Source organism: Pandoraea captiosa (assembly GCF_902459775.1).
Taxonomy (GTDB): domain Bacteria; phylum Pseudomonadota; class Gammaproteobacteria; order Burkholderiales; family Burkholderiaceae; genus Pandoraea; species Pandoraea captiosa.
Genome location: NZ_CABPSQ010000001.1, coordinates 1,266,636 through 1,307,560, shown reverse-complemented (window position 1 = coordinate 1,307,560; position 40,925 = coordinate 1,266,636). Strand labels below are relative to the sequence as shown.

Here is a 40,925-nt window from a genome sequence, read left to right as displayed (position 1 = left end):
TTCGACGAGCCGGTGCAGAAGCTGGGCGCGATCACGCACATCCGCTTCAACATCATTCCGGACGGCGGGGTGTCGCGGCTGCGGCTGTGGGGTCGCCTGAGCGAGAAGAAGGCATAAGCCGTATTGGCGGAAGCAGCAGAACGTAGCAGCACTACGCCCTCTCGCGGACGACGACAGACGATCGACGCGCGGCGCGAGGGGGCGCAACGAACAAGGCACAAAAAAGGAGCAGGATATGCGCGATACGGCAGCACCGGCATTGAAGATCGAGCGACTCACGCGCGAGGCATTTGCTCCGTTCGGCGACGTGATCGAGTTGGCAGGCGCGAGGCATTTCGCGATCAATGGCGGAACGACCGAGCGCTTCCACGATCTGGCGACGGTGGATCTGGGCCCGGAGGGCGGGCGCACGCTGGTGAATGTCTTCCGAGGGCAGCCGCGGCAGTTGCCGTACGAGGTGAAGATGCTGGAGCGTCACCCGCTGGGCAGCCAGGCGTTCATCCCGCTCAAGACCACGCCATATCTGGTCGTCGTTGCGCCCGCGGGCGAGCTGGATGTGCGCCGCATCCGCGCGTTCGTCTCGGATGGCTGGCAGGGTGTGAACTACGCCCGGGGCGTGTGGCATCACCCGCTGCTGGCATTGCACGAGGTGAGCGACTTCATCGTCGTGGACCGGGGCGGCGATGGACACAACTGTGACGAACTGGATCTGCCCTCGACGTACTGGCTCACGCAAGCGGAACTGGGCGCCGCACAGGGCAGACCGAAAGCGGCGTGATTCAGAAGGCGCAGAAGGCGCAGAAGGCGCAGAAGGCGCAGAAGGCGCAGGCAGCGACGACGGAGCGGCAACAGAGAGCGCCGGGCACCAGCCCGGCGTTTTTCATAACAGCTCCTATACTTCGAATCACCGAAGTGGTGCGTCTTTGACGGTGCGATTGGGTGCATCACGGGCGTTTTGGCGGTGCATGGGAGGCTTGCCAAGCGAGTCGCACCGAAAGCGTGCGCAAAGGGTGGAAACAGCTCGGGCATGGATATTGCTCGATCTCGACACGGCAATCTGCGGAGAAGCGTATGGTCGAGAGCTACAACGAGATGGCGAGCATCACAGGCGCGACGCGCTCGCACTACCGGCGGTTTGACGATTGGCTCCGATGCCAGACGGACGATGTTCTGCACCATAAGCGCGCCGAGGCCGATCTGGCGTTCCGGCGGGTCGGCATCACGTTTGCCGTGTATGGAAATGAAGCCGGCACGGAACGTCTCATTCCCTTCGACCTGATTCCCCGAATCATTCCGGCCCATGAGTGGCAGACGTTGCAGACGGGGTTGCGTCAACGCGTCGAAGCCCTGAACAAGTTCATCCACGACGTCTATCACGATCAGAACATTCTTCGCGCGGGTGTCATTCCGGCGGAGCAGGTGCTCAAGAACGCGCAGTACCGTCCGGAGATGCAGGGCGTGGACGTTCCCGGCGACATCTATTCCCACATTGCAGGGGTGGACGTCGTCCGAGCCGGCACGGGCGACGACGGTGTGTTCTACGTTCTGGAGGACAATTTGCGCGTGCCGTCCGGCGTGTCGTACATGCTGGAAAACCGCAAGATGATGATGCGGTTGTTCCCCGAGCTATTTGCCAGAAACCGCATCGCGCCGGTCGAACACTATCCCGACCTGTTACTGGACAACCTTCGCGCAGTGGCGCCGTTGGGTGTGGACGATCCCACGGTCGTGGTCATGACGCCGGGCATCTACAACTCGGCCTATTTCGAGCACGCATTCCTCGCGCAGCAAATGGGGATCGAGCTTGTCGAGGGGCAAGACCTGTTCGTCGAAGACAATCTCGTCTACATGCGCACCACCAACGGTCCCAAACGCGTGGACGTCATTTATCGTCGGATCGACGACGATTTTCTGGACCCGCTGGCCTTTCGCGCCGACTCCACGCTCGGGGTGCCGGGGCTGCTGAGCGTCTATCGGGCGGGGCGTGTCACGTTGGCCAACGCGATTGGCACAGGCGTTGCCGACGACAAGTCCATTTACCCGTTCGTGCCCGACATGATCGAGTTTTACCTTGGCGAGAAGCCCATTCTGAACAACGTGCCGACCTACCAGTGCCGTCGTCCAGACGATCTTGCCTACACCCTGGATAACCTCGGCGAGCTTGTCGTCAAGGAAGTGCATGGCGCCGGCGGCTACGGCATGCTGGTGGGGCCGGCGTCGACCAAAGCCGAGATCGAAGCGTTCCGCCAGCGGCTCATCGCCAAACCCGATGGATATATCGCGCAGCCCACGTTGGCGCTGTCCGCATGCCCGACCTTCGTCGAAGCGGGTATTGCACCGAGGCATATCGATCTGCGCCCGTTCGTGCTGTCTTCCGGCAAAGGCGTGACGATGGTGCCGGGCGGACTCACGCGCGTTGCGCTTACCGAGGGCTCGCTCGTCGTCAACTCCTCGCAGGGCGGCGGAACGAAAGATACCTGGGTGCTGGAGAAATAACGAACGTCCCGCCAGAGACAACGAAAACCATCGGGAATACATCATGCTCAGCCGTACCGCCGACCACTTGTTCTGGATGGCCCGCTACATGGAGCGGGCGGAGAATACCGCACGTCTGCTCGACGTGAATCTGCAAAACCTGTTGCTGCCGCAGGAGGCCATCGAAGCCGTCGACGACGAAGACGATACCGACCTGGCGCATTCGCTTGCCGGTCCCATCGAAAACGAGACGGGCTGGCGTGCCACCTTGCGCATTTCCGAACTGGAGCCCGCGTTCGATCGCAAGCACGCGCGTGCCACGCGCGCCAACGTTCTCGACTTCGTCGTGCGTGATCGCGACAACCCGTCGAGCATCGCGTGCTGCCTTGCCGCCGCCCGGGAAAACGCCCGTGCCGTGCGCGGCACACTGACCACCGAACTCTGGGAAACCGTCAACAGCACCTGGCTCGAATTCCCGCGCATGCTCGACCTGCTCGAACATGATCCGGCGCACCTCTTCGAGTGGGTGAAGGTGCGCTCGCATCTTTCGCGGGGCGTGAGCTTCGGAACGCTGTTTCAGGACGATGCCTTCTACTTCACCCGTCTGGGCCTCTTTCTCGAGCGCGCCGACAACACCGCCCGGATTCTCGATGTGCGCTTTCACGAAGCCGTTCGTGCCGACAAGGCGGGCCCCGACACGTCCCATCCCACCGACTTCTACTATTGGTCTGCCGTGCTGCGCAGCGTGTCCGGGTTCGAAATCTATCGGAAGGTCTATCGCGACGTGATTACGCCCGAGCGCGTCGTCGAACTACTCATGCTCAACCCGCACATGCCGCGTTCGTTGCTTGCGTCGCTCGACGGTGTTTGCGAAAACCTGGCAACGCTGTCCAACGGCCAGTCGGGCGACGTGGAACGCTACGCAGGCAAACTGCAGGCCGACCTGAAATACACCGACATCCAGCAGATTCGGCAACAGGGTCTGCACCCCGTCCTGACCGAGTTTCTCGAGCGAGTCTCCGTGCTCGGCAACAAGATCAGCCAGACCTTCCTGATCCCGCTCGCCGCCTGACGCCATGCGCCTGACCATTCGTCACGAGACCACCTACCGGTATGACACGCCGGTGCGCTACACCATCCAGCAGCTACGGCTGACACCGGCAGCGTCGGAAGTGCAGCGTGTCGTGCACTGGCGTCTGAGCGCGCCCGGCAAGCTCACGCCCTCGCGCGATGCCTACGGCAACGACATGCATACGCTGGTACTCCACCAGCCGCACGACACGATCCATCTGCTGGCCGAAGGCGAGGTCGAAACGATGCCGCTCACCGACGGCAAGCTCGGCGAGACGAGTCACGCCGTGCCGGTGTTATGCTTCGCCAGCGCAACGCCCCTGACCGGGCGCAGCGACGGGATCGACGCACTTGCCGCGCAGGCCAGGGTTGCCACGCCGGGAGACTTGCTGGCGCTGGCGGCGTCGATTTGCGAACAGGTCGACTACGAATCGGGAATTACCGCAGTGACCAGCACTGCCGCGCAGGCGCTGGCGCTGGGGCGGGGGGTCTGTCAGGACCATGCCCACCTCATGCTCGCCGTGTGCCGGGCACGCGGCGTGCCCGCGCGGTACGTCAGCGGCTACATCGATCCGGGCGACGTGCCGCATGCGGCCAGCCATGCGTGGGTCGACGTGTGGGTCGACGGGGCCGGGTGGGTGAGCATCGACGTCACCCATGCGTGCTTTGCCAGCGGCAATTACTGCCGACTGGCCGTCGGACGCGACTATGAATCTGCCGCGCCGGTCAGAGGCATGCGCAGCGGCGGGGCGAGCGAGGCGCTGCACGTGTCGGTGAGTGTCGACACCGCGCCGCTCGACCAACAACAATAGCTTTTCGCGTGACGAGGCAGCGTGCCTCGCACGGCAAGACAGGAACGACATGACGTATTGCGTGGCCATGAAGCTCGATGCCGGGCTGGTCTTTCTCTCCGACACCCGCACGAACGCGGGCGTCGATCACGTGAGCACGTTCCGCAAGATGCTCGTCTTCGAGCGTCCGGGCGAACGCGTGATCGTGCTGCTCTCTGCGGGCAATCTGGCGCTGACGCAGGCGGTTCGCCAACAGCTCGTCGAAGCGCGTGACGCCGAAACGCTGTGGACGGCCAAGACCATGAGCGACGTCGCCCGCGTGGTCGGGCAGGCCATTCGCGACGTCTACGCGCGCGACGCCAAATCGCTCGAAGCGTTCGGGGTGGATTTCAATTGCAGTTTCCTGCTTGGCGGGCAGATCGCCGGTGCCAGAAGCCGTCTGTTCCAGTTGTATTCGGCGGGCAACTTCATCGAGGCGTCGTCCGTCAATCCGTATTTCCAGATTGGCGAGTCCAAGTACGGCAAGCCGATCATCGACCGGCTCGTCACGCCTGCCACGTCGCTCGACGACGGCGCCAAGTGTGCGCTGATTTCGATGGATTCCACGCTGCGCTCCAACGTTTCGGTCGGCCTGCCGCTCGACTTGCTCGTCTACGAGGAAGACAGTTTGCGCGTGACGCGTTTCGCGTCGCTCGACGACGACAATGCCTACTACAAGATGATCCACGACACGTGGGGCTCGCGGCTGCGTCAGGTGTTCGGCGAGTTGCCTGAGCCGCAATGGGCGACGCTCGACACGACGAGTGTGCCCGCCTCGCTGCCGCCGCGTGCCGAGCCGCCCGAGGGCATGCCCGGTGCGCACGAAGCGGGTAGCGTGCAGTCGCTCGCACAAACGGTGTCGCCGAAGATGCCGTCGTGAGCGAGGGCAGCGAGCGGGGGGTAGCCCGTCAGCCCGCGTGATGTGCGTGGTGCTGCCGCCGATACAGCCAGGCGCTGAGCGCAAGCGTCGCGGCTTCGGTGACGAGCAACGTGTACCAGATGGCGTTGCCGCCCAGTAGCGCATTCAGCGTCCAGAGCACGCCCAGCAGCAAAACCCAGCTTCGCAACATGGCGATGGCGGCGGACGGTCCGGGCGCTTCCACGGCCGTCAGATACCCGGCCACGATCAGGTTGCCCGCGGCCGGGACAAAGGCCAGTGCGTACCAGACGACGGCGTGCTCGAGAATCGACCACGCCTCACCGCCCGCGGGCAGAAACAGGAACGTCAATGGACGGGCTAGCGTTGTCATGGCGGCTGCGACCAGCAGGGAGAATCCCATGACGGCAATCACGCCGAGCCGGAATGCCCCCTGAAGCGCCTTCGTATCCCGTGCCCCCCGATAGAAACTGATCATCGGCTGCATGCTTTGCACCAGCGCGACCATCGTGACGGTCGCGCCGAGCGTCATGTATTCGAGAATCGCGTAGGCGGCGAGACCCGGTTCGCCGAAGTTGGTCAGAATGACGCGGTTGAAGACGAAGACGGTAAGCGCCGGCGCAATGGCGCCGAGGAATTCGGAGGCGCCGTTATACATCGCCCGCCACACATGCCTCTCACCACGCCAGCGTAACGCGCCATGCGCCGGTACGACTTGTTTGGCGAACAGGAAGTGGTAGCCAAGCATGACACTGCTCGACACCATCATCGACAATCCGGTGGCGAGCGAAGCCCCATACATGCCCATATCGCGCACGACGATCAGCCAATAGTCGAGCGCGACGTTCGCGAGCGCACCGAGAAACATGGCATACAAGCCGAAACGTGCTGCCGGGGCGCCTTCCACGCGCAGGAACAACTCCATGGCGTAAAGCCCGTTTGCAAACAGCACGAACCAGCCCCAGCCGGAGAGGTAGGCGACGACGTCCGCCGTAACGGCCCCCTGCGCGCCCAGCGCGGCGGCGATCTCATGCTTGAAGACGAGCACGCCCGCACTCATGACGATGCCTGCAACGAGCATCACCCAAAGGACCTGGGAGAACGCGCGACGCGCCTGCGCCTGTCGCTGCTCACCGAGCAAACGGGCAATGAGTGTCGCGCCGCCCACGCCCACCATCACACTGATGGCGTAGGGCACGTACAGCAACGGTACGACGAGGTTCAGCGCGGCGAGCGCCTGCTGGCCGACATAGCGGCCGATGAAAATGCCGTCGATCAACGTGTAGATCGTGTAGACCCAGCCGGAGAGGATCGTCGGAATGGCGAGAGAGGTGTATTCCTTGAGCAGGGACGTCGTGGTGCCCTGTACGGCAGTGTTTTGATTCGCAGATGGAGAAAGAGACATGGTCCCCCCGATGACATCTCACCGCGTCGTGTCGGGACGCGGCTCACCGTGGCTTGCACATCGAAACCTTCGGATCGAAGCGGGAGCAGAGGGTGTCGCTCACGCGCAAGCGATGGCGTGAGCGCTCCGCCGCGCGGCGTCAGCCCGGCGAGGGCAACGCCGGCGAGGCGGTCAGGCGGACGGAGGGAACATCGCCTGGTGCAGGTGCACCCAGACGACGCCTTGTCGGGAAGCGGAGAAAAGCAGGAAATTCATGAGGTTCGTCGTTCGTCCCGGAGGTTCGGGCACGTAGGACAGACAAGCACTGTCACTCGCGAGTTCCCGGGAGGATGCCCACGGCGGAGGCGGTGTCGGACATGCAGGGGGCGGCTGCCATGATGGGAATCCGGGGCGGGGGGCGGCACGATGGCGCGACAGGACGCGAACCAAGAGATCCAGGAGAACGAAAAAAGGGGCGCCGAAGCGCCCCAACATGGGTCCAGCAAGAAAGACTGTCGCAGTTCCGATACGCCGTTATTGTTGTGCGCCGCCGTTGAACCACGCGGCGATCTTCTGACGTTCTTCGTCGGTCATCTGCGTCACGTTGCCCAGCGGCATCGATTTGAGCGTCACCGATTGCTGATAAATGCGTTGCGCGTTCTGCGAGATCTCCGCCGGCGTATCGAGCATCACGCCCGCCGGTGCGCTGCCCATCATCGTCGGCTTGGCCGAGTGGCAGGTGGCGCAACGCTGCGTGAGGATCGGCTGAATCTCCGAGAGCTTCACGGCCGGGGCGGCAGCGTCGCCGTGTGCGCCCGCGGCAGGGGCCGGGGCAGTGCGCGGAGCGGCGAACACGGCAACGCCCGCGAGCAGGGCGGCGCCGGCCACCGGCAGGGCATACAGGTTCTTGCCTGCGTGACGCAGCACGAAGAACTGACGAATCATCGCGCCCGCGGCCATGATGATCGTGAGAATCACCCAGTTGTACGGATTGCTGTACGTGAACGCGTAGTGGTTGCTGATCATGATGAACACGACCGGCAACGTGAAGTACGTGTTGTGCACCGAGCGCTGCTTGCCGAGCTTGCCCCAGATCGGGTTAGGGACCTCGCCCTTCGTGAGCGCATCCACGCTCTTGCGTTGCCCCGGAATGATCCAGAAGAACACGTTGGCGGACATCGAAGTCGCCATCATGGCGCCGACGATCAGGAACGCTGCGCGGCCGGCGAAGATGTGCGTCGTGGCATATGTGGTGGCCACCACGAACAGCGCGACGGCAATGCCCAGCACGCGCTCGTTCTTGCCCAGTGCACGGCACAGGAAGTCATAGACGAACCAGCCGCCGATGAGGAACGCCACCGCCAGGCCCACCGCCTGCCCCGGTTGCAGATCCATCACGTTCTTGTCGATGAGATAGGTTTGCGGCTGGAGCAGGTACAGCACGCAGAACAGCGCAAAGCCCGAGAGCCACGTGGTGTACGACTTCCACTTGGACCAGTGCAGGTCTTCCGGCATCTGCGGCGGCGAATTCAGGTACTTCTGCGCGTGGTAAAAACCGCCGCCGTGCACCGACCACATCTCGCCGAATACGCCTTTCTGCTTGTCTTCGGCGGCCTTGGGCGGCTTCAGGCCATTGTCCAGCATCACGAAATAGAACGACTCGCCAATCCAGGCGATGGCGGCGACCACATGCAGCCACCGCAGCAACAGATTGACCCAGTCGGTAATAAACGCTTCCATCTTATGTTCTCCTCAACTGCCTAACGTTCACGTTCGCGATTTAGCTACCGCGATACGTGGAAAAGCTCCACGGCGACACCAGAAGGGGCACGTGGTAATGCTGCGAAGGCTCGGCGATGCCGAAACGCAGGACAACGCGATCGACGAAGCGCGGCGTGGGCACGTCCACGCCCTGCGCGGCAAAGTAGTCGCCCGCGTGGAACACCAGCTCATATTCGCCGGCGACGAATGCCTCGCCTTCGAGCAGCGGCGCGTCGCAGCGGCCGTCGGCGTTGGTTTGCACGTCACGCAGCGAACGGCGCTCGCCGTCCACGCGCCAAAGCTCGACACGAATGCCGGCGCCGGGCTTGCCGTGCGATGTATCTAGTACGTGGGTAGTCAGTCGTCCCATGATGTCTCCTGTGATGGATGGGTGCATTGTAGGGAGATGGCGGCCCGGCAACGCGCGCAATACCAAAGATAAAAACGCGCACATACCCTGTCACGCCAGACAAAAAACCTGGGGTCGCGATCAAGCACGACAATATGGCATGGCGACGTCTTCAGCGTAGGTCGGGTGCACCGGAATTGGGATTTTTTGGACCACTATTCGAATGGGTTATCCGGCATATAACAAGGCGCATATGAGTCGTTATCGCGACAGGAGACGAATGGCCCGGAAAGCCCAATGGCGACGTGCATGCTTGGGGAAAACCCGAAACGCATGATAAGCATTCATGCATACGTTCCATGAAAAAAACACTATAGCCGTGGGTGGTCTTGCCGCAAAAGGCGTCGACCTGCACCATTGAGTCACCCTAAAAATAGACATCAAACAGCCCCCCGAGGGACGGAGACGCAATGAGTGTGACAACCAATGCCGTGGATCCGGTCGACGAGCGACTGCCGATCGGAAAATTGTTCATGCTGGGCCTGCAGCACGTTTTGGTGATGTATGCGGGGGCGGTTGCCGTGCCGCTCATCATTGGTGGCGCACTCGGGCTGCCCAAGGATCAGATTGCGTTTCTGATTTCCGCCGACCTGATGTGCTGCGGCATCGCGACGCTGATCCAGAGCGTGGGCGTCGGGCGTTTCGGTATTCGCATGCCCGTCATCATGGCCGTAACGTTTGCCGCCGTCGGCCCGATGCTTGCCATTGGCACGAACCCCTCGCTGGGATTGCCCGGGATCTTCGGGGCGACGATTGCCTCCGGCATCATCGGCACGCTGATCGCGCCGCTCGTGGGCAAACTGTTGCGGTTCTTCCCGCCGATCGTCACGGGCATCGTCATTACCTCGATTGGGCTGACGATCATCGGTGTAGGCATCAACTGGGCGGCCGGCGGTGTTGGCAATCCGGATTATGGCGATCCGGTCTACCTCGGCGTGTCGTTCGCGGTGCTCATTTTCATCTTGCTGATCACGCGCTTCGTGAAAGGCTTCTTCTCGAACATTGCCGTGCTGCTGGGCATTTTGTTCGGCTTCGTGATCGCGCTGATGCTGCACAAGGTCAATTTCGATGGTCTCGATCAGGTGAAATGGTTCGACATCGTCCTGCCGTTCCATTTCGGCATGCCGGTGTTCGATCCGTGGGCGATCGTCACGCTCACCATCGTGATTCTGATTACGTTCATCGAATCGACGGGCATGTTCCTCGCGTTGGGGGAAATCGTCGGCAAGCCGGTCGACGAGAAGGCGCTGGTCGCCGGTCTGCGCGTGGACGGCGTGGCCACGGTGATCGGTGGTCTGTTCAATACGTTCCCGCATACCTCGTTTTCGCAGAACATCGGTCTCGTGGGCGTGACGGGCGTGAAGAGCCGCTGGGTGTGCGCTGCTGCCGGGGTCATCCTGCTCGTGTTCGGTCTGATTCCGAAGATGTCGGTGGTCGTGGCGTCGATTCCGCAGTTCGTGCTGGGCGGCGCCGGTGTGGTCATGTTCGGTATGGTGCTCGCGACCGGCATCAAGATCCTGTCGAAAGTCGACTACTCGCATAATCGCTACAACCTGTATATCGTAGCGATCAGCATCGGTATGGCCATGATTCCGGTCGCATCGAACAAGTTCTTTGCGAAGATGCCGGAGCAACTCGCACCGCTGCTGCATAGCGGGATTCTGCTGGCCACCTTGTCCGCCGTGATTCTGAACGCCTATTTCAACGGCTTCAAAGCGCCTGCGACGGACATTCACGGCAAGAAGAACGGCTCGGGCATGGGGTTGGAGGCGCACTGATGAAAACGTTGCTCGTCAAGAATGCCGACGTTCTCGTGACGATGGACACGAATCGCCGCGAGATTGCGCGCGGCGGGCTGTACATCGAGGACAACCGGATCGTGGCGGTCGGCAGCAGCGATTCGCTGCCGTCTACCGCGCACGAAGTGCTTGATTTGACCGGGCATGTCGTCATTCCCGGCCTGATCAATACGCATCACCACATGTATCAGAGCCTCACGCGCGCCATTCCGGCCGCGCAGGACGGCGAACTTTTCAATTGGCTCACGAACCTGTACCCGGTGTGGGCGAACCTCACGCCGGAGATGATTCGCGTCTCGACGAAGACGGCCATGGCCGAGCTGCTGCTCTCGGGCTGCACCACGTCGAGCGACCATCTCTATATTTACCCGAACGGCTGCCGGCTCGACGACAGCATCGAAGCCGCCGCCGAGATCGGCATGCGTTTTCACGCGAGCCGGGGCAGCATGAGCGTGGGTCAGAGTCAGGGCGGCCTGCCGCCGGACCGCGTGGTCGAGCGCGAGGACGACATCCTCAAGGACACGCAGCGCCTGATCGAGACGTATCACGACGAGGGCCGTTACGCGATGTTGCGCGTGGTGGTCGCGCCGTGCTCGCCATTCTCCGTGAGTCGCGACCTGATGCGCGAGTCGGCCGCCATGGCACGTCACTACGGCGTATCGCTGCACACGCATCTGGCCGAGAACGTCAACGACATCGCCTACAGCCGCGAGAAGTTCGGTATGACGCCGGCGGAATACGCTCAGGACCTCGGTTGGGTCGGTCACGACGTGTGGCATGCCCACTGTGTCCAGCTCGATGATGCCGGCATCGCACTGTTCGCGAAGACCGGCACCGGCGTGGCGCACTGTCCCTGTTCGAACATGCGTCTGGCATCCGGCATCGCGCCGATTCGCCGCATGCGCGACGCCGGTGTGCCCGTCGGGCTGGGGGTGGACGGCTCGGCGTCGAACGACGCGGCGAGCATGATCAACGAAGCGCGCCAGGCGCTGCTGCTGCAACGCGTGGGTTTCGGCCCGAACGCCATGACGGCGCGCGAAGCCCTGGAAATCGCGACCGTAGGTGGCGCGCGTGTGCTTGGTCGCGACGACATCGGCATGCTCGCCGAAGGCATGGCGGCGGACTTCGTGGCGTTCGATACGCGCGGCGTCGGCATGGCGGGCGGTCTGCACGACCCGGTGGCGGCGCTCGTCTTCTGTAATCCGGGACAAGCCGCGTACAGCGTCGTGAACGGTCGGGTGGTGGTGCGTGAAGGGCGTCTGGAGACGCTCGACCTGCCGTCGCTCGTCACGCGTCACAACGCGCTAGCGCGGCAACTGGCCGAGGCTTCCCGATAAAGGCGTTGCCACACCGGCGACAGGTTCATGGCGTGTGGCCGGGGCGCCTGTTCACCCCGATCTCCGGATTCCGGTGAACAGGCGCCGCGTGGCAATGGGCAAACGGGAAGTCGGGGCGGTGTTCCTGTGCATGGGGAACGCCGCCGTGCGGTTCGACGGAGCGGTGGGGGCCGCTCCGTCGGTAAAAGGGCAAACTCGTCAAGGCTGCGTGTGCGATTCGAGCAACGTCCGTGTGGCGTCCGAAATCACGCTGCGCAGCCAGCGCACCTCATCCGAATAGTGCGTGCGCTCGTGCCACAACTGGTAGTACTGCATCGGCGGGAAGTCGATCGGAGTTTCAAGCACCGTCAGCGGCAGGAACTCTGCGTAATGGTCGGCGAACAGGCGCGTCGTCGTAAAAATCAAATCGGATTTCAGCAGGACGTAAGGCGCGAGATTGAAGTACGGAATGGTCACGACGACATTGCGCTTCAGGCGCTCGCGCGCCAGATGCATATCGATTGCGCCGCGCTGCGCAACCGAGTAGGGCGTGGGCGCCAGGTGCGGACTTCCGAGATATTGCTCCAGCGTGAGGCCGCGTTTCGCATACGGGTGGGTATTGCGCACCAGACACACGATCTGGTCCACGAACAGATTCGACAGGTGAAGCTGCTCGGGCGGCTCTGGCCAGTTCCCGATCACGATGTCGACCTTGCCGTCTTCGAGCGCATGCTCGTAATCGAACGCCGGGCCGAGCGAATGCAGTTCGAGCTGGGCGTTGGGGGCCTGCTGACGAAAACGTTCGACGACTGTCGGTACGAAGAGGGTGTTCAGATAGTCGGGGGAGCCGATACGGAACGTGCGCACCGTCGTGGCCGGATCGAAGTTCGATTGCTGGACCGTGATGCGCTCGATCTCGCGCAGGGCGTTCTGCGTCGGTTCCAACAGCGATTGACCGTATTCGGTGGGCACCATGCCCGATTTGCCGCGAACCAGCAGGGGGTCGCCGGTAATGTCGCGCAAACGGCGCAACGCCGCGCTGATGGCCGGTTGCGACTGATTCAGCTTGACGGCCGCACGCGTGACGCTGCGCTCGATCAACAGGGTGTGAAGAACGCGCAGCAAATAAGTGTCGATCGGTTCGCGGTTTTGGCTCATGAGAAATATAACGATCCGAGTATGTCGGACCCTGTAGTGCATAAGGAAATCATTATGAAGGACAAGGTCGGGCGTCTCTATAGCGGAAAGTCCCTATCACTAAAATAGATGCCCGTCGTTCGTAAGGTGACCTTAGATGCCGTGTTATTGACACACGCTCGACATTTCCGCGCGAATTGGGTATTTTCGGACCGCCCAAGCCCCCCATTCAGACTCTGTCAGACTTCGCCAGTGACCCTTTCCAAGCAATCGACGCCACGTCTGGCGCTGACCGGCATCACCAAACGCTACCCGAGCGTGGTGGCCAACGACGACATCGCATTGAGCGTGTTACCGGGCGAGATCCATGCCGTACTGGGCGAGAACGGCGCGGGAAAGAGCACGTTGATGAAAATCATCTACGGCGCCGTGCGCCCGGACGCCGGGGACATTCACTGGGAAGGGCGGCCGGTGACCATCGAAAACCCGGCGGCCGCGCGAAAGCTCGGCATTGGCATGGTGTTCCAGCATTTCTCATTGTTCGAGACGCTTACCGTTACCGAGAACATCTCCCTCGCGCTCGACGCCGCCGGTCACGATCTGAAGGCACTGTCTCATCGCATTCGCGAAGTCTCCGCCCAATACGGTCTGGAGGTCGACCCCCAGCGTCATGTGCACAGCCTGTCCGTCGGGGAGCGCCAGCGTGTGGAAATCGTGCGCTGCCTGCTGCAGGACCCGCGTCTGCTGATCATGGACGAACCGACCTCGGTGCTTACGCCGCAGGCGGTTCAGAAGCTCTTCACGACGCTGCGGCGGCTGGCCGCCGAGGGTTGCAGCATTGTCTACATCAGCCACAAGCTCGATGAAATTCGCGATCTGTGCGACCGCGCCACCGTGCTGCGTGGCGGGCGGGTGTCGGGCCACGCAATCCCCCGTGAGGAAACGGCCGAGACACTGGCACAGATGATGATCGGACGCGCGTTGCCGCAAATCGAGCGTCGCGCGCATCAGCCGGGCGACGTGCTGCTGTCGCTGCGCAGTCTGTCGATGGCAAGCGATGACCCCTTCGGCACGTCGTTGCATGACGTCAACCTGGATGTGCATGCAGGCGAGATCGTCGGGATTGCGGGCGTGTCGGGCAATGGGCAGGCCGAGCTGCTGGCGGCACTCTCCGGGGAGGCACGTGCGCCGCAGGCGGAGGCCATCGCGCTGAACGACCGCGCGGTCGGGCGCATGGGTGCGGCCACGCGTCGGCGCCTCGGGCTGGCGTTCGTGCCGGAGGAGCGACTGGGGCGCGGCGCGGTACCGAGCATGTCGCTCGCCGATAACGCGTTGCTGGGCGCGTCCGGTACGGCGCACCTCGGGCTGCTTCGCGGCGGGTGGATTCGTCGCGGCGCGCTGCGCAAGTTCGCATCGGCATGCATCGAGCGCTTCAACGTGAAGGCGGGCGGTCCGGACGCAGCGGCGCAGAGCCTGTCCGGCGGCAATCTCCAGAAATTTATCGTCGGGCGCGAAATTCTTCAGGAACCGCGCGTGCTGGTGGTCGCACAGCCGACGTGGGGTGTCGACGTGGGCGCAGCGGCCTTCATTCGCCAGCAGTTGCTCGACTTGTCCGCGCGTGGCGTTGCCGTGCTGGTGCTGTCCGAGGAGCTCGACGAGTTGTTCGAGATATGTGACCGGATCACGGTGCTGGCGCAGGGACGCCTGTCGCCCGTTCGCAAGCCGGAGCAGACCGACGCGCGTGAAATTGGCCTATGGATGGCGGGGATGTTTCCCGGCGGTCCCGGAGAGCGCGCCGCCTGAACGAACGTCTCGTTACCGACCTTTTGGTATGACTCCGATTTCGCTGATTCCGCCGATTTCAGTTAGCCACGATTTCTCACGGTTTCACCGGTGTCCGTACAACGCCGATGCCGTAACGTTTTCATCGACCCCCAGACATCATGCTCGATTTCACGCTTGAGCCACGGCCAAGTCCCTCCCGCACCATGCGGCTCGCCATGCCGCTGGTGGCCACGCTCATGACACTCGTGGGCGGCGTGCTCATCTTCAGCTTCCTCGGCAAGAATCCCGCGCAGGCAATGGCGGCTTTTTTCCTCGCACCGATCAGCAGTCTGAACGGCTGGTCGGAACTGTTGCTCAAGGCGTCGCCACTGTGCCTCATTGCGTTGGGGCTGGCCATCGGCTACCGCGCGAACGTGTGGAACATCGGTGCGGAGGGACAACTGCTGCTGGGCGGGATCTTCGCTTCTGGCGTCGCCATCCATTTCGACGGCCACGGCGGTCCGTGGCTGTTGCCGCTGATGATGGCGGCCGGCGCGGTGGGCGGCATGGTGTGGGCGGCGATTCCGGCGCTGCTGCGCGTGCGCTTCAATGCCAACGAGATTCTGGTGAGCCTGATGCTCACCTACGTGGCCACGCAGTTGCTGATCTATCTTGTCAGCGGCCCGTGGCAGGATCCGCATGGCATGAACTTCCCCCAGTCGATCAACTTCAGCCGCGACGCGCTTTTCCCGCGCTTTTTCGGTGACTGGCATTGGGCGATGTGGCGCGGCACGCGGCTCAATGCGTCGATTTTCATGGCGGCTGTGGCGGTGCCTCTGGCGTGGTGCTTCATGCGCAAGAGCTTTGCCGGGTACCGTATGGAAGTGGGTGGTCTCGCACCGCTTGCCGCGCGCTATGCCGGTTATTCCGAGCCGCGCGCCGTATGGCTTGCGTTGCTGATCGGCGGCGCGGCGGCGGGTCTGGCGGGCACAGGCGAGGTCGCCGGGCCGGTGGGGCAGTTGCAGGCGACGTGGGCGCCGGGATACGGCTTCACGGCGATCATCGTGGCGTTCGTCGGACGTCTGCATCCGGTCGGCATCGTGCTGGCAAGCCTGCTCATGGCGCTGCTCTATCTTGGCGGCGAAGCGGTGCAAACCTCGCTTCAGTTGCCCAAAGCTATCAGCGGCGTGTTCCAGGGGCTGCTGCTGTTCAGCCTGCTGGGCTGCGACGTTTTCGTGAACTACCGCCTGCGTCGTCGCGCCCGTGCGATGACGCGAGACGCCTGAGGAGCGCGGCATGGACTGGATCAATCTGCTCACGCCGCTGGCCGCAAGTGCCGTGATCGCGGCCATTCCGTTGATGCTGGCCGCCCTGGGCGAGCTGGTGACGGAGAAGTCGGGCGTACTGAATCTCGGTGTCGAAGGCATGATGCTCATGGGCGCCATCGGGGCGTTCGCCGTCACCGTGCAGACCGGCAGTCTTTGGCTCGGCGTGCTCGCAGGCATTGCCGCCGGCGTCGTCATGTCGGCCATTTTCGCGTGGCTCACGCTCTCGCTGATGGCCAATCAGGTCGCCACCGGGCTGGCATTGACGATATTCGGCATCGGTTTGTCGGCCTATGTCGGGCGTCCGTACACCGATGCCACCATTCCGATGCTGCGCGACATGCCGATCCCGGGACTGTCGTCGATTCCTGTGCTGGGGCCCTCGATTTTCTCGCTCAATCCGCTGGGGTATCTCTCGGTGGCGCTGCTCGCGGCGATTGCGTGGTTCCTGTACCGCTCGCGCGCCGGACTGGTGCTGCGCTCGATTGGCGAAGCGCCGTCCGTCGCGCATGCCATCGGCTATCCGGTCGTGCGCATTCGTTATCTCGCGACGCTCTTCGGCGGTGCGATGTCGGGCCTCGCGGGCGCCTATTATTCCGTGGGCTACCTGCGTTTGTGGCAGGAGAACCTGACGGCGGGACGCGGGTGGATTGCGCTGGCGCTGGTGGTGTTCGCCACCTGGCGTCCCGGACGTACGGCCCTCGGCGCGTTACTGTTCGGCGTGGTGATGGCGCTGCAATTTCAGGCGCAGGCGATGGGCATTCGTATCCCGTCGCAGGCGCTGGCGAGCCTGCCGTATCTCGCGACCATCATCGTGCTGGTGATCATCTCGCGCAATCGCCAGACGATACGCCTGAACGCCCCGGCGTCGCTGGGCAAACCCTTCTTCGCCGGGTCCTGAGTCGGACGCGGCGGCAGGCCATACAAGTATTCAACCGAAACAATCGATGACGAGGAGAGAATCGATGCGACGTAAAGTCCTGATCACAATGGCGAGCCTGGCGGCCGCCATGCTGGTTTCCGCCTGCGGCAAGCAGGAGAACACCACGGCGAACGCCCCTGCGGCCGCGTCCGACGCGCAGGCGTCGGCAGCGCCTGCGGGTAAAGGCCCGATGGGCGTGGCGTTCGTCTACATCGGCAACCCGGGCGACGCCGGCTGGACCTATGCGCACGAGCAGGGTGCAAAGGCCGTGGAGGCCAGGTTTGGCGACAAGGTCACTGTGACCCGTGTGGAAAACGTGCCGGAAGGCGCGGATTCGGAGCGCGTGTTCCGCGATCTGGCCAGCAAGGGCAACAAGCTCGTGTTCGGTACGTCGTTCGGCTACATGGACTCGATGGTCAAGACGGCGGCGGACTTCCCCGACGTGACCTTCGAGCATGCGACGGGCTTCAAGTCGGCGCCGAACCTCGGCACGTACGATGTCCGCACGTATGAAGGCGCGCATCTGGCCGGGGTCGTGGGCGGTCATGTGACGAAATCGAACGTGATCGGTTACGTGGCATCGGTACCGATTCCCGAAGTGATCCGCAATATCGATGCGTTCACCATCGCCGCACGTGAAGCCAATCCGAAGGTCAAGGTGAAGGTGGTCTGGATCAATAGCTGGTTCGATCCGGGCAAGGAGCGTCAGGCGGCGGAATCGCTCGTCGGACAGGGCGCCGACGTGCTGATGCAGAACGTCGATTCCGCCGTGGTCATGCAAGTGGCCGAAGAGAAGAAGATCCATGCGTTCGGCTGGGATTCGGACATGAGCAAGTTCGGCCCGAATGCGCACCTGGCGTCGGCGGCCATCGACTGGAGCAAGTACTACATCCGTACCGTCGACGAAGTCATGCAGGGCACGTGGAAGAACACGCCGGTCTGGGGTGGCATCAAGGAAGACGAAATCAAGCTCGTCGCCATCAATGACAAGGCCGTGCCGGAAGCCGCGCGCAAGGCCGTGAGCGCACGCCACGACGCGATTCGCGACGGCAAGTACGATCCGTTCACCGGCCCGATCAAGGGGCAGGACGGCAAGGAAATCGTGCCGGCCGGCAAGACGCTCAGCGACGACGAGAAGCACCAGATCAACTGGTTCGTCGAAGGCGTCGAGGGGTCGCTGCCGAAGCAGTAAGGCGGGGTGTCGGAGGGTATCCGAGGGGGTATCCGAAGGTATCAGCCCGGGCGGCCGTCGGGCCGCCTTAAGATCAGCCTGGGCGTCCGTTGGGCCGCCTTATGCCGCGATGAAACCGCCGGTTCGCCGGCGGTTTTTTATTGGGCGCCGGGCGGGCGGCACGCTCGGGCGCAGCCTTCGGTGCGCGGAAGATGGGCGCGACACCCGTCGCCGCCCGTGGGAGACTTCCCGCGAGGGACGGGTGAGCAGGGGGCACGTGACACGCATCGGTGTTAAAATGTCAGGTTTCGTGGCGCAATATCGTGCCACCGCATTTCATCTCCCGGATACCGCCTGTGCTGTCTACTGCCAATATCACGATGCAATTCGGCGCCAAGCCGCTCTTCGAGAACATCTCCGTCAAGTTCGGCGGGGGCAACCGCTATGGCCTGATCGGCGCCAACGGTTGCGGCAAGTCGACGTTCATGAAGATTCTCGGCGGCGATCTGGAACCGAGCGCCGGCAACGTCATGCTCGAACCCAACGTACGTCTGGGCAAGCTCAAGCAGGACCAGTTCGCGTATGAAGACATGCGCGTGCTCGACGTCGTGATGATGGGCCACACCGAAATGTGGGCCGCCATGAGCGAGCGCGACGCCATCTATGCGAACCCGGAGGCGACGGACGACGACTACATGCACGCCGCCGAACTCGAAGCGAAGTTTGCGGAGTACGACGGCTACACGGCCGAAGCGCGTGCGGGCGAGCTGCTGCTGGGTGTGGGCATTCCGACGGACCAGCATCAGGGCCCGATGAGCAACGTTGCCCCGGGCTGGAAGCTGCGCGTGCTGCTGGCGCAGGCGCTGTTCTCGAATCCGGACGTGCTGCTGCTCGACGAACCGACCAACAACCTCGACATCAATACGATCCGCTGGCTGGAAGACGTGCTCAACGAGCGTAACTCCACCATGATCATCATTTCGCACGATCGCCACTTCCTCAATGCCGTGTGCACGCACATGGCCGATATGGACTACGGCACGTTGAAGATTTACCCGGGCAACTACGACGACTACATGCTGGCGTCGGCCCAGGCGCGTGAGCGTCAGATGGCGGCGAACACGAAGGCGAAGGAACGTATTACCGACTTGCAGGACTTCGTGCGCCGCTTCTCGGCGAACAAGTCGAAAGCACGTCAGGCCACGAGCCGTCTCAAGCAGATCGACAAGATCAAGGTCGAGGACATCAAGCCGTCGTCGCGTCAGAATCCGTTCATTCGTTTCGAGTTCGAGAAGAAACTGCACAACCTCGCGTTCGAATTCGAGGGCATTTCCAAGTCGTACGACCGTCAGATCTTCAAGAATTACTCGGGCGCGGTGCGCGCGGGCGAGCGCGTGGCGATCATCGGCGAGAACGGTGCAGGAAAGACTACGCTGCTGCGCAGCCTGATGGCGGACCTGCCGCTCGACTCGGGAACCGTGAAGTGGGCCGAAAACGCGAACATCGGCTATTTCCCGCAGGATACGTCCGAGGCATTCCCGGAAGACCAGACGCTCACCGACTGGATGACGCAGTGGGGCAAGGAAGGCGACGACGACCAGGTCATTCGCGGCTCGCTGGGTCGCCTGCTGTTCGGTGGGGACGACGTGGGCAAGTCCGTGCGCGTGCTCTCCGGTGGGGAAAAGGGCCGCATGATCTGGGGCAAGCTGATGCTGGGGCGTCACAACGTCATGATGATGGACGAGCCGACGAACCACATGGATATGGAATCGATCGAGTCGCTTCAGATTGCGCTCGACAAGTATCCGGGCACGCTGGTGTTCGTCTCGCACGACCGTGAGTTCGTGTCGGGTCTTGCCACGCGCATCATTGAAGTGAAGAGCGACGGCACGCTGGTCGACTATGCCGGCACGTACGAGGAGTATCTGGCCAGCCAGGGCGTGGAAGTCTGACAGGCTGACGCCTGGCGTCACGCTCCGTAGTCCTCCGACAGGGCGCTTGCATGGCAGGCGCCCTGTTTGCGTTTACATGGCCGGACGTGGTCGAACGTGGCCGAACTTGCGGCTGAACTTGTGGCTGAACGTCGGGGGAGGTGTCGTCCGATGATCGTCTCGGATCATCGGAAGATGCGGGTCGGCCTAACCCGATTTTTCGCTGAGACCGGGAAGCCCGGCGAGGGGCGGACTACAATGGCCGTTCGTCGTTGGTTCGCCAATCACGCGTCGTCCGGACGCACCAGCAGGAGACATTGCATGAAGACGTACGACAAATTTTTCATCGACGGACAGTGGGTGACGCCGGTCGGGCGCGGCGCGCTGGACGTTTTTCATTCGGCCGATGCGAAGCTCATGGGGCGTATTCCCGAGGGGGCCGTCGAGGACGCCGAAGCCGCCGTCGCCGCCGCGCGTAAGGCGCGCGACACGTGGGCTGCGACATCCCCCGCCGAACGCGCCGGCTATCTGCGCAAGATTGCTGCGGGATTAAAGGCCCGCACCGACGAATTGGCAGACGTGATGACGGGCGAAACGGGCATGCCGATCAAGCTCGTGCGCGCGATTCAGGTCGGTGGCCCGGTCTATCACTGGAACAGGTACGCCGAGTTGGTGGAATCGTTCGCCTTCGAGGCGCGCGTCGGTAACTCGCTGGTAGTGCGTGAGCCGGTCGGGGTGGTCGGCGCGATTACGCCATGGAACTATCCCCTCAATCAGATCACACTGAAAGTTGCCCCGGCGCTGGCGGCGGGCTGTACGGTGGTGCTTAAGCCGTCCGAAGTCGCGCCGTTCAATGCTTTCATTCTGGCCGAGGTCATTGCGCAAGCGGGATTGCCCGCAGGCGTCTTCAATCTGGTGACAGGATTGGGGCCGGTCGTCGGAGAGGTGCTGGCGAGACATCCGGACGTCGATATGGTGTCGTTCACCGGGTCGACGCGAGCCGGCAAGCGTGTGTCCGAAGTGGCGTCGCAGACGGTCAAGCGCGTGGCGCTGGAGCTTGGCGGCAAGTCTGCGTCGGTCGTGCTCGATGACGCCGACCTCGCAGCAGCAGTCAAGGGCACCCTCAACGCCTGCTATCTGAACTCGGGACAGACATGCTCGGCGCACACGCGCATGCTGGTGCCCGCGTCGCGCTACGACGACGTCAAGGCGCTGCTCAAGGATGCCGTGGCACGCTTTACGCTGGGCGATCCACGCGAGGAATCGACACGTCTTGGACCGCTGGCCTCCGCTGCGCAACAGGAGCGCGTGCAAACGTACATCCGCAAGGGCCTGGCGGAAGGGGCCGAGTTGATCGCGGGTGGCGATACGGTGCCTGAAGGGTTCGAGGCAGGCTTCTTCGTGCAGCCGACGGTTCTTGGGCGTGTGACACCCGATGCGACGGTCGCTCAGGAAGAAATTTTCGGCCCGGTACTATCGGTCATCACCTATCAGGATGAAGCCGACGCGGTGCGCATCGCGAACGATTCGATCTATGGTCTGGGAGGTGGCGTGTGGTCCGGTGACGAGGCGCGGGCGGTGCGCGTGGCGCGTCAGATCCGTACCGGGCAGGTGGACATCAACGGCGGAGAGTTCAACGTACAGGCCCCGTTCGGCGGCTTCAAGCAGTCGGGGCACGGACGTGAAAATGGCGTCTACGGCTTCGAGGAGTTCCTTGAGTACAAGTCGCTTCAGTTCAAGTCTGCGAAGTCGTAGAACCACTGTCGCAAAAGCGCATCGCCGTGCCGTCGCGGCTGATGCGCTCCCACACCGCGGCCTTCTCCTGCTCGGTGAAGAACACCCAGTTGGAGACTTCGTAGGCGGTGCGGCCGCAGCCTTTGCAGACGTCGTCGAAAAGTGTCGAGCAAACGCCAATGCAGGGGCTGTCGGGACGGTCGTGCAATTCGGACATAAGCGACGGATTCGGCCAACCGGGGGTGGCGTGTTGAAAGACAGCGCCATTATCGCATCGATGACCGGTGGGCCTCCCAATCCCCCTACGGCGGGGTGCCGGTGGTGGACACTCACGCCGCTTTTCGGTTAAGTACGCGTGATTTTTGAAAGGTGACGATCGTTATGCTGCGTAGCTGGCAACTTTTCGCGTTGGGCTCGGCGTTTTTCGCGGCGCTCACGGCAATCTTCGGCAAGCTTGGGGTCGCGCAGGTCAACTCGAACATGGCCACGCTCATCCGCACGGTGATCATTTTCGGCGTCACGCTGGCGATCGTCGGTATGCGCGGGGAATGGCAGAGACCGAGCAGTCTGAGCGCAAACACATGGTTGTTTCTTGTCCTGTCGGGCGTCGCGACCGGGTTGTCGTGGCTGTGCTACTTCCGGGCGCTCCAACTCGGTCCCGTCTCCGGTGTAGCGCCCCTCGACAAGCTGAGCGTGGCCATGGCGATGCTCATCGGCTGGGTTGTGCTCGGCGAGCCGTTCTCGCTCAAAGAAGCCCTTGGCGGTGCGCTGATCGTTGCCGGAGCCCTGGTTCTCGTGCTGTGATACCTGCGCCTGAAGCAGCAGGGATCGGCGCTGGGGATCGGCGCTGGGGGATAGGCGGTAGGGGCAAGCAGTAGGGACAGACGGTGGCGAGAGGTGGTACGGAAGGGTAAGGCGGGGCGGTGGACGAGCCGCCGCCCCAGGTGCTTCAACGTCAGGACAGGGATTTACCAGCGGAATACGCTATAGCCGATGCGCACCTGCGAGGGCGAGTGACGGTTGTAGTCGAGCATGTCTTCGCCGTAACCGGTGAAGTACCCCAGCCAGATGTAGCCGCCGGTGCCCGGGATCAGCTTGCCGAGCGGGTAGGTCACCTGCACGTCCACGCTGCCGTAGTTGCGCTTCATGCCCTTGCGCAGCGTTGCCCCGATCTGCCAGCCGTTGGGCTTGCCCCAGAGCACGAGCAGGTCCATGTAACCGCGGTAATTCTGGATGTCGGGGTTGTCCTTCTTCTCCAGATACGCGTACAGCTTTGGCGCAACGGTCCAGTGGTATTCGGACGGATTGCCGAACGTCAGGATCGGCTTGACGAAGACGGTGTTGATGCTGCGAGAGTCGTCGCCCGCTTTGCCGTTGGACTCGTGTTCGATACCGGCGGCAACACCGAGCGAGGAGAACCAACCTGCCCGAACACCGGTATCGGGAATGTAGTAGAAGAGGCTCGGTCGGTAGTTGGAGTCGCGAAACGGCGCCGACTCCGCTTCCAGGTCCCAGATCGACAACTGTGTGTAGCCGAAGTACAGATTGTCGAGAAAGGACTTCGACGCGGGGTTGTCCGGCTTCAGGATGTGGAACTTGAAGCTGAGCTGAAAGCGTGCGTTGGCATCGCCGTTTTTTCCGAACGCGATGTACATCGGCTCGTGCGACGAAATACGGGCGAACTCGGCGTCGGATGTCGGTGCAATCGCGTCGGAGGACGCGACAGCGCCCACCCCGGATGCGGGTGCCGCCGCCACTGCCGCTGCACTTGCCGGGCCGGCGCCCGTGGCATTCGTTCCGCCATCGGCGGGCAGGGGCGCGGCCGCCACCATCGGCTCGGCTGCAGCGGCTCGGTCGAGCACGATCGTGGTGGTCGATGCATCCCAGTCGACAGGTTCAACACGCACCGCACCTCGTAATTCCTTTGGTAGTACCGCCGAATAGGCCACGCGGCGGAACTGGCCATTGGCGAGCGTGATCTGCGCCGGCACAACGGCTTCGCGCTTCAGGCGCAGCAATGTGGGCTTGAAGTCGTCGTTGGAAATGCGTACCACGATCTCGTCTGGAAGCTTGATGGCCGCGCGGCCCGGCGAGTCTTGCGTGGCCAGCAACGTCAGCTGCAGCGGTGCGCCGCCGCTTAGCGCCCTGGGCGGTTGCAGCAGCGAGAGATCGGCGTGTGCAACGCCGCTCAGTGCCAGGCAGAGGGCTGCTGCGCCGAGCTGGATGGCGCGAAGCGGCGATGGGGCGAATGTGTCGAGATTCGTCTTGGGCATCGGTCCGGTCTGGGTTGGCGACTCCGGGACGGGATGCCCGAAGTCGGTTACGACCCGCCCCCGGTGAGCACCCGGAGGTCGGATTCGCGGGCGCAGCGATCGCGTCCGCGAGATTTGGCCAGGTAAAGCGCTGCGTCGGCGCGTTGCAGCCACGCGTTGTCGTCGTCTCCCATGTGCCATTGGGCCACGCCGGCACTGATGGTGAACTGTAAGGTTCTGCCGTCGACATTGATGCGCGCGGCGCGAACCGCCTCGCGCAGACGTTCGGCGGCGTCAAAGGCACGTGCCTCGGTAGCGCCACTCAGGATAATAGCGAATTCTTCGCCCCCCAAACGACCGCAAATGTCATCTTCGCGTAACGAATCGTGACAAAGGCGCACGAATGCGCAGAGCACCGTATCGCCTAACGAATGCCCCCAGGTGTCGTTGATGTGCTTGAAGTGGTCCAGATCGACGAGGATGACGCACGTTGGCAAGTCCCTGGCCTCTGCCAGCGCGACTTCCGCGCGCAGACGCTTGAGGAAATGGCCGCGTGAGAGCGCCCCCGTGAGGGCGTCGTATTTGACCTCGTGCTCAAGGGCGGCGTTTTTGGCGAGCGTGTCCGTCAGATGCAGCTTTTCCCGGCGCAGATAACGAATCAACAGGTATCCCGCACCGCTCAGGCTGAGCAGCAGGGCAAAAACCAGCGCGACATAACGGCGCCGCTCGATGGAGAGGCTGCCGAGTGTCGGCGCCTCATTCATGGTGTAGACGACCATCTCGCCGTCCGAAGACGCTTCCGCTTCGAGCAGGTACGGCTGATTGTCGGGGCGCACGCGTACCAGTCGTGCCTGGTGTGCGCTCTCGTCGTCGGGTTGGAGGTGCAGAAAATCCGGCGTGCCCGGCGCCAGATCGTAGCTTTCGATCGGCACGACGGTGAAGTCTTCCTGCTGATAGAGACGGCGGCGCTCCTCGCGCGAGAGTTTGAAGACGCCGCCGCCGGGCACAGCGAGTCCGGTGAACGTCGGATCGTTGGCGAGCACGATCACGCCGTTGGTGTCGGTGATGAACGACGCGCCGCTGTCCGCCCAGTGCGACAAGCGCCGAATGCCCAGCTTGACGACCATGACGCCGACGAGTGCGCCGTCGTGATAGACGGGGGCGGTGAAAAAGATGCCGGGCAGCCCCGTTTTTCGGCCAGCGACGTACTGCTGTCCGGCGCCCCCGAGCACAGCGGTATTGAAATAGGCGCGGTCGCCGTACCGGTCGGCGATCAACGGGTCGGGTGAGTTGAAATCGCTGGAAGCGATGGTGATGCCGTCAGGGGTGCCGAGCCAGACGAGATCGGCGCCGAAGTAGAGTTGGGCGGCACGCAGCAGCTCATTGACGGGGGCAAGGACCGGGTTCGAGAGCAGTTGCGCGCGCGCCTTGTCGTGAGGCACGTCGGTCAGTGGATGTGCCGCGATGGTCGCAGCCGCCGTCTGAATTTGCTCGACCTGGGCAAGCACGCGCGGTATCCCGCGAATGAGGATCAGGTCCTGATTGACGGTGTGAACCGTGCCATGCGCGAGACGGGTGGCGATGCTGCGTTCCTCATACAGCAGGCGCGCGGCACGGCTGGCCACCAGTTGATCGGCGGCAAATCGCGCGAGCGCCCATGCGATGAGCACGCAGGTGAGCACGCAAAAGAGAACGATCAGGCCGCGCGCGAAAGCGGTAGCGGCGTGGCGGCGGTCGAATATGGCGATAACCAACGGCGAAGGCGGCGACTGACGCGTTTACAGGCGCCCGTGCCAGTCTCGAATGAACGTCTCGATATGCCCGGGCGGTAAGGGACGCGTGCAATGATACCCCTGCCACGCATGACAGCCCAGCGATGCCAGCGCGTCGCGCTGCGCGCTGGTCTCCACGCCCTCGGCCACCGTTTCGATTTCGAGCTTGCGGGCAATGGCGATGATGGCGCGAATCAACTCGGTATCGTAGCCGCCGAGCAGAACGCCCGCGACAAACTGATAGTCGATCTTCACGGTCCCGAATGGCCAGCGCTTGAGGCGGACGAAACTGGAGTAGCCGGTGCCGAAATCGTCGAGCGAAAGGCGAACGCCCATCGCCACGAGTTCGTTCATCAGTGTCGCCGCTTCGTCGAGATGCGAAATCAGCGACGACTCGGTGATCTCGATTTCAAGCTTGTCCGGTGGCACGCGGTGATGCTTCAGGGCGTAGCGGACCGTCTCGAGCGTCTGCACGCGCATTTGCTGCGCGGACAGATTCACGGCCACGCGGGGATATTCCTCGCCATCCGTATGCCACTTGTCGAGCTGACGGCACGCCTCGTGCAACGTCCAGTCGCCGATCGGACCGATGACGTCGCAGCGCTCGGCGGCCGGGATGAATTCGCCGGGCATGATCAGTTCGTCATCGCGTTGCCAGCGAATGAGCGCTTCGAGTCCCGTCAGCCGATGAGTGCGCATGTCGATCTGCGGCTGGTAGTGCAGGCGGAACTCCGAACCCGACAGCGCGCGTCCGATCGCACTTCGCCAGTAATGTTCGTTGCCCGCGTCGTCCGGCGGGGCGATGCCCTCCGTAGGGGCGGTGGGCGCTTCGGTGACGAGAAAGCGCGAGGCACTCTCGCGGATGGCCTGATCTGCGACGTCCGACGTATGCTCCAGCAGCGTGGCCGGCCATACCGGTACCTGCGGTAGATGCGTGATACCCGCCGAGACGATCGGGTAGAGCAGTCCGTTGCCGCACGGCACGGGGGATTCGCCTGCGCGGATGAAACGGCGCGTGACCTGAACGGCCGCGTCGCGGCTGCCCAGATCGCGCAGCAGAATCGCGATTTGCTGGTCCGAGACGCGACCGATGAGATCTCGGCGGCGGATTCGCGAGCCGACCCGAAACGCCACCGTAGCGAGCAGGTCGGCGTCGGAAATGGCAGGCTGGCTGGTCGCCATGCGCTGGCCCCGGCCCACATGCAGCACCACCAGCGCGCTGTGCGTGTTGGGCGGACTCGGGGTGCGTAGCTCAAGGCTGAGGGCGCGCAATAGCCGCTGGCGATCCAGCAGCAGATCGGCGAGGACGACTTGGCGTCGCAGCGCGTTCGTATCGTTCATCTCGGCAGGGAGGCAGACTTCGCCTGAACGGTTGAACGTGTGTCACCGCCACGTGTCATGCCGACGAGGCGACTGGTGAGGCCATCGAGCAGAAAAAGCCCACGCGTCGAACAGGTCGTGCCGCCAGAAAACCCTTGAATCATGTTCTGCATAAGACGCGTAAATTTGTCGGCCGGTGGACGCGGGACGCGAGACGAGGCGGGGAGCGCCTTGGCGCATGTTGACAGTCCCTGCGTTCCGGCAGACCGTGCGCAAGGCGTGGCCCGACGAGATGCTCGTGCCCGGTTACGAGACCGGGTCCTTTGACCTTTAACGGCACCCGAAATCGAAAATTGAGTGCGGGTTTCACCTATGGCGCGCTCAACGCGGACGCGCAAACCATTCACGGCCTTTGAGCATGAAATCCCAATAAACCTTTGGCAGCACGTACTTTTTCAATATCCATGCAAAACGGTTGGCGCGCGTGCCGTCGATCGGGAATGTAGGGAGAAGTTTCCCTCCATAGCCGAACTCGGCGAGCACGATCTTGCCGTGTTCGACGGTGAGCGGACATGCGCCGTAGCCGTCGTAATGCAATGCAAGGGGACGGCCGTCCATCGACGCGAGCAGATTTTCCGCGACAACCACGGCTTGTTTTCGCGCGGCCGCCGCCGTCTTCGCGTTCGGTGCCGAGATCGCATCGCCAAGACCGAACACGTTCGCGTAGCGCGCGTGACGAAGCGTCGCCGGGTCGACCTCACACCAGCCTGCCGGGTCGGCGAGCGGACTGGCTCGCAGCACGTCCGGCGCGCTTTGCGGCGGCACGACGTGCAGCATATCGAACGGCTTGTCGACAAACCGGGATTGCCCGTCGGCGTCGAATATCTCGAAACGCGCCACGCGACGCTCGCCATCCACCGCACGCAAATGCGAGAGGTGATTGAGCGAGATGCGATACCGCTGCACGTATTCCATGAGTGCGGGCACGTAATCCTTCACGCCGAATAGTGCCGGTGCCACGAGATGAAACTCGATCTTCGTCTTGTCGAGCACACCGTGTTGACGCCATGTATCGGCCGACAGATACATCGCCTTTTGCGGCGCACCGGCGCATTTGATCGGCATCGGCGGCTGTGTAAACAACGCGTTTCCGCCTTTGAATTCGCGCACCAGCGACCACGTGTAAGGCGCGAGATCGAAGCGATAGTTGGAGGTGACGCCATTGCGACCGAGCGTTTCGACAAGCCCGTCGATGGCCTCCCAGTTGAGTTGCAGACCGGGCGCGACGATGAGAAAGCGATAGGTGAGACGCCGGCCGTCGGACAGCAGAACCTGTTGCTGTTCAGGGGCGAACGCGGTGATCGCTGCCTGAATCCAGTCTACGCCTTGCGGAATGACGCTCGACATCGGGCGTGCAGTCCGCGCGGCGTCGAATTCGCCGGCACCGACGAGCGTCCATGCCGGCTGGTAGTAGTGCGTGTCGGCCGGATCCACGATCGTGATCGAGAGCGACGGTCTGCGGCGGCGCAGGCTCGCGGCAACCGATATGCCTGCCGCACCTGCGCCCATGATGACGATGTCGGCGCTGCGCTCCGTCGCGGTGGTTGGCGTAGCGGATACATCGCTGGACATAAGGTCTCCGACAAAGGAACGAGAATTGAAACGGATTGCGACACATCGAGGAGGCTCGATGAATGCCGATGCCTGACGTAACGTATGTCACACCCGCCATACATACACAGGTGACGACCGCTACGAGGTGTGCGGGACATTGTATAGAAACTAAACCCGTTTGCCGCTGTTTCGACGGGGAAATGCGGGGCAAAATGCGGAGGAAAGCGGGGGCGAACGAGGTTCGCGCACGAGACTGCAGCAACGAGGCATGGCGATGCAAGCGGCGCATCGCACATGAAAGGGACGCGTGTCGACGGGGACATCCCGATCAGGATGCCGGTAAGCCGGTGCCGTGCCGACGATGCGGGTCCGCACGCATCAGACGCGTCGTGCGCGCGGCCTCACGCGTGCAGATGATCGTGGTCGCATGCGGGTGTGATGGGATCGGTGTCGCTGTGGCAGGCACATGCCTCGCCATTCGCGCCTTGCATCAGCGCGCGCAGAATGCCGCAGTCGCTCGTTTCGTGACGGCTGCGGCATTGTGCCTGCAGATGCAGCAACTGCTGCTCCAGCGCCTGCAATTCATGGATACGTGCGTGGACACGCGCCAGATGCGCTTCGATCAATTGGTTGGCGTCCTCGCAGGTCACGCTGTGGTCATGGGCGAGTTCACCGAGCCGCTTGGCATCGGCGAGCGGCATATCGAGCGAGCGGCAATGCCGGATGAAGCGCAACGCTTCCAGATGCTCGTTTCCGTAGGTTCGGTATCCCGCGTCGCTACGCGGCGGCGGGGGGAGCAGGCCGGCCCGCTCGTAATAACGGACGGTTTCGACATCGGTACCCGCCGCGCGGGCCAGTTCTCCGATTTTCATGCTTGACTCCGTAGTCACTACAGGGTTTTGAATGAAGGGTAACACGATTCAGGTAACCAGGAGTTCACATGTCCAACCCTTCGGATTCGGCCCGCGCGGCGAGCTCGACGACGGCGGATCGCAACGTGCATCGTCACGGGAATGGCCCGGGAGCGTCGCATCGCCACGATCATGGGCATATTCATGAACACGGCCACGAACACGAACACGACCACAACTATGGCCACGAACACGGCCACAGCCATGGCGGCGATCCGACACCGGGTCACGTCCACGCTGCCGACGCCTGCTGCGGCAGCGCTGCGAGCGTTGCATCTGTGGCGCCAGTGCCGGAGACGGGCGCCCCGCAAGCGCGGTTTCGCATCGACCAGATGGACTGCCCCACGGAAGAGCGCCTGATTCGCGATCAACTCGAGCGGCAACCCGGCATTGACGCCTTGTACTTCAATCTCCTCAAGCGCGAACTGACGGTCGTCTTCGACAAGGGGGCCTCGGCTGGCGACGTCAGCCGCCAAAGCGACGCCGCTGCCGAAACGCTGCGCAAGCTCGGCATGACGCCCGTGCCGCTTTCCGGCGACGCGTCCGTTGCGGCGCCCCCACCCGCGAGCGGCAAGGGCGACGTGGCGCGTCTGGTGACGGGCGGCGTGCTGGCCGCGGCCAGCGAGGTCGCCGTCTGGTCCGGTGTGCCCGAGCACAGCCCCTGGATTGGCGCGGTCGTGGTTGCGGCGATTCTCGCCTGCGGCCTGCCCACGCTGAAGAAGGGCTGGATTGCCCTGCGCCACTTCACGCTCAATATTCACTTCCTGATGTCGCTGGCCGTGATCGGCGCCATGGCTATCGGTCAGTGGCCCGAAGCCGCCATGGTGATCGTGTTGTTCGCGTTGTCGGAGAAGCTCGAAGCCGCATCGCTCACACGCGCCCGGAGGGCAGTCGAAGCGTTGATGCGGCTGGCGCCCGATCAGGCATCCGTCGAACAGGCGGATGGCCGTTGGGCAGACATGCCGGCCGCGTCGCTCGCGGTGGGTTCACGCGTTCGCGCCCGGCCGGGCGAGCGCATTGCCATCGATGGCGTGATCGAGCAGGGCAGTTCTGCTCTCAACCAGGCATCGATCACGGGCGAAAGCGTGCCGGTCGACAAGACGGTCGGTGATGAGGTCTACGCGGGGAGCATCAACGAAAGCGGACTCATCGTGTATCGCACCAGCGTCGCCCCCGGCGACACGACGCTCGCGCGTATCGTGCGAATCGTCGAGACAGCGCAGCAGCAGCGCTCGCCGACACAACGCTTCGTCGACAAGTTCTCGCGCATTTACACGCCGGTCGTCGTGTTGTGCGCCTTGCTGGTCGCCCTGGTGCCGCCGCTCGCGTTCGGCCTTGCGTGGGCGCCATGGATTTACAAGGCGCTTGTCATGCTGGTGATCGCATGTCCTTGCGCGTTGGTGATATCCACGCCGGTGACGGTGGTGAGCGGTCTGACGGCCGCAGCGCGGGCAGGGATTCTCATCAAAGGTGGCGCATTCCTGGAAAGCGGCCGTCTGATTCAGGCGGTGGCGCTCGACAAGACGGGCACGCTCACGCGCGGCGAGCCGCGACTGACCGATGTCGTGCCACTGGGCCAGACGTCCCACGACGAAGCGCTCACACTGGCCGCGGCACTTGACGCCCAGACGACACACCCGATCGCCCGCGCCGTCGTCGATGGCCACGCGCAAGCGGGGCTCGGTCCGTTGCCTTCCGTCGCCGATTTCGAGGCGCTTGCGGGCATGGGCGTGAAGGGGCGCATCGGCCAGACGCTGTATTACCTCGGCAATCATCGTCTGATCGAGTCGCTTGGGGTGTGCAACGAGACGGTCGAGGCCGAACTCTTCCGGCTTGAATCGCAGGCGCGCACGGCCATCGTGCTGGCTAGCGAAACACAGGCGCTCGCGGTGCTTGCGGTCGCCGATACGTTGCGCGAAGAAAGTCGGGAGGCCATTGCGCGACTCGCCAGGCTGGGCGTTCGCACGGTCATGCTGACGGGCGACAACCGCGCGACGGCGCAGGTCATCGGCGAACAGGCGGGCGTGACGGACGTGCGCGCCGAGATGTTGCCGCAAGACAAGTGGCAGGCGGTGTCGTCTTTGCGCGAGCAGTATGGTCACGTGGGAATGGTGGGCGACGGCATCAACGATGCGCCCGCACTGGCGGCAGCCGACGTCGGCTTTGCCATGGGCGTGACCGGAACCGACAGTGCGCTGGAGACGGCGGATGTCACGTTGATGGACGACGATCTTCGCAAGCTGCCTGCTTTCCTTGCACTGTCGAGACGTAGCGCCACGGTACTCAAGCAGAACATTGCGCTCGCGCTGGCCATCAAGGCGGTGTTCTTCGCGTTGGCTGTCGCCGGCGTGGCGTCGTTGTGGATGGCGGTATTCGCCGACGTGGGGGCCAGCCTGCTGGTGATCGCCAACGGCATGCGTCTGCTTCGCACGAAAATCGTGTGAACGCCGGCGCGGCAGTGCCGCTTCAGCCTCTCAGGCTCTCCGGCGTCCAACGCCTCAGCCCTTGCGCATTGCACGCTCGAGGGTATGAGCGTCGGGCAACTGACACAGCACGTGGGCGGCGCGGCTGGTGGCGTTGACGATGATCGTGTCGAGGCGGCCGCACAAGATGTCGCGATGGTCTGCGGTGATGGGCGCGTCTTCGAGCATCCGTTGTGCGACGACCGCATCGTTCAGATGCCCCAACAGCGTTTGTGCGGCGCGCAGGGTGTCCTGATACGGCGTGCGAATCGACTTGCGCATCCACGGCGTCAGTGCCTCGGCGCTATAGCGAGCCTGCTTGATTTTCACGCGCAACGCATGCAACTGCTCGGTGTCGAGCATTGCCAATTGGCGACAATTGGGAAATAACGCGATGTAGCGCTCGCGCAGCATATTGTGCGCATGCGCGGCCAATGCGCCGGGCCGTTTGCCGGGCGTGCGCGACGGCCGACGCAGCCCCTGAGCGGCATGCACGTCGGCGCGACCCTCGCTGCGAATGCCGAAGGCATCGATGAGCAGAGCATGCAGTTCGCGCTGACGTTCGCTGCTCAGCGCTTGCGCTGCTTGGGCGCGCGCATCCCCTCGCAGCCGTGAAACGTGGGCCTCGATGGCAATCCAGTCGACGCCGGGATATTCGAGGCGCAGCGCCGGTAACGTTTCGCCAATCAGAACATCCGCGTCGCGGGCGGGTCCCATCGCGTTGCCGAGCCAGCGTAACTCCTCTTTCATCCGGCGATGCCAACGGGGTTTTAGCCAGGGCGAAAAGATGTCGATCAGCGCGCGAAGACGCCGGGTCGCAATGCGCAGTTGGTGTACGGCCTCGGGAGGAATGTCGTGTGCGTGATCCGGCGCCTCGGCGGCCGTTGGCAGCGAGGGCCATTGCGCCAGCGGCACAGACGCGAGCAGGACGAGCAGATGTGCGGGCCGCATGCGACGCATCCGGGCAGAGCCAGGCAGCGCAGGTGCCTGCGCTGCGGCTTCGCCGGCAGTGTCAGGCACATCGAGTGAGGCAGCGGGGGCGGCGAGAGCCGCTGTCGGCGCGCGGATCATGTTGCGCAACATAGCACAATTGCCATGTCGGCCATAGCCGAAGCCTGGGGTGTTGCAAGGGTATCGCAGGAGTATCGCAGGAATATCGCGGCAGAATTGCCTGGACGTTGCGGGGACGGTACGGGAAGGTCGCGAGGAATCGCAGGTGGGTCAGATGCAGACGAATGTCATAGCACGGTGCCATCGCACTGCGTCGCGGGCGCCCGGTTTCCTGGAATCGGTATGCAGGACACCCGCGAGGCACGCAGCGTCACATCAGTCGTGGACCTCGCGAGAGGATGACGTGACGCCTTCTCATTGCTGCGCAATGCATGGTGCAAATGCGAGCAAAAAAGATAGGCCGGCACGGAGGCCGGCCTGCGCGCAACTGGTTTTACTTCTTGTTCACAGCGTCCTTGAACGCCTTGCCAGCCGTGAACTTCACGGTCTTGGCTGCCGGGATCTTGATCGCTTCGCCGGTCTTCGGGTTGCGGCCGGTACGTGCGGCACGCTTGCCCGAACCGAACGAGCCGAAGCCGATCAACTGGACTGCATCACCCTTAGCGACAGCCTTCTTGATGACTTCGATCAGCGTGTCGATGGTTTCGCCAGTCTGAGCCTTGCTTGCACCCGTTTGGCCGGCGACGGCGTCGATCAGTTCCTGTTTGTTCATGTGTGTTTCCCTTGAGAGGTGGTGAATACCGGCGACAACTCTAACACTTTCGCCATTTGACGAGTGTCGGTGTTGTATCCGCGCCATAAGGCACGCGGCACACGCCAGAATGTCGCCTTCGCGGCACGTCACGCAAACGCGATCCGAAGACCTGTTTCGTCACGCATCGTGAGGGCGCCGGCACTGGCCGGGCAGCCGCATTATAGAGCCTTCGGCGGGCTGTGGGCCAGTCCTGACAACGGTTTGCGGCGATTTTGTTGTGCTATGCCGCGTACTTTCTTGTTCTTGATGGTAAAACCCCGGTAACTGCGGGCATCTCCGGTCATGCCTCCTCGCAATCCCTTGCTGGGCGGGCTTTGGGAGTTTCCCTAGCGTTTTGGGGCTTGCGTAGGTGACCGTCTTTTGGTTGGCATTGCGGCCCGATTCACGGCCCGATCGTCGGCAGGCGCCTAAAATTCATTCGGGTGTCATCTGCGATGGCTAGCTTGGCGCCGCCGTAGGCTCTCAAGGAAACCGCCTTATGTTGCTCTGCCAGATCTCCGATCTCCATGTCACGCGTCCCGATACGCTCGCTTGCGGGCGCGTCGACACGGCGCGCGCGCTGCGTCACGCGCTCGCCGCCATCCGTCGCTGGACGCCGCGCCCCGACGCGATCATTGCGACCGGCGACCTGATCGACACGCCACATCCATCGGAATACGAAGTGTTGCGGGCGTGTCTGGCCGACCTCGACATTCCCCTATATCTCGTCGTAGGCAACCACGACCATCGCGAAGCCCTGCGCGATGCGTTTCCGACGCATCGCTATCTGCGCGACGGCGGCGAATTCGTGCAGTACCGCATTGATTTGGGGCCGCTCACAGTGTTGGTCCTCGATACGCAGGATCCGCCCGGCGCCGGCGGCCATTTGTGCGACGCACGACTGACATGGCTCGACGAGCAGCTTGCGGCTTGCACTGGCCGCCCCACGATCATCGCGATGCACCATCCGCCGTTCGAGACGGGCATCGAATTCATGGACGGCTATGGCCTCTCGGCGCAGGGACGCGCAGGTTTCGCGCGTGTGACCTCGCGTTACGCGCACATCGAACGTGTGATCTGCGGGCATCTGCATCGAAGCATTCAGGCGAGCGTCGAAGGCGCACCCGGGATCATGGCCAGCACGTGCGTGTCGACCGCGCATCAGATCACGCTGGCGCTCGCCTCGGGCGCACCCGGATCGATCACGCTGGAACCGCCGGGCTTCGCCATGCATCTGTGGCAGCCAGGGGCAGGACTGCGTACGCATCTGGCTTATGTCGGCCCGTTCGAGGGGCCGTATACCTTCGAAGGTGAATCGGTATCCTGATGGATTTACGCGGGTTTTCTGTCCCGGAAAATGGGGACGAAAGTGGGACTGCGCGTGTGTAAAGTGCACCCCATCAAACATACGAGATCAGTTCGGATCAGCAGTGAAAAGCCGTCCCGTCACGCAAGACGCGCGGGACGGGAGCGACGGGTCTTTCAACAGGAACTGTCGATCCGTGGCCCATGACCCCGGCATGATGCCTAGGCCGGGCGGGGCATCTTCTGATAACGGGGAGTCATGCACACCGCCATCGCGCAGCCCTTGCGCGCTCGCCCGCATTGCACGGGCATTTCGATGGCTTGCGTTGATACGGCGTGCCGCTCGCAGCGCGCGGGCGCCTGGTGGGTCCCCATTTGTGCAAATCTCACGTGACAGCTGCTACGCCTAACGACGCCGACCCATCATGCGCTTCGCGCGCCGGGACTGCGTCGGCTTCGTCTTCCGCCTCGTCCAGCCAAGCAGGCGCGAGCTTGCCTCCCGAAACGTCGGCGACCACCGCCCGTGTGCGTCGCTCACAGCCGCTCGGCAATCTGGGCCGCTGGGGCAGGCGGGTTGCGCCGGCCATTGCAAGTCCCTTCGCCGTGCTTGAAGTGCTGAGTCTTACGTTGATCGCGATCCTGATCGCGTGGCGACTGCGTCCGGACGATCCTCTGTTGCTGAATGCGCAATTTCCATGGCTTTGGCTCGTCACGCTCATTGGCGCGTTGCGGTATGGCTCGCTGGCCGGTGCTGCCAGCGGTGCGATGTTGATCGCCGCCTGGCATGTGTTGTGCGGCCCGGCCTTCGGGCCGTTCCCCATGGGGCATTTTGCGGGCGGCATCACGATGGCGCTCGTCGCCGGTCATTTTTGCGACATCTGGTCGCATCGCGCGAATCGTTCGCAAGGCATCAACGCGTACTACAGCGACCGCCTTGTCGCGATCACGCACAACCACTATCTGCTGCGGGTCTCGCATGAACGGTTGGAGCGCGACCTGCTCGCACGGCCCGTGACGCTGCGCGACGCACTCACGCGCCTGCGGGATCTCACGGTGCGGCGCTCGGCCGACGTGCATGGTGCGCCGGGCGGACTGCCCAATGCGCAGGCGATGCTCGAATTCACCGCGCTGACGTGTCAGATCGAAGTCGCCTCGATGTTCTGCGTCAAAGGCGGTCGTCTGACGAGCACGCCCATCGCGCGCGTTGGCGAGGGCTTCGAACCCGACGCCGATGACCCGCTCATACGGCACTGCATTCAGGAGGGCGCGCTCGCGCACGTGAAGGCAGACGACACCACGGCCGACAACAGCCCCTATCTCGCCTGCGCGCCGCTGCTCGACGCCGACGGCGTGTTGATATGCGTGCTGATCGTGCGTCGCATGCCATTCCTCGCGCTCAATCACGACAACCTGCAATTGTTGCTGGTGCTTCTCGCGTACTACGCGCACGGAGTGGCGCACCAACCGTTGGTGGCGGGTGTGCGGGCGTCAGTGCCGCAGGCACCGTACGACTTTGCGCTCGAACTGGGGCGCCTTGCCCGTCTCAAGCAGGCGAGCGGCATCGAGTCGTCGCTCGTCGCGCTCGCGTTTCCTCGCGGTGCCCGGGGCGACTCGTTGTTCGAGCAGACGGTGCGTCAGCGCCGTGCACTCGATGCGTTGTGGACGATCGGCACGCCGCACAGGCAAATCGCGATCGCCCTGATGCCGATCACGGACGAGCATGGTATCGATGGCTATCTGATGCGTGTCGAGGCACTGCTGCGCGAGCAATACGACGTCGATTTCCAGAGCGGCCACATTGCCGTGCACACCGCGCATATCGACGCCGAAACGCCGGGTGACGGGCTGCGCAAACTGATGGAGCGCTGTGTCGACCATGCCTGAGCGCACCAACAAACGCCGTGTCGCGGCACTCAGATGCTTGCGGCAGCGCGAGCCAGGCGCGGCGCCCGGCATGGGTGCAATGCGTTGGCTTCGACGGGCATCGGCGCCAGCGCTCGCCGGGCTCGCGATACTGGCGCAATGGCAGGCGCTGCGCCCTGTGCTGGAGGGAACGATGTCTGGCACGGCGACCCATGCCGCGTTTTCCGACCCCATGACCTGCGCGCTGGCATGGCAGGCAGTCGCTGCCGTGTTAGCAGGCGGGTTCATGACGTGCGCATTGCCGCCAGGCTACCGCGAGCGACGCGGCGTGTTCTGGCATATCGCGCTGACGACGTTCTTTTTGCCGGTGGCCGGGATGGTCGTCGTGATGGGCGTGCTGATCATGGGCCATCTGTTCCCGCCACCGCGCGAACTGCTTGCAGCGGGCAGGGTGGAGACACCGGGCTTCGTCTCGCATCTCGTGACACGCGTGAGGCACGGCGCGGGCATGCGTCTGCGCGCGCGATTGCGCAATGTACGAGGCGAGCTCGACGACCGGGTGGCGGCGTTGATTTCGGTGCAGGCGTTGCCGTCGAGGGTCACTAGCGAGATCGCGCGAGACCTGCTGGCTGACCCGGTGGAGGAGGTCCGCTTACTCGCCTACGGCATTCTCGACGGCATGGAAAAGCGCATCATGCAGCAGATTTTCGTCATGCGTGAGCGACACGCCACGGCGCAGGACGACGATGAACTTGCGCACGCCTGCGTGCGTCTTGCTCAACTGTATTGGGAGCTGATTTATCAGAACCTCGTGCGAGGCGAGGTGTTGCGTTTTACGCTGGCGCGCGTGGAGCACTTCGCACGCGAAGCGCTCGAGCAGCGTGAGGAAGACGCGTCCATGTGGTATCTGCTGGGGCGTTGCGCGCTCTTGCGAGAGAACCCCGATGTGGCCGAGATGCATCTGCGTCAGGCGCAGTTCCATAGCTTTCCGACCGAGCGATTGTTGCCCTGGCTGGCCGAGGCGGCCTTTCAGAAGCGTCGTTACGACCGTGTGGCCCACCTGCTTGGTGGCCTCGAAGCAGGACGTGCGGGGCGTGGGGGTGTTGGCGGAATCGACGGCATCGACGGTATCGCGGGCGCGAGAGGAACAGGCAGCGTGGCAGCATCGCCCGCGGTGCAACCGGTCGTGCGCTTCTGGACGCGGCGAGCACCATGACAAGTTCTGCGCAATACAAACGCGTGCCCGGCCCCGCGGCAGAGACGTCCGCGGTGGCGGCGGATGAACTGGATGAGGTGGCCGACATTGCGCTGCTGCTCGAAGGCACTTTCCCCTACGTGCGCGGGGGCGTGTCGTCGTGGGTGGACCAGCTCATTCGCGCGTTTCCCGATCTCACGTTTGCGGTCGTATTCATTGGCAGCCGCCGAGCGGACTACGGTGCGCCGGTGTACCCGATGCCAGCCAACGTCAGGCACTTCGAGGCGCATTACCTCTACGAGACAGCCGACCCCGGCGTCGCCGCGCCGACCCGCAGCCCGGGCGCCAATCCAAACACTCATCGAAACACCAACCCGGCCACGAAGGCGGACACCGCCGCCGCATTCGCACAGGTTGCCACGATGCATGACCTGTTCCGCCAGCGCCACGACGATCGGGCGACGGTGGCCGATGCCGCACGGTCGATGCCGGGGGGCGGGCTGCACAGCATACTGGCTCGACTACTTCCCGCGCTCGGCGACGGCCAGCCGCTGTCGCGCTCGGCATTCATGCACAGCGAGCCGTCATGGGCGTTCATCACGCAGCGCTATGAGCGGTTTTGTCATGACCCGTCGTTCACGGATTATTTCTGGACGATCAGGGCGATGCACAAGCCGGTCTGGCAACTCGCGCGAATCGCGCAAGCCTTGCCGCCGACGCGGATGTACCACACGGTGTCGACCGGCTATGCGGGGTTGCTGGGGGCGATGTTGCGCATGACGACCGGGCGCGCATTGCTGGTGACCGAACACGGCAGTTACACCAAGGAGCGCAAGCTCGATCTGCTGCAAAGCGAATGGCTGCGCGACAACCGCGGGCCGCTCGAGCGTGACATTTCCCGTGTGGGCTATTTCCGGAATCTTTGGATGCGCTTCTTCGAGGCCATCGGCCGCGTGTGCTACGACAGCGCCGACGAGATCGTTGCGCTCTACGAGGGCAGTCGTGTCCGACAGGTCGGTGACGGTGCGCCGGCGCACAAGACGCGTTGTATCGCCAACGGCGTTGACATCGCGCGCTTCGCCGCGTTGCGCATGGCCCGCCGCCAGGGCGAGATTGCGCCGGTCGTCGCCCTTATCGGCCGCGTGGTGCCGGTCAAGGACATCAAGACCTTTTTGCGCGCTGTCTTCATCGCCTATCGCGAGCGACCGGACCTGCAGGGGTGGATCGTCGGTCCGGACACGGAAGACCGGGCCTATGCGCAAGAGTGCCGGGATCTTGCGGCGAGTCTGGGGATGGAGTTTCAGGTGCGGTTCATGGGATATCGCGCGGTCGAATCGGTGCTGCCGCAAATCGGCGTGCTGGCATTGTCGTCGGTCTCCGAAGCGCTGCCGCTCGTCATGCTGGAAGCGGCGGCAGCGGGTGTGCCGGTCGTCGCCACGGATGTGGGGGCGTGCCGCCAACTGATCGAAGGCGGCGACGCTCAGGACCGCGCGCTCGGTCGCTCGGGGCGCATCGTGCCGATGGCGGATCCGGAAGCGCTTGCGGCGGCGATCGTCGAGCTGCTCGAACCCGAGGCGTGGCAGGCGGCGAGCCGTGCCGGCATCGCCCGGGTCGAGCGTTCATATCGGCTCGACACCGTATGCGACGCCTATCGCGCGATATACCAACGGTGGACGAACGCGCCTGGAGACACGCACTGATGGCCGGTATCGGATTCGAGCTCAGACGCCTGCTGCGCAGCGATACGCTGTCGGGCACGTTCGCGGCATACAGCTATGCCGGCATCATCAGTGCCGGGCCGCTCGTGCTCTCGATGGTCGGGGTGATCCTGGTGGGGCTCATGAGTCTCACGAGCGTTCAACCACCGGGGATGCTCACGCAATTCCAGGTGTCGGTGACGTATCTGATTGCGTCGAGCGTGATCGTCACAGGACTGATTCAACTGGCGTTTACGCGGTACCTGAGCGACCGGCTGTTTGCCGGGGAGCCGCAGGCCGTGATGCCGTCGTTCCACGCCGTCTCGCTGGTCACGACGGTGGTGCTCGGTGCGATAGGTCTGTGCGTGTCGCAAACCCTTCTGGTCAATGAGCCGCTGAGCTATCGCTGGCTCATGTGGATCGGCTTCGTGCTGCTTGGCAACCTGTGGATCGTGGTGCTCTTTCTCACGAGCGTGAAACAGTACCGCGCGATCCTCGGCGTGTTCTGCGCGGGCTACAGTCTCACGGTCGTATGCGCAGTGCTGTTGGGCCGCTACGGACTCACCGGGCTGCTGGGCGGCTTCGTGATCGGGCACACGGCGTTGCTGTTCGGTTTCACCGTGATCGTCGCGCGCCACTACCGTACGTCCACCTGGTTGTCCTGGGCGGTCTTCGTGCCGGGCAATCTGCGCCTCTCGCTCGTCGGCGTCGGGCTGTGCTTCGGGCTCGGCGTATGGGTCGACAAGTTGATGTTCTGGATGTGGCCCGCAACGGGCGTGAACGTCATCGGGCCGCTGCGTGCGGCACCGCTCTACGATCTGCCGGTTTTCCTTTCCTATCTGTGCGTCATTCCGGGCATGGCGGTGTTCCTGCTGCGCATCGAG

General features: G+C 63.5%; 32 protein-coding genes and 1 pseudogene (1 of these 33 only partly in view). 21 read left to right on the top strand and 12 right to left on the bottom strand.

Annotated elements, in window-relative coordinates; genetic code table 11:
- The 6 genes and pseudogenes from PCA31118_RS05400 to PCA31118_RS05375 form a co-directional block, all read left to right on the top strand.
- Window positions 1–117: pseudogene (locus PCA31118_RS05400) on the top strand (allantoicase); the annotation flags it as partial.
- Window positions 118–235: 118 nt separating this feature from the next.
- Window positions 236–778 (top strand): ureidoglycolate lyase, encoded by a 543-nt coding sequence (locus PCA31118_RS05395; RefSeq protein ID WP_150623587.1) that lies wholly within the window; start codon window positions 236–238, stop codon window positions 776–778.
- Window positions 779–1,071: 293 nt separating this feature from the next.
- A complete protein-coding gene (locus PCA31118_RS05390) occupies window positions 1,072–2,496 on the top strand; it encodes a circularly permuted type 2 ATP-grasp protein (RefSeq protein WP_174990335.1) in 1,425 nt (474 codons plus the stop codon).
- 43 nt (window positions 2,497–2,539) lie between these two features.
- Window positions 2,540–3,547 (top strand): alpha-E domain-containing protein, encoded by a 1,008-nt coding sequence (locus PCA31118_RS05385; protein ID WP_150623585.1) that lies wholly within the window; start codon window positions 2,540–2,542, stop codon window positions 3,545–3,547.
- 4 nt (window positions 3,548–3,551) lie between these two features.
- The gene (locus tag PCA31118_RS05380; RefSeq protein WP_044455633.1) at window positions 3,552–4,358 is read left to right on the top strand and encodes a transglutaminase family protein; all 807 of its coding nucleotides are present in this window, start codon (window positions 3,552–3,554) and stop codon (window positions 4,356–4,358) included.
- A gap of 49 nt (window positions 4,359–4,407) precedes the next feature.
- On the top strand, window positions 4,408–5,256 hold the full coding sequence (locus PCA31118_RS05375; protein ID WP_044455634.1) for a proteasome-type protease: 849 nt from the start codon (window positions 4,408–4,410) through the stop codon (window positions 5,254–5,256).
- Between the two features lie 28 nt (window positions 5,257–5,284).
- On the opposite strand, the gene PCA31118_RS05370 is transcribed toward PCA31118_RS05375, so the two are convergent.
- From PCA31118_RS05370 to uraH, 3 genes are all read right to left on the bottom strand, one after another.
- Window positions 5,285–6,658: an MATE family efflux transporter gene (locus PCA31118_RS05370; protein WP_150623583.1), complete on the bottom strand. Its 1,374-nt coding sequence runs from the start codon at window positions 6,656–6,658 to the stop codon at window positions 5,285–5,287.
- Window positions 6,659–7,171: 513 nt separating this feature from the next.
- Window positions 7,172–8,377 (bottom strand): urate hydroxylase PuuD, encoded by a 1,206-nt coding sequence (locus PCA31118_RS05365; RefSeq protein WP_150623581.1) that lies wholly within the window; start codon window positions 8,375–8,377, stop codon window positions 7,172–7,174.
- 40 nt (window positions 8,378–8,417) lie between these two features.
- Window positions 8,418–8,768: a hydroxyisourate hydrolase gene (uraH, locus tag PCA31118_RS05360; RefSeq protein ID WP_150623579.1), complete on the bottom strand. Its 351-nt coding sequence runs from the start codon at window positions 8,766–8,768 to the stop codon at window positions 8,418–8,420.
- Window positions 8,769–9,217: 449 nt separating this feature from the next.
- Here uraH and PCA31118_RS05355 point away from each other — a divergent pair, with 449 nt between their 5' ends.
- Window positions 9,218–10,585 carry a nucleobase:cation symporter-2 family protein gene (locus tag PCA31118_RS05355; RefSeq protein WP_150623577.1) on the top strand — a complete coding sequence of 456 codons (1,368 nt, stop codon included), beginning with the start codon at window positions 9,218–9,220 and terminating at the stop codon, window positions 10,583–10,585.
- A complete protein-coding gene (locus tag PCA31118_RS05350) occupies window positions 10,585–11,943 on the top strand; it encodes an 8-oxoguanine deaminase (protein WP_150623575.1) in 1,359 nt (452 codons plus the stop codon). Before PCA31118_RS05355 ends, PCA31118_RS05350 begins: the two co-directional genes overlap by 1 nt.
- Window positions 11,944–12,141: 198 nt before the next feature.
- Here the strand turns inward: PCA31118_RS05350 and PCA31118_RS05345 are convergent, their stop codons facing one another.
- Complete coding sequence (locus PCA31118_RS05345) at window positions 12,142–13,080, bottom strand: LysR substrate-binding domain-containing protein (protein WP_150623573.1); 939 nt, start codon at window positions 13,078–13,080, stop codon at window positions 12,142–12,144.
- 231 nt (window positions 13,081–13,311) lie between these two features.
- Between PCA31118_RS05345 and PCA31118_RS05340 the strand changes: the two genes are divergently transcribed.
- The 6 genes from PCA31118_RS05340 (at window position 13,312) to PCA31118_RS05315 (ending at window position 21,927) form a co-directional block, all read left to right on the top strand.
- The gene (locus PCA31118_RS05340) at window positions 13,312–14,862 is read left to right on the top strand and encodes an ABC transporter ATP-binding protein (RefSeq protein WP_246190068.1); all 1,551 of its coding nucleotides are present in this window, start codon (window positions 13,312–13,314) and stop codon (window positions 14,860–14,862) included.
- A 140-nt stretch (window positions 14,863–15,002) separates the two neighbouring features.
- Complete coding sequence (locus PCA31118_RS05335; RefSeq protein WP_425495316.1) at window positions 15,003–16,109, top strand: ABC transporter permease; 1,107 nt, start codon at window positions 15,003–15,005, stop codon at window positions 16,107–16,109.
- Between the two features lie 10 nt (window positions 16,110–16,119).
- The gene (locus tag PCA31118_RS05330; RefSeq protein ID WP_150623566.1) at window positions 16,120–17,049 is read left to right on the top strand and encodes an ABC transporter permease; all 930 of its coding nucleotides are present in this window, start codon (window positions 16,120–16,122) and stop codon (window positions 17,047–17,049) included.
- 64 nt (window positions 17,050–17,113) lie between these two features.
- Window positions 17,114–18,262, top strand: a complete 1,149-nt coding sequence (locus PCA31118_RS05325; protein WP_150623564.1) for a BMP family ABC transporter substrate-binding protein — start codon at window positions 17,114–17,116, stop codon at window positions 18,260–18,262.
- A gap of 335 nt (window positions 18,263–18,597) precedes the next feature.
- Complete coding sequence (locus PCA31118_RS05320) at window positions 18,598–20,193, top strand: ABC-F family ATPase (protein WP_150623562.1); 1,596 nt, start codon at window positions 18,598–18,600, stop codon at window positions 20,191–20,193.
- A gap of 300 nt (window positions 20,194–20,493) precedes the next feature.
- Window positions 20,494–21,927, top strand: coding sequence for an aldehyde dehydrogenase family protein (locus PCA31118_RS05315; protein ID WP_150623559.1), 1,434 nt, complete (start codon window positions 20,494–20,496; stop codon window positions 21,925–21,927).
- Here PCA31118_RS05315 and PCA31118_RS05310 read toward each other — a convergent pair.
- Window positions 21,908–22,123, bottom strand: coding sequence for a DUF1289 domain-containing protein (locus PCA31118_RS05310; protein WP_150623557.1), 216 nt, complete (start codon window positions 22,121–22,123; stop codon window positions 21,908–21,910). The two genes, PCA31118_RS05315 and PCA31118_RS05310, sit on opposite strands and share 20 nt — an antisense overlap.
- Before the next feature lie 164 nt (window positions 22,124–22,287).
- Between PCA31118_RS05310 and PCA31118_RS05305 the strand changes: the two genes are divergently transcribed.
- Complete coding sequence (locus PCA31118_RS05305) at window positions 22,288–22,710, top strand: EamA family transporter (RefSeq protein WP_174990334.1); 423 nt, start codon at window positions 22,288–22,290, stop codon at window positions 22,708–22,710.
- Window positions 22,711–22,874: 164 nt separating this feature from the next.
- On the opposite strand, the gene PCA31118_RS05300 is transcribed toward PCA31118_RS05305, so the two are convergent.
- From PCA31118_RS05300 to PCA31118_RS05280, 5 genes are all read right to left on the bottom strand, one after another.
- The gene (locus PCA31118_RS05300) at window positions 22,875–24,179 is read right to left on the bottom strand and encodes a phospholipase A (RefSeq protein WP_174990333.1); all 1,305 of its coding nucleotides are present in this window, start codon (window positions 24,177–24,179) and stop codon (window positions 22,875–22,877) included.
- 47 nt (window positions 24,180–24,226) lie between these two features.
- Window positions 24,227–25,912 (bottom strand): sensor domain-containing diguanylate cyclase, encoded by a 1,686-nt coding sequence (locus tag PCA31118_RS05295; RefSeq protein ID WP_150623552.1) that lies wholly within the window; start codon window positions 25,910–25,912, stop codon window positions 24,227–24,229.
- 24 nt (window positions 25,913–25,936) lie between these two features.
- Window positions 25,937–27,271 carry a putative bifunctional diguanylate cyclase/phosphodiesterase gene (locus tag PCA31118_RS05290; protein WP_150623550.1) on the bottom strand — a complete coding sequence of 445 codons (1,335 nt, stop codon included), beginning with the start codon at window positions 27,269–27,271 and terminating at the stop codon, window positions 25,937–25,939.
- Window positions 27,272–27,631: 360 nt separating this feature from the next.
- Window positions 27,632–28,882, bottom strand: a complete 1,251-nt coding sequence (locus PCA31118_RS05285; protein WP_150623548.1) for an NAD(P)/FAD-dependent oxidoreductase — start codon at window positions 28,880–28,882, stop codon at window positions 27,632–27,634.
- Window positions 28,883–29,265: 383 nt separating this feature from the next.
- Window positions 29,266–29,736 (bottom strand): Cd(II)/Pb(II)-responsive transcriptional regulator, encoded by a 471-nt coding sequence (locus PCA31118_RS05280; protein ID WP_150623546.1) that lies wholly within the window; start codon window positions 29,734–29,736, stop codon window positions 29,266–29,268.
- A 68-nt stretch (window positions 29,737–29,804) separates the two neighbouring features.
- Between PCA31118_RS05280 and PCA31118_RS05275 the strand changes: the two genes are divergently transcribed.
- Window positions 29,805–32,219, top strand: coding sequence for a heavy metal translocating P-type ATPase (locus PCA31118_RS05275; protein WP_150623544.1), 2,415 nt, complete (start codon window positions 29,805–29,807; stop codon window positions 32,217–32,219).
- 54 nt (window positions 32,220–32,273) lie between these two features.
- Here the strand turns inward: PCA31118_RS05275 and PCA31118_RS05270 are convergent, their stop codons facing one another.
- Complete coding sequence (locus PCA31118_RS05270; RefSeq protein ID WP_150623542.1) at window positions 32,274–33,320, bottom strand: CHAD domain-containing protein; 1,047 nt, start codon at window positions 33,318–33,320, stop codon at window positions 32,274–32,276.
- 361 nt (window positions 33,321–33,681) lie between these two features.
- Window positions 33,682–33,960 (bottom strand): HU family DNA-binding protein, encoded by a 279-nt coding sequence (locus PCA31118_RS05265; protein ID WP_044455653.1) that lies wholly within the window; start codon window positions 33,958–33,960, stop codon window positions 33,682–33,684.
- A 520-nt stretch (window positions 33,961–34,480) separates the two neighbouring features.
- Between PCA31118_RS05265 and PCA31118_RS05260 the strand changes: the two genes are divergently transcribed.
- The 5 genes from PCA31118_RS05260 to pelG form a co-directional block, all read left to right on the top strand.
- On the top strand, window positions 34,481–35,308 hold the full coding sequence (locus PCA31118_RS05260) for a phosphodiesterase (RefSeq protein ID WP_150623540.1): 828 nt from the start codon (window positions 34,481–34,483) through the stop codon (window positions 35,306–35,308).
- 470 nt (window positions 35,309–35,778) lie between these two features.
- Window positions 35,779–37,170 carry a PelD GGDEF domain-containing protein gene (locus tag PCA31118_RS05255; protein ID WP_150623538.1) on the top strand — a complete coding sequence of 464 codons (1,392 nt, stop codon included), beginning with the start codon at window positions 35,779–35,781 and terminating at the stop codon, window positions 37,168–37,170.
- A gap of 70 nt (window positions 37,171–37,240) precedes the next feature.
- Entirely contained in the window at window positions 37,241–38,365 is a 1,125-nt protein-coding gene (locus tag PCA31118_RS05250) for a lipopolysaccharide N-acetylglucosaminyl transferase (protein ID WP_150623536.1), read from the top strand.
- Window positions 38,362–40,044 (top strand): GT4 family glycosyltransferase PelF, encoded by a 1,683-nt coding sequence (gene pelF / locus PCA31118_RS05245; RefSeq protein ID WP_150623534.1) that lies wholly within the window; start codon window positions 38,362–38,364, stop codon window positions 40,042–40,044. The genes PCA31118_RS05250 and pelF overlap by 4 nt, the downstream gene beginning before the upstream one ends.
- On the top strand, window positions 40,044–40,925 hold the 5' portion of the coding sequence (gene pelG, locus PCA31118_RS05240) for an exopolysaccharide Pel transporter PelG (protein ID WP_150623532.1). 504 nt of this gene lie beyond the right edge of the window; 882 of the gene's 1,386 nt are visible here — the first part of the coding sequence; its start codon is at window positions 40,044–40,046; its stop codon lies off the right edge, out of view. Before pelF ends, pelG begins: the two co-directional genes overlap by 1 nt.

Excerpts from the sequence above, each read along its gene's own strand:
- PCA31118_RS05335 (WP_425495316.1), top strand. The coding sequence starts at position 15,003 with ATGCTCGATTTCACGCTTGAGCCACGGCCAAGTCCCTCCCGCACCATG.
- PCA31118_RS05370 (WP_150623583.1), bottom strand. The coding sequence starts at position 6,658 with ATGTCTCTTTCTCCATCTGCGAATCAAAACACTGCCGTACAGGGCACC.
- PCA31118_RS05380 (WP_044455633.1), top strand. The coding sequence starts at position 3,552 with ATGCGCCTGACCATTCGTCACGAGACCACCTACCGGTATGACACGCCG.
- PCA31118_RS05285 (WP_150623548.1), bottom strand. The coding sequence starts at position 28,882 with ATGTCCAGCGATGTATCCGCTACGCCAACCACCGCGACGGAGCGCAGC.
- PCA31118_RS05270 (WP_150623542.1), bottom strand. The coding sequence starts at position 33,320 with ATGTTGCGCAACATGATCCGCGCGCCGACAGCGGCTCTCGCCGCCCCC.
- PCA31118_RS05265 (WP_044455653.1), bottom strand. The coding sequence starts at position 33,960 with ATGAACAAACAGGAACTGATCGACGCCGTCGCCGGCCAAACGGGTGCA.
- PCA31118_RS05280 (WP_150623546.1), bottom strand. The coding sequence starts at position 29,736 with ATGAAAATCGGAGAACTGGCCCGCGCGGCGGGTACCGATGTCGAAACC.
- pelF (WP_150623534.1), top strand. The coding sequence starts at position 38,362 with ATGACAAGTTCTGCGCAATACAAACGCGTGCCCGGCCCCGCGGCAGAG.
- PCA31118_RS05355 (WP_150623577.1), top strand. The coding sequence starts at position 9,218 with ATGAGTGTGACAACCAATGCCGTGGATCCGGTCGACGAGCGACTGCCG.
- PCA31118_RS05325 (WP_150623564.1), top strand. The coding sequence starts at position 17,114 with ATGCGACGTAAAGTCCTGATCACAATGGCGAGCCTGGCGGCCGCCATG.
- PCA31118_RS05345 (WP_150623573.1), bottom strand. The coding sequence starts at position 13,080 with ATGAGCCAAAACCGCGAACCGATCGACACTTATTTGCTGCGCGTTCTT.
- PCA31118_RS05275 (WP_150623544.1), top strand. The coding sequence starts at position 29,805 with ATGTCCAACCCTTCGGATTCGGCCCGCGCGGCGAGCTCGACGACGGCG.
- PCA31118_RS05365 (WP_150623581.1), bottom strand. The coding sequence starts at position 8,377 with ATGGAAGCGTTTATTACCGACTGGGTCAATCTGTTGCTGCGGTGGCTG.
- PCA31118_RS05330 (WP_150623566.1), top strand. The coding sequence starts at position 16,120 with ATGGACTGGATCAATCTGCTCACGCCGCTGGCCGCAAGTGCCGTGATC.
- PCA31118_RS05305 (WP_174990334.1), top strand. The coding sequence starts at position 22,288 with ATGCTGCGTAGCTGGCAACTTTTCGCGTTGGGCTCGGCGTTTTTCGCG.
- PCA31118_RS05260 (WP_150623540.1), top strand. The coding sequence starts at position 34,481 with ATGTTGCTCTGCCAGATCTCCGATCTCCATGTCACGCGTCCCGATACG.
- PCA31118_RS05315 (WP_150623559.1), top strand. The coding sequence starts at position 20,494 with ATGAAGACGTACGACAAATTTTTCATCGACGGACAGTGGGTGACGCCG.
- uraH (WP_150623579.1), bottom strand. The coding sequence starts at position 8,768 with ATGGGACGACTGACTACCCACGTACTAGATACATCGCACGGCAAGCCC.
- PCA31118_RS05390 (WP_174990335.1), top strand. The coding sequence starts at position 1,072 with ATGGTCGAGAGCTACAACGAGATGGCGAGCATCACAGGCGCGACGCGC.
- PCA31118_RS05310 (WP_150623557.1), bottom strand. The coding sequence starts at position 22,123 with ATGTCCGAATTGCACGACCGTCCCGACAGCCCCTGCATTGGCGTTTGC.
- PCA31118_RS05375 (WP_044455634.1), top strand. The coding sequence starts at position 4,408 with ATGACGTATTGCGTGGCCATGAAGCTCGATGCCGGGCTGGTCTTTCTC.
- PCA31118_RS05290 (WP_150623550.1), bottom strand. The coding sequence starts at position 27,271 with ATGAACGATACGAACGCGCTGCGACGCCAAGTCGTCCTCGCCGATCTG.
- PCA31118_RS05250 (WP_150623536.1), top strand. The coding sequence starts at position 37,241 with ATGGGTGCAATGCGTTGGCTTCGACGGGCATCGGCGCCAGCGCTCGCC.
- PCA31118_RS05300 (WP_174990333.1), bottom strand. The coding sequence starts at position 24,179 with ATGCCCAAGACGAATCTCGACACATTCGCCCCATCGCCGCTTCGCGCC.
- PCA31118_RS05350 (WP_150623575.1), top strand. The coding sequence starts at position 10,585 with ATGAAAACGTTGCTCGTCAAGAATGCCGACGTTCTCGTGACGATGGAC.
- PCA31118_RS05395 (WP_150623587.1), top strand. The coding sequence starts at position 236 with ATGCGCGATACGGCAGCACCGGCATTGAAGATCGAGCGACTCACGCGC.
- PCA31118_RS05385 (WP_150623585.1), top strand. The coding sequence starts at position 2,540 with ATGCTCAGCCGTACCGCCGACCACTTGTTCTGGATGGCCCGCTACATG.